Annotated in this window: 41 protein-coding genes and 1 riboswitch (1 of these 42 running past the window's edge); of the genes, 33 read left to right on the top strand and 8 right to left on the bottom strand. The window is 67.7% G+C overall.

The window, feature by feature from the left end:
- A protein-coding gene (locus tag AC5O77_RS06155; protein ID WP_494506567.1) for a glycosyl hydrolase family 18 protein crosses the window boundary here: on the bottom strand, positions 1-827 show its beginning. Its footprint begins 1,273 nt before the window's first position; only the first 827 of its 2,100 coding nucleotides appear in the window; it begins with the start codon at positions 825-827; its stop codon lies beyond the left edge, outside the window.
- A gap of 814 nt (positions 828-1,641) precedes the next feature.
- Between AC5O77_RS06155 and purL the strand changes: the two genes are divergently transcribed.
- The 17 genes from purL to pncB all read left to right on the top strand — a co-directional run bounded on the left by purL (position 1,642) and on the right by pncB (position 29,539).
- Entirely contained in the window at positions 1,642-5,526 is a 3,885-nt protein-coding gene (purL, locus tag AC5O77_RS06150) for a phosphoribosylformylglycinamidine synthase (protein ID WP_478058139.1), read from the top strand.
- 438 nt (positions 5,527-5,964) lie between these two features.
- Positions 5,965-13,143, top strand: a complete 7,179-nt coding sequence (locus AC5O77_RS06145; protein ID WP_494506566.1) for an ESPR-type extended signal peptide-containing protein — start codon at positions 5,965-5,967, stop codon at positions 13,141-13,143.
- Positions 13,144-13,300: 157 nt separating this feature from the next.
- Entirely contained in the window at positions 13,301-15,154 is a 1,854-nt protein-coding gene (locus AC5O77_RS06140) for a S8 family peptidase (RefSeq protein WP_478058141.1), read from the top strand.
- Between the two features lie 136 nt (positions 15,155-15,290).
- Entirely contained in the window at positions 15,291-17,015 is a 1,725-nt protein-coding gene (gene gspE, locus AC5O77_RS06135; protein WP_049424954.1) for a type II secretion system ATPase GspE, read from the top strand.
- Positions 17,016-17,039: 24 nt separating this feature from the next.
- On the top strand, positions 17,040-18,260 hold the full coding sequence (gene xpsF / locus AC5O77_RS06130) for a type II secretion system protein XpsF (RefSeq protein ID WP_032130133.1): 1,221 nt from the start codon (positions 17,040-17,042) through the stop codon (positions 18,258-18,260).
- 49 nt (positions 18,261-18,309) lie between these two features.
- Positions 18,310-18,753 carry a type II secretion system major pseudopilin GspG gene (gspG, locus tag AC5O77_RS06125; RefSeq protein WP_004142831.1) on the top strand — a complete coding sequence of 148 codons (444 nt, stop codon included), beginning with the start codon at positions 18,310-18,312 and terminating at the stop codon, positions 18,751-18,753.
- A gap of 6 nt (positions 18,754-18,759) precedes the next feature.
- Positions 18,760-19,254 (top strand): type II secretion system protein XpsH, encoded by a 495-nt coding sequence (gene xpsH / locus AC5O77_RS06120; protein ID WP_032130132.1) that lies wholly within the window; start codon positions 18,760-18,762, stop codon positions 19,252-19,254.
- On the top strand, positions 19,251-19,670 hold the full coding sequence (gene xpsI / locus AC5O77_RS06115; RefSeq protein ID WP_032130131.1) for a type II secretion system protein XpsI: 420 nt from the start codon (positions 19,251-19,253) through the stop codon (positions 19,668-19,670). The genes xpsH and xpsI overlap by 4 nt, the downstream gene beginning before the upstream one ends.
- On the top strand, positions 19,667-20,299 hold the full coding sequence (locus AC5O77_RS06110; protein WP_478058143.1) for a type II secretion system protein J: 633 nt from the start codon (positions 19,667-19,669) through the stop codon (positions 20,297-20,299). The genes xpsI and AC5O77_RS06110 overlap by 4 nt, the downstream gene beginning before the upstream one ends.
- Entirely contained in the window at positions 20,296-21,159 is an 864-nt protein-coding gene (locus AC5O77_RS06105; protein ID WP_293798093.1) for a type II secretion system minor pseudopilin, read from the top strand. The genes AC5O77_RS06110 and AC5O77_RS06105 overlap by 4 nt, the downstream gene beginning before the upstream one ends.
- Positions 21,156-22,301 (top strand): PilN domain-containing protein, encoded by a 1,146-nt coding sequence (locus tag AC5O77_RS06100; RefSeq protein WP_478058144.1) that lies wholly within the window; start codon positions 21,156-21,158, stop codon positions 22,299-22,301. Before AC5O77_RS06105 ends, AC5O77_RS06100 begins: the two co-directional genes overlap by 4 nt.
- A complete protein-coding gene (gene gspM / locus AC5O77_RS06095) occupies positions 22,276-22,995 on the top strand; it encodes a type II secretion system protein GspM (protein ID WP_032130127.1) in 720 nt (239 codons plus the stop codon). The genes AC5O77_RS06100 and gspM overlap by 26 nt, the downstream gene beginning before the upstream one ends.
- A complete protein-coding gene (locus AC5O77_RS06090; protein WP_478058145.1) occupies positions 22,985-23,779 on the top strand; it encodes a type II secretion system protein, XpsN-like in 795 nt (264 codons plus the stop codon). The genes gspM and AC5O77_RS06090 overlap by 11 nt, the downstream gene beginning before the upstream one ends.
- 9 nt (positions 23,780-23,788) lie before the next feature.
- Positions 23,789-25,990: a type II secretion system secretin GspD gene (gene gspD / locus AC5O77_RS06085; protein ID WP_478058146.1), complete on the top strand. Its 2,202-nt coding sequence runs from the start codon at positions 23,789-23,791 to the stop codon at positions 25,988-25,990.
- 571 nt (positions 25,991-26,561) lie between these two features.
- On the top strand, positions 26,562-27,416 hold the full coding sequence (locus AC5O77_RS06080) for a glycosyltransferase family 2 protein (protein WP_032128059.1): 855 nt from the start codon (positions 26,562-26,564) through the stop codon (positions 27,414-27,416).
- On the top strand, positions 27,413-28,252 hold the full coding sequence (locus AC5O77_RS06075) for a glycosyltransferase family 2 protein (protein WP_478057669.1): 840 nt from the start codon (positions 27,413-27,415) through the stop codon (positions 28,250-28,252). Before AC5O77_RS06080 ends, AC5O77_RS06075 begins: the two co-directional genes overlap by 4 nt.
- 108 nt (positions 28,253-28,360) lie before the next feature.
- The gene (gene pncB / locus AC5O77_RS06070; protein ID WP_010482009.1) at positions 28,361-29,539 is read left to right on the top strand and encodes a nicotinate phosphoribosyltransferase; all 1,179 of its coding nucleotides are present in this window, start codon (positions 28,361-28,363) and stop codon (positions 29,537-29,539) included.
- A gap of 10 nt (positions 29,540-29,549) precedes the next feature.
- Here pncB and AC5O77_RS06065 read toward each other — a convergent pair whose 3' ends face one another.
- The gene (locus tag AC5O77_RS06065) at positions 29,550-29,915 is read right to left on the bottom strand and encodes a hypothetical protein (RefSeq protein WP_014645902.1); all 366 of its coding nucleotides are present in this window, start codon (positions 29,913-29,915) and stop codon (positions 29,550-29,552) included.
- A gap of 458 nt (positions 29,916-30,373) precedes the next feature.
- Here AC5O77_RS06065 and AC5O77_RS06060 point away from each other — a divergent pair, with 458 nt between their 5' ends.
- The 8 genes from AC5O77_RS06060 (at position 30,374) to AC5O77_RS06025 (ending at position 44,043) form a co-directional block, all read left to right on the top strand.
- Positions 30,374-30,913 carry a fimbrial protein gene (locus AC5O77_RS06060; RefSeq protein ID WP_032128057.1) on the top strand — a complete coding sequence of 180 codons (540 nt, stop codon included), beginning with the start codon at positions 30,374-30,376 and terminating at the stop codon, positions 30,911-30,913.
- Between the two features lie 85 nt (positions 30,914-30,998).
- On the top strand, positions 30,999-31,727 hold the full coding sequence (locus AC5O77_RS06055; protein ID WP_032128056.1) for a fimbrial biogenesis chaperone: 729 nt from the start codon (positions 30,999-31,001) through the stop codon (positions 31,725-31,727).
- A 92-nt stretch (positions 31,728-31,819) separates the two neighbouring features.
- Complete coding sequence (locus AC5O77_RS06050; RefSeq protein WP_050509790.1) at positions 31,820-34,384, top strand: fimbria/pilus outer membrane usher protein; 2,565 nt, start codon at positions 31,820-31,822, stop codon at positions 34,382-34,384.
- Positions 34,375-35,409, top strand: a complete 1,035-nt coding sequence (locus tag AC5O77_RS06045; RefSeq protein WP_478057668.1) for a fimbrial protein — start codon at positions 34,375-34,377, stop codon at positions 35,407-35,409. The genes AC5O77_RS06050 and AC5O77_RS06045 overlap by 10 nt, the downstream gene beginning before the upstream one ends.
- A 266-nt stretch (positions 35,410-35,675) precedes the next feature.
- Complete coding sequence (wecB, locus tag AC5O77_RS06040) at positions 35,676-36,860, top strand: non-hydrolyzing UDP-N-acetylglucosamine 2-epimerase (RefSeq protein WP_049399830.1); 1,185 nt, start codon at positions 35,676-35,678, stop codon at positions 36,858-36,860.
- Positions 36,857-39,058 (top strand): hypothetical protein, encoded by a 2,202-nt coding sequence (locus AC5O77_RS06035; RefSeq protein WP_478057667.1) that lies wholly within the window; start codon positions 36,857-36,859, stop codon positions 39,056-39,058. Before wecB ends, AC5O77_RS06035 begins: the two co-directional genes overlap by 4 nt.
- A 6-nt stretch (positions 39,059-39,064) precedes the next feature.
- Positions 39,065-41,212 carry a glycosyl transferase family protein gene (locus tag AC5O77_RS06030; protein WP_478057666.1) on the top strand — a complete coding sequence of 716 codons (2,148 nt, stop codon included), beginning with the start codon at positions 39,065-39,067 and terminating at the stop codon, positions 41,210-41,212.
- Positions 41,209-44,043, top strand: a complete 2,835-nt coding sequence (locus AC5O77_RS06025; RefSeq protein WP_478057665.1) for an NfrA family protein — start codon at positions 41,209-41,211, stop codon at positions 44,041-44,043. The genes AC5O77_RS06030 and AC5O77_RS06025 overlap by 4 nt, the downstream gene beginning before the upstream one ends.
- Here the strand turns inward: AC5O77_RS06025 and AC5O77_RS06020 are convergent.
- From AC5O77_RS06020 to ettA, 3 genes are all read right to left on the bottom strand, one after another.
- Entirely contained in the window at positions 44,037-45,041 is a 1,005-nt protein-coding gene (locus AC5O77_RS06020) for a DUF4434 domain-containing protein (protein WP_478057664.1), read from the bottom strand. The two genes, AC5O77_RS06025 and AC5O77_RS06020, sit on opposite strands and share 7 nt — an antisense overlap.
- A gap of 81 nt (positions 45,042-45,122) precedes the next feature.
- On the bottom strand, positions 45,123-46,439 hold the full coding sequence (locus AC5O77_RS06015; protein ID WP_005408048.1) for an NCS2 family permease: 1,317 nt from the start codon (positions 46,437-46,439) through the stop codon (positions 45,123-45,125).
- Positions 46,440-46,623: 184 nt separating this feature from the next.
- Complete coding sequence (gene ettA, locus AC5O77_RS06010; RefSeq protein ID WP_005412220.1) at positions 46,624-48,288, bottom strand: energy-dependent translational throttle protein EttA; 1,665 nt, start codon at positions 48,286-48,288, stop codon at positions 46,624-46,626.
- 253 nt (positions 48,289-48,541) lie between these two features.
- On the opposite strand from ettA, the gene AC5O77_RS06005 reads away from it, so the two are divergent.
- The 6 genes from AC5O77_RS06005 (at position 48,542) to ribD (ending at position 53,288) form a co-directional block, all read left to right on the top strand.
- Positions 48,542-49,015 (top strand): RcnB family protein, encoded by a 474-nt coding sequence (locus AC5O77_RS06005; protein ID WP_087921504.1) that lies wholly within the window; start codon positions 48,542-48,544, stop codon positions 49,013-49,015.
- A 185-nt stretch (positions 49,016-49,200) separates the two neighbouring features.
- Entirely contained in the window at positions 49,201-50,454 is a 1,254-nt protein-coding gene (glyA, locus tag AC5O77_RS06000) for a serine hydroxymethyltransferase (protein WP_010481990.1), read from the top strand.
- A gap of 66 nt (positions 50,455-50,520) precedes the next feature.
- On the top strand, positions 50,521-50,940 hold the full coding sequence (locus AC5O77_RS05995) for a hypothetical protein (protein ID WP_100437869.1): 420 nt from the start codon (positions 50,521-50,523) through the stop codon (positions 50,938-50,940).
- A gap of 27 nt (positions 50,941-50,967) precedes the next feature.
- Positions 50,968-51,417 (top strand): hypothetical protein, encoded by a 450-nt coding sequence (locus AC5O77_RS05990; RefSeq protein WP_478057663.1) that lies wholly within the window; start codon positions 50,968-50,970, stop codon positions 51,415-51,417.
- Between the two features lie 149 nt (positions 51,418-51,566).
- Positions 51,567-52,088, top strand: coding sequence for a transcriptional regulator NrdR (nrdR, locus tag AC5O77_RS05985; protein ID WP_004143350.1), 522 nt, complete (start codon positions 51,567-51,569; stop codon positions 52,086-52,088).
- 114 nt (positions 52,089-52,202) lie between these two features.
- The gene (gene ribD, locus AC5O77_RS05980; RefSeq protein WP_478057662.1) at positions 52,203-53,288 is read left to right on the top strand and encodes a bifunctional diaminohydroxyphosphoribosylaminopyrimidine deaminase/5-amino-6-(5-phosphoribosylamino)uracil reductase RibD; all 1,086 of its coding nucleotides are present in this window, start codon (positions 52,203-52,205) and stop codon (positions 53,286-53,288) included.
- Positions 53,289-53,323: 35 nt separating this feature from the next.
- On the opposite strand, the gene AC5O77_RS05975 is transcribed toward ribD, so the two are convergent.
- From AC5O77_RS05975 to AC5O77_RS05965, 3 genes are all read right to left on the bottom strand, one after another.
- Positions 53,324-53,758, bottom strand: coding sequence for a hypothetical protein (locus tag AC5O77_RS05975; protein WP_478057661.1), 435 nt, complete (start codon positions 53,756-53,758; stop codon positions 53,324-53,326).
- A gap of 95 nt (positions 53,759-53,853) precedes the next feature.
- Entirely contained in the window at positions 53,854-54,738 is an 885-nt protein-coding gene (locus AC5O77_RS05970; protein ID WP_478057660.1) for a hypothetical protein, read from the bottom strand.
- Between the two features lie 152 nt (positions 54,739-54,890).
- Positions 54,891-55,511: a hypothetical protein gene (locus AC5O77_RS05965; RefSeq protein WP_107432420.1), complete on the bottom strand. Its 621-nt coding sequence runs from the start codon at positions 55,509-55,511 to the stop codon at positions 54,891-54,893.
- Positions 55,512-55,698: 187 nt separating this feature from the next.
- Positions 55,699-55,844, top strand: a riboswitch (FMN riboswitch).
- A gap of 74 nt (positions 55,845-55,918) precedes the next feature.
- Between AC5O77_RS05965 and AC5O77_RS05960 the strand changes: the two genes are divergently transcribed.
- Together AC5O77_RS05960 and ribB are read left to right on the top strand one after the other, a co-directional pair.
- On the top strand, positions 55,919-56,545 hold the full coding sequence (locus tag AC5O77_RS05960) for a riboflavin synthase (protein ID WP_121504934.1): 627 nt from the start codon (positions 55,919-55,921) through the stop codon (positions 56,543-56,545).
- Positions 56,542-57,642, top strand: a complete 1,101-nt coding sequence (ribB, locus tag AC5O77_RS05955) for a 3,4-dihydroxy-2-butanone-4-phosphate synthase (protein ID WP_125894905.1) — start codon at positions 56,542-56,544, stop codon at positions 57,640-57,642. The genes AC5O77_RS05960 and ribB overlap by 4 nt, the downstream gene beginning before the upstream one ends.
- Positions 57,643-57,671: the final 29 nt, after the last annotated feature.

Below are 57,671 nucleotides of genomic sequence, written 5' to 3'. Positions count from 1 at the left end.
GCGTTGCCGGCGTTGTCGCGGGCACGAACCCGGTAGCGGTAGGTGGTGGAGGCAGTCAGCCCGCCATCGATGTAGCTGGCGCTGGACGGTGAACCGACCAGGCTGCCGTTGCGGTACACGTCGTAACCGGCCACGCCGCTGCCACCGGTGTTGTCGGTGGACGGGCTCCAGCTGAGCGCGATGCTGTTGGCGGTGCGGGTGCCGACCGCCAGCCCGCCCGGCACGCTCGGTGCGGTGGTATCGCCACCGGCGGCGTTGACGGTGATGTTGATGGTCGCGGTGCTGGTGGTGGCGTTGTTGTTGTCGGTCGCGACTGCACGCAGGGTGTGGCTGCCGGCGCTGGCATTGGCCCAGCTGGCCGCGTACGGCGCACTGGTGGCCACGCCCAGCGTGCTGCCATCGCGGAAGAACTCGACCTTGGCGACGCTGCCGTCCGGATCACTGGCGTTGGCGGTCACGTTGACCGTGCTGCCGGCGCTGAAGGTGGCGCCGTTGGCCGGCGAGGTCAGGCTGACCACCGGCGGCTGGTTGGCGCCGCTGCCATCGCAGGCACCGAGGTTGGTGTAGTAGGGCGCACCGGCCGGATGGTCCGGCGGCGCGTTCCAGATGTCCTGGTTCGCCCGATAGAGGACGCCTCCTTTCTGCAGGGTATCGCCAGCCCGGTAGATCTTGGCCTGGTCCCACTGGGCCACGCCGGCACAGCTGGCGGCCTGCGCCAGGCCGGGCAGGGCGGCGGTACCGGCGGCCAGGGCAAGCAGCCAGGCCAGGCGGCGGGGACGACAGCTTCGGGTCGAACGTTCGGCACTGCGCACAATCGGGTCGTACATGGGTAAGTCTCCGATCAAAGGGCGCGCGGGCCCCGATGGCGCCGCGCGTGACGCAGGTCCGGGCGTCGCCCGGGAAGGCGACGGAGGGGGCGGACGGAGGTACCTGGGAGGCCGGGGAGAGAGTCCGGCGCCAGGTGGGGACAACGTTGTCATCAATCGTGTGGTCAATCCGTGAGCGAGTGCATGGTTCGGGGATTTGGCGGGGAGCGGCGCTGGTGCGCGGTCGGCGGCCATCGGCGGAGCCCCTCGTGGCTGGAGTGGGTCGCTGAAAGCGGGTTTCTGAGGGTTGGCCGGGTGGGTGGGCTGCGCAGGGGACGCTGCAAGTACGTCCATGTAAGCTCGATCGCCGCATCCATGCGGCTCACGCCCCTGCGCAGCCCACCCGCCCGGCCACGGACAGGTTCCTGCGCGGCCAGCCACGGAAGACAGAACAAAAAATCAAAAGCAGAAGCCGATCGCTTCGCTCTTCAATGCCTGATTTCTGAAATTTCCTGGTTGCCGGCCAGCGGCCGGCACTACCGGGGAGCATCCACGCATGGCGTGGATCTACTGCAGATCGCGGAAATCTGTCGAAGGCGGGGTGGGTCCGGTTGCGGGGGCGTGAGCCGCATGGATGCGGCGATCGAGCCTCCATGGACGGATTCACGGCGTCCCCCGCAACCGGACCCACCCCGCCATCCCACGGGAACCCCGCTTTTGCTTTGGCAGTTGCCGTTGCCTTGGCTTCGGCGGGTGCCGGGCGCCGCCCGGCCAAAGCCCTTCCCCCGCTTCCGGTACAATGTCGGGCCCGTTTCCCAACTACGGTTCCCCGGACATGATGGTCCTCGAGGGCGCGCCCGCCCTGTCGCCGTTCCGCCGCGAACGTCTTGAATCCCGCCTGCAGTCCATCGCGCCCTCCCTGCGCATCAGCGGTGCCTGGCACGTCTACTTCGTGCAGCCCGAAGGCAGCGCCGCCCCCGACCTGACCACCCTGTGCCGCATCCTCGAAGCTGCGCCGCAGGCCGAGGCCGTGGCCGACGGCGCGGTCAGCCGCATCGTGGTGCCGCGCCTGGGCACGCTGTCGCCGTGGTCGAGCAAGGCCACCGAACTGGTCCGCGGTGCCGGGCAGCCGGTCAGCCGGGTCGAGCGTGGCCTGCGCATCGACGTGCAGGGCTGGCCGGCCGATGCCGCCGCCCAGCAGGCGCTGGTCAAGGCGCTGCACGACCCGATGACGCAGTCGGTGCTGGAGACCGTGGAACAGGGCCAGGCGCTGTTCTCGGCGCCGGCCCGCGGTGAACTGGAACGCGTGCCGGTGGACCAGCTGGAGGCCGCCAACCAGCGCCTCGGCCTGGCCATGGCCCAGGACGAGATCGACTACCTGCGCGAACGCTTCACCGCGCTCGGCCGCGCACCGTCCGACGTCGAGCTGATGATGTTCGCGCAGGCCAATTCCGAGCACTGCCGCCACAAGATCTTCAACGCCAGCTGGACCATCGACGGCCAGGAACAGGACCGTTCGCTGTTCCGGATGATCAAGAACACCCACCAGCAGACCCCGCAGCACACGCTCAGCGCGTACAGCGACAACGCCGCGGTGATCGAAGGCCATCCGGCGTCGCGTTACCGCCCGGATCCGGCCAGCGGCGAATACCGCCGCGAGCCGCAGGTGCCCAGCGCGTTCCAGATCAAGGTGGAAACGCATAACCATCCGACCGCGATCGCGCCGTTCCCGGGTGCCTCGACCGGCAACGGTGGCGAGATCCGCGACGAAGGCGCGACCGGCCGCGGCGGCAAGCCGAAGGCGGGCCTGTCCGGGTTCTCGGTCTCGCACCTTCGCATTCCCGAGCTGCCGCAGCCGTGGGAAGCGCCGCGCGCGCTGAACCCGCGCATGGCACCGGCGCTGGAAATCATGACCGACGGCCCGCTGGGCGGCGCTGCGTTCAACAACGAGTTCGGCCGCCCGAACCTGCTCGGCTACTTCCGCAGCTTCGAGCTGCCGGAAGGCGCCGATCTGGTGCGTGCCTACGACAAGCCGATCATGCTGGCCGGTGGCCTCGGCGCGATCGACCGCGTGCAGGTCGACAAGATCCAGCTGCAGGCCGGTGATGCGGTGATCGTGCTGGGGGGGCCGGCAATGCTGATCGGCCTGGGCGGCGGTGCCGCCAGCTCGGTGGCCTCCGGCGAAAGTGCCGAGGATCTGGACTTCGCCAGCGTGCAGCGGGACAACCCGGAAATGGAACGCCGCTGCCAGGAGGTCATCGACCGCTGCGTGGCGATGGGCGCCAACAACCCGATCAAGTTCTTCCACGACGTCGGTGCCGGTGGCCTGTCCAATGCCATCCCGGAACTGCTGCACGACTCCAAGGTCGGCGGCGTCATCGATCTGGGCAAGGTGCCCACCGATGATCCGTCGCTGTCGCCGATGCAGCTGTGGTGCAACGAATCGCAGGAACGCTACGTGCTGGGCGTGGCCCAGGAGCGTCTGGCCGAGTTCGCCGCACTGTGCGCCCGCGAGCGCTGCCCGTTCGCCGCGGTTGGCGTGGCGACTGCCGAGGAGCACCTGGTGGTGGCCTACGGTGCCGTGCCGGGCCACACCCCGGCCGATGCGCCGATCGACCTGCCGATGGATGTGCTGTTCGGCAAGCCGCCGAAGATGCACCGCGACACCGCGCACCCGCCGGCCCCGCGCTGGCCGGCGCTGAAGACCGGCGGCCTGGACCTGCAGGAAGCCGGCCTTCGCGTGCTGGCGCACCCGACGGTCGCTTCGAAGAACTTCCTGGTCACCATCGGTGACCGCAGCGTCGGCGGCCTGACCGCGCGCGAACAGATGGTCGGCCCGTGGCAGCTGCCCGTGGCCGACGTGGCGATCACCCTGGCCGACTTCGACGGCGTGTCCGGCGAAGCGATGTCGATCGGCGAGCGCACCCCGCTGGCCCTGCTTGATGCGGCGGCTTCGGCGCGCATGGCGGTGGGCGAAGCGTTGACCAACCTGTGCGCGGCCCCGGTCGATGCGCTGGATGAGATCAAGCTGTCGGCGAACTGGATGGCCGCAGCCGGCCACCCGGGTGAAGACGCGCTGCTGTACGACGCGGTGAAGGCGGTGGGCATGGAACTGTGCCCGCAGCTGGACATCAGCATCCCGGTGGGCAAGGACTCGCTGTCGATGCAGGCGCAGTGGCACGACCAGGGCGAAGCGCACAAGAGCGTGTCGCCGGTGTCACTCGTGATCTCGGCGTTCGCGCCGGTGGCCGACGTGCGCCAGCAGCTGACGCCGCTGCTCGACCGCGACGTGGAAAGCGAGCTGTGGCTGATCGGCCTGGGCGCCGGCAAGCAGCGCCTGGGCGGTTCGATTCTGGCCCAGGTGCATGCCGACCACGGCGAGCTGCCGGCTTTCGCCGGTGCCGCGCCGGACCTGGACGACCCGCAGCGCCTGCGTGGTTTCTTCGAGCTGATCCGCGATGCGCGCCAGTCCGGCCTGCTGCTGGCCTATCACGACCGCAGCGACGGCGGCGCCTTCGCCGCGCTGTGCGAAATGGCCTTCACCTCGCGCCTGGGCCTGGACATCACCCTCGATGCCTGGGGCGATGATCCGTTCCGCAGCCTGTTCAACGAAGAGCTGGGCGCGGTGGTGCAGATCGCGCGCGAAGACCGTGCGGCCTTCGCCGACCTGGTCGAGCGCCATGCACTGACCGAATGCGCGCAGCGCATCGCCAAGCCGACCACCGCACCGGTGGTGCGCGTGTCGCTGGGTGGCGAGAACCTGGCCGAGTGGCGCTGGGACGCGCTGTTCGATGCCTGGTGGTCGGTCACCCACGCCATGCAGAAGCGCCGCGACAACCCGGCCAACGCCGACGCCGAGCGCGAGATTGCGCGTTCCTTCACGGCGCCGGGCCTGAAGCCCAAGCTCAGCTTCGACCTCAACGAGGACGTGGCGGCGCCGTTCATCAGCACCGGTGCGCGCCCGCGCGTGGCCGTGCTGCGCGAGCAGGGCGTGAACGGCCAGATTGAAATGGCCAACGCCTTCGAACGTGCCGGCTTCCGCGCCTTCGACGTGCATATGAGCGACCTGATCGAAGGCCGCGTGGCCCTGCAGGACTTCACCGGCCTGGTCGCCTGTGGTGGCTTCAGCTACGGCGACGTGCTCGGTGCCGGCCGTGGCTGGGCCACCTCGATCCTGGAGCGCAGTGCGCTGCGTGATGCCTTCGCCGCATTCTTCGCGCGCGAGGACAGCTTCGCGCTGGGCGTGTGCAATGGCTGCCAGATGATGAGCCAGCTGAAGGGCATCATTCCGGGGGCCGAGCACTGGCCACAGTTCCGCCGCAACGCCAGTGAGCAGTTCGAAGCCCGTACCGCGCTGCTGGAGGTGGTGGAATCGCCGTCGATCCTGCTGCGCGGCATGGCCGGTTCGCGCCTGCAGGTGGCGGTGGCGCATGGCGAAGGCCAGGCCGTGTTCGACAATGCCATCGACCAGGCCGCCGCACGTGTCTCGCTGCGCTACATCGATGGTCACGGCAACGTTGCCAGCCAGTACCCGCTGAATCCGAACGGTTCGCCGGACGGCATCACCGGCCTGACCAGCAGTGACGGCCGCGTCACCATCATGATGCCGCACCCGGAACGCACCCCGCGCGCGCTCAACCTGAGCTGGGCTCCGGCCGAGTGGCAGGGTGACTCGCCGTGGATGCGCATGTTCCGCAACGCGCGGGTGTGGTGCGGCTGATCGCACTGCATCGCGCAGGCCTCAATGCCATCGCGTATGGAAAAACCCGCCGTTGATCGGCGGGTTTTTCTTTGCGAGCTTGAAACTCCAGTCGCGACCGCTAGTTACATGCATTTTCATGCGTCGAGGAATCGTCACGCATGCATAACAAAATCCTTTCATAAACACGTGAAATAGTGATGTGCTTCACGGCAATAGGATTTGCTGTGTCAAAGTCTTGACGATCTGCAAAGTTGCCGTTAACACTTGAACCCCGTTTCAGAATCATTCATTTCGCAGTAACCGGTTGGCGCACGCGCTCGGTTTTCTGTCGCTGCGCGCCGTTCGGCAATACCCCGCAGTAAATCACGCGAATAAACGCCCCCAGGGGACGTTGGGCCGGAAAGCCCAGCGGTGGCGTTGCTTTGCCCAAAACCAGTCCAATCAGGAGCCGTACCGATGAATCGGATTTATCGCAAGGTCTGGAACAAAGCATTGGGTCAGTTGGTGGTGGCCTCGGAACTGGCCTCCTCCGACAGCGGCGGCGGGGTCGTCGACCAGCGCCGCGATGCAACGCAGGCTGCGCCCGCAAGGTTGGCGATGGCACTGGGCCTGGTATTGGGATTGGGCATGAGCGGAGTCGCTGCCGCACAGTCGGTGCAGATCGGCGGCAGCGCCACCTGCGTGGCATTCAGCGGCAAGCTGCTCGAAAAGTGCCTGATCGAAGGCTCGGCCACGGCCAAGGGCAGCAACGCGGTGGCGATCGGCAGCAACAGCAGCGCCAGTGCGGCCAACAGCGTGGCGCTCGGCGCCGGCTCCAAGGCCACCCGCGCAAACACCGTGTCCGTCGGTGACACCGGCAAGGAACGGCAGATCACCAATGTTGCCGCAGGCAGCCAGGCCACCGATGCGGTGAACAAGGCGCAGCTCGATGCGCAGGCGCGTGCAACGCAGGCCGCGCTTGCCGATGTCGCCGCAGACGGCAACCGTTATTTCAAGGCCGACGGCGCAGGCGATGACAGCGACGCGGCGAAGATCGAAGGGCAGGGCGCCGTGGCGGCCGGTGCCGGCGCACAGTCGCTGGCCAATGCCACCACTGCCATCGGTACCCAGGCCATTGCCGCGGGCCTGGGCGCAAGCGCGTTCGGCCAGGGCGCCTTGGCAATCGGCGATGCCAGCGTGGTGGTCGGGCAGAGCGCTGCGGCATTCGGTCTCGGCGACACCGCGGTTGGCGCAAGCGCGACCGCCGCCAGCGAGAACGGCGCGGCCACCGCGCTGGGTGCGCTGTCCGAAGCGACTGCCGATGGCGCCACCGCTGTTGGCGGCGGTGCCGTGGCGATGGGCCCGGGCAGCACCGCGCTGGGCCGCGGCGCTACCGCCGCCAACGAAGCATCGATCGCGGTGGGTGCGTTCAGCACCGCCGTCGGTGAATACAGCACCGCGCTGGGCTCGAATTCCGCGGCGGTGGCCACCGGCAGCGTGGCGCTCGGCGCGGGCTCGCTGGCCGACCGCGTCGATACCGTGTCCGTTGGTGCCGCCGAATACGGGCTGACCCGGCAGATCACCAGCGTGGCCGCAGGCACCGAAGACAACGATGCAGTCAATGTCGGTCAGCTGAAGGACGTCGCCGCCGTGGCCGATGCCACCGCCAAGCGCTTCCAGGCCAATGGCAGCAGCAACAGCGATGCCGGTGCACTGGCCGAGGGCGACGAGGCGCTGGCGGCCGGCGAGGCCGCCAATGCCATCGGCAACGGCACCACTGCAGTCGGTGCCGGCGCCACCGCCGTCGCGCAGAACGCCACCGCCGTTGGCAACAACGCGCTGGCCTCGGGCCAGAACAGTGCCGCGTTCGGCAACAACGCGCAGGCCAACGGTCCAGGCAGCGTTGCCGTGGGTGGCGCTGCGGTGGATGCCGATGGCAACCCGCTGATCACCAGCGGCGGCGTGCCGGTGGAAACCGGCGCAACCAGCGCAGGCGTCGGCGGCACTGCGGTCGGCGCCAGTGCCGAAGCCAGTGGTTTTGCGGCGTCGTCCTACGGCGTCGGCGCCTATGCGGCCGGTGCGCAGGCGTCGGCCTTCGGCGCCGTGGCCAATGCCATCGGCGATTATTCCACCGCGCTGGGTACGCAGAGCAACGCGACGGGCACCAGCAGCGTCGCCATCGGTGGCCCGGCTGACCTGATCCCCGGCCTGGGCTTCTTCGTGCAGACCCAGGCCAGTGGCGAAGCCGCCACCGCCGTCGGTGCCGGTGCCATCGCCAGTGGCGACCGTGCCGTGGCCAACGGCAGCCTCAGCGAAGCCTCCGGCGCCGAAGCGACCGCGGTCGGCTACTTCGCCTATGCACCGGGCGAGAACGCCAGTGCCCTGGGCGCGCAGACCTGGGCGAGCGGAGCGCAGAGCACTGCCGTGGGTTACTACGCCACCGCACGCGGCGCGAACAGTGTGGCACTCGGCGCGAATTCCGAAGCGGTGCGCGCCAACAGCGTGGCCGTCGGCAGCGCCGGCAACGAGCGGCAGATCACCAGCGTCGCTGCAGGCAGCGAAGCCACCGATGCGGTGAACAAAGCCCAGCTCGACGCCGTGGCCGGCACTGCCGACACCACCGCGCGTTTCTTCCAGGCACAGCCGGAGGCGGGCAGTGATGCTGGCGCACTGGCTGATGGCGAAGGCTCCATCGCTGTGGGTTCGTCGAGCAATGCGATCGGCGCAGGTGCCATCGCGCAGGGTGCTGCCGCGTCGGCCATCGGCGATGACAGCGTGGCCGTGGGCCGCAACAGCGCGGCCACCGGTAATGGCGGTGTCGCCATCGGTGGCCTCGGCCAGGCCTACGACGAGTTCAACCAGCCGATCATCGGTGCCGATGGCACGGCGCAGCAGGTGGGCACCACCGCTGTTGCCGATGCCACCGCAGTCGGCAGCGGTGCGCAGGCCACCGGGGCTGCCAGCAGCGCTTTCGGCAACGCGGCCAAGGCCAGTGGTGACAACAGCTTCGCCGCAGGCGGCAAGTCGCGCGCCACCGGCAGCTATGCGGTTGCGGTCGGCGACAGCGCATTCGCCAGCAGCGATGACAGCACCGCAGTAGGCGGATACAGCTGGGCCACTGCCAGTGGCGCAGCAGCATTCGGTTCGGGTGCATGGGCCACCGCCACCAACGCGTCAGCGTTCGGCAACGCGGCCTGGGCCAGCGGCAGCGGCGCGACCTCCATCGGTTACAACAGCTGGGCCAACGGCGCCAGTTCCACCGCCGTTGGCCGCGGTGCCTTCGGTTATGGCGACAACAGCGTGGCATTGGGTTTCCAGGCGTTGGGCAACAGCATCAACAGCATCGCCATCGGCACCAATACGGTGGCCGGTGGTGAGAGTGCGATCGCGCTCGGTGCCGGCAGCAATGCCAGCGCCAGCAATACGGTCGCGCTGGGTGCCGGTTCGGTCGCCAACCGCGCGCGCACGGTGTCGGTGGGCAGCGCCGGCAACGAACGCCAGGTCACCAACGTCGCCGCCGGCACCCAGGCCACCGATGCGGTGAACAAGGCGCAGCTGGATGCGGTGGCGACCACGGCCACCACCACCAGCCGCTTCTTCCAGGCCAGCGGCAACGGCGACGACGTAGCCGGTGCATTGGTGGAAGGTGACAACGCACTGGCGGCCGGTGATGCCGCCAACGCCATCGGCAACGGCGCCACCGCACTGGGTAGCGGCGCCAATGCGCTGGCCAGCAACGCACAGGCGCTGGGCTTCAATGCGTTGGCGACCGCAGCCAACGCCAGCGCTGTTGGTGCCAACGCACAGGCCACGGGCGAGTACGCCACCGCGCATGGCGCGGAAAGCGAAGCCAGCGGCGAGCAGAGCGCGGCGTTCGGTGCGGCCAGCATCGCCAGTGGCGCCGGTAGCACTGCCAATGGCGTGCTGTCCGAAGCGTCCGGCGAAGAGGCCGTGGCCGTGGGCTACTTCAGCAATGCCAGCGGTGACGCGGCAACCGCCGTGGGTAGCGAAAGCGTGGCCAGTGGCACGGCGTCAGCGGCCTTCGGTATCGGTGCCGAAGCCACTGGCGGTTACAGCACCGCCATCGGTGGCTACGCACAGGCCTCGGCGTTCAACGCCACCGCGTTCGGCAACTTCGCCAATGCCTCCGGTTCCAACAGCGTGGCCGTGGGTGGCGACTCGGAAGCCTCCGGCGCCTACAGCACCGCCACCGGCCAGGGCAGCCTGGCCACCGGCACCAACAGTGTCGCCGTCGGCGGCTCGCTGTTCGGTCTGCTGGCCACCGAGGCATCGGGCAACTACTCCACTGCGGTGGGTGGTGGCGCCTGGTCGGGGGGCATCAACAGCACCGCACTGGGCAACGCCGCCGAATCGCGCGGTGCCAACAGCGTGGCGCTGGGTGCGGACTCGATTGCCGACCGCGACAACACCGTGTCGGTGGGCGGCGGCGGCAATACCCGCCAGATCACCAACGTGGCCGACGGCACCCAGGGCAATGATGCGGTCAACAGGAATCAGCTCGATGCCGTAGCCGCGGCAGCGGAAAAGACCAGCCGGCAGTTCCAGGCCAGCGGCAATGCCGATGGTGAAACCGGGGCGCTGGTGGAGGGCGACAACGCGCTGGCCGCAGGTGACGCCGCCAATGCCATCGGCAACGGCGCCACCGCGCTGGGCAGTGGTGCCAATGCGCTCGCGGCCAACGCCACGGCGGTAGGCATCGATGCGCTGGCCACCGGCAGCAACGCGGCTGCCCTGGGCAGCACGGCACAGGCCACCGGCGAAGACAGCCTGGCGCTCGGTACCGGCGCCAGCGCCAGTGAACTGGGCGCCACAGCCACCGGTGCGCGTGCGCAGGCCAGTGGTGCGTACAGCACCGCCAGCGGCGCCGAAGCCAATGCCAGCGGCACCCAGGCATTGGCCAGCGGCTTCCGCAGCGCCGCGTCCGCCGATGGCACTACCGCTGTCGGCGGTTATGCCGAAGCCAGCGGTCGGCTCGGCACGGCACTGGGCTACGGTTCGGCGGCCAGTGGCGCCAACACCACGGCGGTCGGCTTCGGTGCCGCCGCCGCCGGTACCGGTGCAGTAGCGGTCGGTCAGTCCAGCGAAGCCAGTGGCGAAGAAAGCGTGGCGATCGGTGGCAGCACCTTCTTCGGCCTGATCCCCTCGCGTGCCAGTGGCACCGGTGCCGCGGCATTCGGTGCGGGCGCGTGGGCCACCGAAGACTACGCCACGGCGATCGGCTGGAATTCGTGGGCGGCAGGCAGCAGTGCCACCGCGCTGGGTGCCAACGCCACCGCCAATGGCAGCAACAGCGTCGCGCTCGGCGCCGGCTCCAAGGCCGACCGTGACAACACGGTGGCCGTCGGCAAGGCGGGCGGTGAGCGCCAGGTCACCCATGTCGCAGCCGGTACCGAAGCCACCGATGCGGTGAACAAGGGCCAGTTGGATGCAGTCGCCAGCGTCGCCGACAAGACCAGCCGCCAGTTCCAGGCCAGCGGCAATGCCGATGGCGAGGCCGGTGCCCTGGTGGACGGTGACAACGCACTGGCCGCCGGCAACGCGGCCAACGCCATCGGCAACGGCGCCACCGCGCTGGGCAGTGGTGCCAATGCCATGGCCGGCAATGCCACGGCCGTGGGCTTCGATGCGCTGGCCACCGGCAACAATGCGGCGGCGCTCGGCAACGCGGCGCAGGCTGCTGGTGTCGACAGCGTAGCCGTGGGCAGTGGCGCCAGCGCCAGCGAACTCGGCGCCAGTGCTACCGGCGCCGGCGCCCAGGCCAAGGGCGCTTACAGCACTGCCAGCGGCGCGCAGGCCACGGCCAGCGGCGCCCAGTCGCAGGCCAGTGGTTTCCGTGCCAATGCTTCGGCCGATGGCGCTTCGGCGCTGGGCAGCTATGCCGAAGCCAGTGGTCGCCTTGGCACTGCAGTGGGTTACGGCAGCAAGGCCACCGGCGCCAATGCCACCGCGGTGGGTGTCAGTGCCAACGCTTCGGCGGCCGGCAGCATCGCACTGGGCGCAGGCTCGGTGGCCGACCGTGCCAACACCGTGTCGGTGGGCAGCAGTACCAGTGATCGTCAGATCACCCGCGTCGCTTCCGGTACCGAGCGCACCGATGCGGTCAATCGTGGCCAGCTTGATGCGGTCGCAGCGACTGCCGATGGCACGGCACGTTACGTCAAGGCCACCGGCGCAGGTATTGCCAGCGCCAGCGGCAGTGATGCCGCCGCGATCGGTTCGGCGGCCAGTGCCAGCGGCGCGCGCAGCAATGCGCTGGGCGCCAACGCGATGGCGATCGGCAACGGTGCACTTGCACTGGGCAACAGTGCCGGCGCGTCCGGTGCCAACTCGGTGGCGCTGGGTGCGGGCTCGCGTGCGCTCGATGCCAACGTGGTGTCGGTCGGCGGTGGCAATGGCACCGATGGTCCAGCCACGCGCCGCATCGTCAATGTGGCCGATGGCCGCATCGCCGCCGGCAGCAGCGATGCCATCACCGGCTCCCAGCTCAACGTCACCAACCAGCGGGTGGGCGCGGTGGAAACGCGCGTGGGCGATTTCGATTCGCGCATCGCCACCGTGGAAACCACCGCGGCCAGCGCGGTCAGCTACGACGACGCCAGCCGTGACCGCCTGACCCTGTCCGGTTTCCAGGGCACCACCATCGACAACGTCGGTGCCGGCAGCATTGCCGCGGGCAGTCGCCAGGCGATCAACGGCGGCCAGCTGTTCCAGTCGCTCAGCGATGCCGCCAGCTTCCTCGGCGGTGGTGCCAGCGTCGGCATGCAGGGTGTGTTCGTGGCCCCGAACTACGTGATCCAGGGCGCCACCTACAGCAACGTCGGCGATGCGCTCGGCGCGCTGGACCGCAAGGTCAGCGAGATCGACCGCAGAACCGCCGGTGGCTCGCGTGCCGGGACTGCCAACCTGCGCGCGATGAGTGCCTCGCTGGATGAGAGCCCGCTGGCAAGCACCGCTGATGCACCTGCAACGGCCGACGCGGCACCGGCCAGCACCGCGCGTATGCAGGGCACGCCGACCGCTGCCGCCGCCGGTGCCGGGATTCCGGTTGGCACTCCCGCGACGGGCTTCAATGCCGTCGCCATGGGCGAGGGCGCCGTCGCCAGTGGCGCTTCGTCCACGGCCATCGGCCAGGGCGCCAATGCCACCGCGGCGAACGCGGTGGCGCTGGGCCAGGGCTCGGTTGCCGATCGTGCCAACACGGTCTCGGTGGGCAGTGAAGGCAACGAGCGCCAGGTCACCAATGTGGCGGCGGGTACTACGGCCACCGATGCGGTCAACAAGGGCCAGCTCGACCGTGGCATGGCCACGGCCAACAGCTACACCGACAGCCGCGTCCAGGCCGTCGCCGACAGCTTCGATGTGTTCAAGGGCGAGATCGACGGACGCCTGCGCCACATGGATCGCCGCATCGACCGCCAGGGTGCGATGAGCGCGGCGATGCTCAACATGGCCACCAGTGCCGCCGGTATCCGCACCCAGAACCGGGTCGGCGTCGGCATTGGTTTCCAGGGCGGCGAGTCGGCGTTGTCGCTGGGCTACCAGCGTGCGATCAGCGATCGCGCCACGGTGACCTTCGGCGGTGCTTTCAGCAGCGACGACAGCTCGGTTGGCGTCGGTGCCGGCTTCGGCTGGTAAGCCACTCCATCGCGCCGGCGGCCACCCACGCCGGCGCAGCACCTGCAGTGAGGGCCTGGGGGGAGGTCACGGCAATCCCGGCTGGGCCGGCCGGGAGTCGTCAAGGAATGATGGCCGCAGTGTTGGTTCGATCCATGACCCAGAAGAGGAATTCGACGTGATCAAGAAGCAGAACCTTCGCATCAATGTGCTTGCCGCCGCCGTGCTGTCGATGACGGCCGTCGGTGCCGTCCACGCCGCCGGCCTGCCGACCCGCGAACCGGTGCGCCAGGCCAGCACCGCCCAGCCGGGCGCCGAGCGCATCATCGTCAAGTACCGGGCCGGCGCTGCCGCCGCCACCGACCGCTCGGCGAAGCTGTCCACCGTGCAGTCGGCGCTGACCCGGGCCAGCCTGTCCGGCGGTACCTCACGTGCCAGTACCCTCGGCCCGCAGGTGGTACGCAAGCTCGCTACCGGTGCGGACCTGATCCGCGTGCAGGGCCGCCTGGCCCCGGCCGAACTGCAGCGTGTGCTGAAGGAACTGCAGGCCGACCCGTCGGTGCAGTACGCCGAAGCCGACGTCAAGCTGCGCCGCACCGAACTGCGTGCCGGCAACGTACAGCCGGCGCTGGTGCCGAACGATCCCTTCTACCAGCAGAACCAGTGGCACCTGCACAACGCCGTCGGCGGCATCAACGCACCGGCGGCATGGGATGTCTCGCAGGGTGAGGGCATCGTGGTGGCGGTGATCGATACCGGCATCCTGCCGCAGCATCCGGACCTGGTCGGCAACCTGCTGGAGGGTTACGACTTCATCAGCGATGCGGAGACCTCGCGGCGCCCGACCAACGATCGTGTGCCGGGTGCGCAGGACTACGGTGACTGGGTCGAGAACGACAACGAGTGCTATGACGGCTCGCTGGCCGAGGACAGTTCCTGGCACGGCACCCACGTAGCCGGCACCGTAGCCGAGCAGACCAACAACGGCGTCGGCATGGCCGGTGTCGCCTACAAGGCCAAGGTGCTGCCGTTACGTGTGCTGGGCAAGTGCGGCGGCTACCTGTCCGACATCGCCGACGCGGTGGTCTGGGCATCGGGTGGCACGGTGACCGGCATCCCGGCCAACACCAACCCGGCCGAGATCATCAACATGAGCCTGGGCGGCAGCGGTACCTGCGGCAGCACCTACCAGGACGCCATCAATGGCGCGATCTCGCGTGGCACCACCGTGGTGGTCGCGGCGGGCAATGAAGCCGACAACGCGTCCAAGTACCGTCCGGCCAGCTGCGAAGGCGTGGTGACCGTGGGTGCCACCCGCATCACCGGTGGCATCACCTACTACTCCAACTATGGCACCCGCGTGGACCTGTCCGGTCCGGGTGGCGGCGGCAGTGTCGACGGCAACCCGGGTGGCTACATCTGGCAGACCGGCTCCAATGCGGCCACCACGCCGGAATCGGGCACGCCGGGCTACATGGGCATGGGCGGTACCTCGATGGCCTCGCCGCATGTGGCCGCCGTTGCCGCACTGGTGCAGAGCGCACTGATCGCCAAGGGCAAGGATCCGCTGACTCCGGCGGCCATGCGCACCCTGCTGAAGGAAACCGCGCGTCCGTTCCCGGTCGCCATCCCGGCGGCCACCCCGATCGGTACCGGCATCCTCGATGCCAAGGCTGCGCTGGCCAAGGCACTGGAAGAACCGTGCACCGAGAACTGCGGGCCGGTGGCCACGCCGCTGACCAACAAGGCCGCCGTCGGTGGCCTGTCCGGTGCGGCCGGCAGCAGCAAGCTCTACAGCTTCGAAGCGGCTGCCGGCAAGCAGTTCAGCGTGATCACCTACGGTGGCACCGGCAACGTTTCGGTCTACGTGGCTGAAGGCCGTGAGCCCAGTGCCAGCGACAATGACGCCAAGTCGACCCGTCCGGGCACCTCCGAGACGGTGCGGGTGACCAAGCCGGTGGCGGCCACCTACTACATCAAGGTGGTGGGTGAAGCGGCCTACAACGGGGTGAGCATTCTCGCCACGCAGTAAGCTTGAACTGTCGTAGTTGAATGGCCGAAGCCCGTCATCCCATGTGACGGGCTTCGTCTTTTTACGAAAGGTGGCGCAGGGGCGGCGGAAATCATGGCTTAACTGTTAAAGTCGAGCCGATTGACAGGAGAGTCATGTGAACGCGCTTGCTGCTACTGCCGCTGCCGACGACGCTGAAGGCCGCATCCTGGATGCGCTGCTGGCGCGCGGCCGGCTGAAGGAAGGCGATCTGGCACGTGCGCGGCCGCTGCACGCAGAGGCCGGCGGTAGCCTGCTGGGCCTGCTGGTGCGGCTGGGGCTGGTCTCCGAGCGTGACCAGGCACAGGCCAGCGCCGAAGTGCTGGGGCTGCCGCTGCTGGAAGGCAAACAGCTGCCGGAGGCGCCGCCGCAGGGGCTGGCCGAGGGCCTGCCGTTGTCGCTGCGCTTCCTCAAGCAGTTCCATGTCTGCCCGCTGGCGCTGGATGAACAGGGGGTCCGGCTGTGGCTGGCCGATGCCCATGATCCTTATCCGCAGCAGGCCGTGCAGCTGGCACTGGGTGTGCCGGTGACACCGGTGCTGGGCATGCGCGCAGAAATTGATGACCTGGTCGAACGCTGGTTCGGCCAGGGCCGCAGCGCGATGGGCGCGATCGTCGAAACCGCCGATGGCGAGGGCGGTGCGGTCGATGATATCGAGCATCTGCGTGACCTCGCCTCGGAAGCGCCGGTGATCCGCCTGGTCAACCTGGTGATCCAGCGTGCAGTGGAACTGCGCGCTTCGGACATCCATGTCGAACCGTTCGAAAGCCGGTTGAAGGTCCGTTACCGCGTCGATGGCGTGCTGGTGGAAGGCGAAAGCCCGCCGGCCAACCTCACTGCTGCGGTGATCAGCCGCATCAAGATCATGGCCCGGCTCAACATCGCCGAGCGCCGCCTGCCGCAGGACGGCCGCATCATGCTGCGCGTGCAGGGCAAGGAGCTGGACCTGCGCGTGAGCACGGTGCCGACCGCGCACGGCGAAAGCGTGGTGATGCGATTGCTGGACCGCGAAACGGTGGTGTTCGATTTCCATCGTCTCGGTTTCACTGACGCCTTCCTGCCGCAGTTCCGCAAGGTGCTGGAACAGCCGCACGGCATCCTGCTGGTGACCGGCCCGACCGGTTCAGGCAAGACCACCACGCTGTACACCGCGCTGAGCCAGCTGAACACTGCCGACGTCAAGATCATCACGGTCGAAGACCCGGTGGAATACCAGATCGAAGGCATCAACCAGATCCAGGCCAAGCCGCAGATCGGCCTGGACTTCGCCAACGCCCTGCGCAGCATCGTGCGCCAGGACCCGGACATCATCATGATCGGCGAAATGCGCGACCTGGAAACCGCGCGCATCGCGATCCAGTCGGCGCTGACCGGCCACCTGGTGCTGTCCACCCTGCATACCAACAACGCAGCCGGCGGCATCACCCGCCTGCTCGACATGGGCGTGGAGGACTACCTGCTTACCTCCACCATCAACGGCATCCTGGCCCAGCGCCTGGTGCGTCGGCTGGAGCCGACCCATGCCGAGCGCTATGAAGCCTCGCCGGAGGAGATCGAACGCTTCGAGCTGCGCCGCCTGCAGCCGGAAGGACCGATCCACCTGTATCGCCCGAAGCCTTCCGCGCTGGCGCCGACCGGTTACCTCGGCCGGACCACCATCATGGAATTCCTGGTGATGAACGACGCGCTGCGGCGCGCGGTGATGCGCCGCGACGGCATGGGCGAGATCGAACGCATTGCCCGCGAAGCCGGCATGCGCACGATGTACGAAGATGGCCTGTCCAAGGCCCTCAGTGGTCAGACGACCATCGAGGAAGTCCTGCGTGTCACCGAGGAAAGCTGATGCGCGCAGGACGCCGGGGCTGACATGCCGACCTACCGTTACAAGGCACTGAATCCGCACGGCGAGATCTTCGACGGGCAGATGGAAGCGGCCAGCGAGGCCGAGCTGGTCGCGCGCCTGCAGGACCAGGGCCATCTGCCGATGGAGACCCAGCTGGCCGATGGCGGTGCGATCGGTGGCAGTACCTGGCGCAACCTGTTCCGCCAACGGCCGCTGCAGGGCGCTGCATTGCTGCAGTTCACTCAGCAGCTGGCGACACTGCTCGGTGCAGGCCAGCCGCTGGATCGCGCGCTGTCGATCCTGCTCGGGTTGCCCGAAGACGAACGCTCGCGCCGCGCGATCACCGACATCCGCGATGTGGTGCGCGGTGGCGCGCCGCTGTCGACCGCACTGGAGCGCCAGCATGGGTTGTTCTCGCGCCTGTACGTGAACATGGTGCGGGCCGGTGAAGCCGGCGGCAGCCTGCACGAAACCCTGCAGCGCCTGGCCGACTACCTCGAACGCAGCCGCGCGTTGCAGGGCAAGGTGATCAACGCGCTGGTGTACCCGGCCATCCTGCTGGTGGTGGTGGGCGGCGCGCTGCTGTTCCTGCTCGGCTACGTGGTGCCGCAGTTCGCGCAGATGTACGAAAGCCTGGATGTGGCGCTGCCGTGGTTCACCAACGCGGTGCTGCAGCTGGGTCTGTTCGTGCGCGACTGGTGGGTGTTGCTGCTGGTGGTGCCAGGGATACTTGCGCTGTTCTTCGAACGCAAGGCGCGGCAACCAGCCTTCCGGCTGGCGCTGGATGGCTGGCTGCTGCAGCGTCGCGGCATCGGCCGCCTGCTCGGCGAACTGGAAACCGCGCGGCTGGCCCGCACGCTGGGCACGCTGCTGCGCAATGGCGTGCCGCTGCTGGGTGCCTTGGGCATCGCCCGCAACGTGCTGGGCAACCGCGCGCTGGCCGCCGATGTGGAAGCCGCCGCGGATGAAGTGAAAAACGGTACCGGCCTGTCGCTGGCGCTGTCGCGCGGCAAGCGTTTCCCGCGCCTGGCGCTGCAGATGATCCAGGTCGGCGAGGAATCCGGTGCACTCGATACCATGCTGCTGAAAGCGGCCGATACCTTCGAACAGGACAGCGCCCGGCGCATCGACCGCCTGCTGGCGGCGATGGTGCCGGCGATCACCCTGGTGCTGGCCTCGGTGGTCGGTGCGGTGATCGTTGCCGTGCTGGTACCGCTGTACGACCTGACCAATGCCATCGGTTGACGATGGATCCCTACGCAACCCCGACACTCCGCAACTGAAAGGACCGACCATGATTGCTTCCCGTCGACCGATCCGCCTTTCCTTCACCGCCGCGCGCAACCAGTCGGGCATGAGCCTGCTGGAAATCATCATCGTCATCGTGCTTATCGGTGCGGTGCTGACCCTGGTCGCCAGCCGCGTGCTGGGCGGCGCTGATCGCGGCAAGGCCAACATCGCCAAGGCGCAGGTGCAGACCGTTGCGTCCAAGGTCGACAACTACCAGATCGATACCGGCAAGCTGCCCGGCTCGCTCAACGATCTGGTGACCGCACCGGCGGGTGTCGGTGGCTGGCTGGGGCCGTATGCCAAGCCGGCTGACCTGAACGACCCGTGGGGCCACGCGCTGGAGTACCGTGCGCCGGGCGAAGGCCAGCCGTACGAGCTGATCAGCCTCGGCAAGGATGGCAAGGCCGGCGGCAGCAGCGTCGATGCCGACATCCGCTACCAGCCGTAATCCTGCATGACGTATTTCCTGCCGCGCCGGCTGCCTCGCCCGCGCCTGCACGGCAGGCGCGCAGCGGGCCTGTCGCTGCTGGAAATGCTGCTGGTGATCGCGCTGATCGCAGCGATCGGCCTGATTACCGCCGCCGGCCTGTCGCGCGGCTTCGCCGGCATGCAGCTGCGCAGCGCCGGCAAGGACATCGCCAACCAGCTGCGGGTGGTACGCGCGCAGGCGATCGCCCGCGGCGAGCCGCAGCGCTTTGTCATCGAACCGGCAAAGCGGCGCTGGGAAGGCGCCAACCAGCGCCATGGTGACGTGCCGGCACAGCTGCAGGTGCAGTTCGAAGGCGCCGCGCAGCTGGCCACCGCGCCAGGGCAGGGCGTGATCGAGTTCCATCCCGATGGTGGCTCCAGCGGTGGCCGCATCCGGCTGCAGCGTGACGATGCCGAATGGCGCATCGACGTGGGCTGGCTGACCGGTGAGGTCCGCTCCGGCCCCTGGCGGGCACAATGAAGCGGCACGTTCGCGGCTTCACCCTGCTTGAAGTGATCATCGCCTTTGCCCTGCTCGGGCTGGCGCTGACCCTGCTGCTGGGCAGTCTGTCCGGTGGTGCCAGGCAGGTGCGCGAGGCCGAGCTGCGCACGCGCGCGATACTGCATGCGCAGTCGCTGCTGGCCGAAACCGGTGTCGCCACGCCACTGCAGGTGGGTAGCCAGCAGGGCGACTGGGAACAGGGACGCTACCACTGGGAGCTGCAGGTGCAGCCGTGGGTGGAGCCACGTGCCGGCAACGCCGTGCAGTCACAGTCGGCCGGTGCCCCCTGGCTGGCCGAACTGCAGCTGCAGGTGCGTTGGGGCGACAGCGAACGCGAGCAGCTGCGCTGGCGCAGCCTGCGCCTGCTGCCGCCGGACCTGGAGAGCGCGCGATGAAGCGCCGCGCCGCGGGTTTCACGCTGATTGAAGTGATGCTGGCCACGGTGCTGCTGGCCGGTGGCCTGGCGCTGGCGTTCGCCAGCGTCCGCTCGGCAATGGCGGTCAGTCAGCGTGGCGAGCAGATCGCGGCCGAGAGTGAGCGCATGCGCGCGGTGCAGTCGCTGTTGCGGCGGCAGCTGGCCGGTGCGCTGCGCACGCCGCTGGAAGTACCCGATCCCACCCGCGAACCGATCTTCTTCCAGGGCGAAGAGCAGCGCATGTTGTTCGCCGCCGATCTGCCGGGCTACCTCGGCCGCGGCGGACCCTACCTGCACGCGCTGCAGGTGGACGGCCGCGATGGCCAGCAGCGCCTGCTGCTGGACCTGGTGCTGCTGCAGGAAGGCGAGCGCATCGCCGAGAACCCGCCGCGCCCGCCGGAAGTGCTGGTGGAAAACCTGAAGTCGGTACAACTGCGCTATCGCGGCATCGATGCCAGTACCGGCCAGGTGAGCGACTGGATGCCGCGCTGGGACGATACCCGCCGCCTGCCGATGCTGGTGGAGATCAGGATCGTCCCGGCCAGGGGCGCGCCCTGGCCGACGCTGGTGGTGGCGCCGCGTAACGGTGGCAGCGGAGGCGCGCGATGAACCGGCAACACGGTGCGGCACTGGTACTGGTGCTGTGGTTGATCGCATTGATGACCGCGCTGGTCGGTGCGTTCGCGCTGAGCGCACGGGTCGAGCATCTGCAGCAGCGGGTGCTGGATGACGATGCACGCGGCCAGGAACGGGCGCGCGCCGGCCTGGAGTACGCGCTGCTGCGCCTGTCCGCCGATCCGCTGCGGGCGCCCTGGCGCGCTGATGGCCGAACCTACCGCTGGCAGTTCGATGACGCCAGCATCGAGATCAAGGTGCTGGACGAGAACGGCAAGATCAACCTGAACCTGACCGACGTGACCTTGCTGACCGCGTTCCTCAAGGCGCTCGGCGAAGACGAAGGGGCAGCCCGGCAGCTGGCCGGTGCCATTGTCGACTGGCGTGATGAAGACAGCCTGCTGCAGCCGGGCGGCGGTGCCGAAGCCCCGGACTATGCGGCGGCGGGGTTGCCGTATGGCCCACGCAACAAGCGTTTCGAGACGCTCGGTGAACTGCAGCGGGTACTGGGCATGCGCGGCCCACTGTACAAGGCCATGCTGCCGCACCTGACCCTGTACAGCCGCCAGGCGCGCCCGGATCCCCAGTTCGCCAGCGCGCCGGTGCTGACCGCACTGGGCCTGGATGCGGATACCGTGCTGGCGCAGCGCGCACAGCAGGAGCGTGACGCAGATACCGCTGGCGGTGCGACAACGCTTGCCAGCAGCAGCGGCACCTATAGTATCGAGTCTCGTGCAACCGACGGCAGTGGACGCCGGTCGGTGTTGCAGGCAGTGGTACGCAATGGCTCGGGCGGGGTTCCCGGGCGGTCCTACACAGTGCTTCGCTGGGAGCAGGGAATGACAGCAAGATGACGGCATGGCAGGACAGTGTGCGGCAGGTGCAGGGCCGGATCGGCCCTGGCGCCGGCCGTTTCCTGCGCTGGTGGCGGCAATCGCTGCTGGCCTGGGTGCCGGCACGTTGGCAGTGGGCACTGGGCTGGGCACAGGCGCGCCTGCTGCTGCAGCGCCAGGGTGAGCAGCTGCAGGTCTGGCGAGAGACCGGAGAACGCCGCGAAGCAGTTGCCAGCGTGCCATGGCCGCTGTCGCCGGCCGAACTGGACCGCGTGCTGGAACCGCGACTGCGCAGCCTGCCGCGGGTGTGGCTGCTGCCGGCCAGTGAGGTACTGCGTCGTCATCTGCGCCTGCCTGCGGCTGCGGCCGACCGGCTGCGCGCCGTGGTCGGTTTCGAGATCGACCGCCAGACGCCGTTCGAATCCAGCCAGGTCAGCTATGACGTGCGTGAACTCGGGGGCGCCGCCGAGGGCCAGCTGCAGGTCGAACTGATTGCCTGGCCACTGCGCCAGCTTGAGGCGTGGCGGGCCAGCGTAGGCGAATGGGCCGATGCACTGGCTGGTGTCGATGCCATCGACACCGAGGGTGAACCCCTGCAGGTGAATCTGCTGCCACCGGGGCAGCGCCAGCTGCGGGCAGACCCGACGCGGCGCTGGAATGTGCTGCTGGCCGTGGCCGCGCTGGTGATGCTGGTGCTGGCGGCCCTGCAGCTGCTCGACAACCGCCGCGCCGCCGCCGACGAACTGCGTGCGCAGGTCGAGCGCAGTGCACGCAGTGCGCGTGGTGTCGCCAGCGAACGCGCGCAGCTGCAGGCGCTGATCGATGGTGCCGCATTCCTGGAAAAGCAGCGCAGCCAGCGCGCCGGAACGGTGGAAATCTGGAATGAACTGACCCGGCGCCTGCCGGAGGGCACCTACCTGGAAAAGCTGGCCATCGAGAACAACAACCTGCAGCTGATCGGCCTGAGCCGCGAGGCCTCGCAGCTGGTGCAGCTGCTGCAGGACGCACCGCAGTGGCGCAAGGTCAATCTGACCGGCGTACTGCAGGCCGATGGCGCCGCCAGTGGCCGTGACCGCTTCACCATGACCGCCGAACTGCAGCCGTTGCCGGCTGCGGCCCCGACCCGGGAGGCGGCCGATGCCGATGCCAAGCGCACGCCGTGACCGCTGGCTGGCACTGGCGCTGCTGCTGGCAGTGCTGGGCCTGGCCTACCTGCTGCTGGTGCACCCCTGGTTCACCCAGCCACTGCGCGAAATCGACGCCGACGTGGCCGCCCTGCGCGAGCGCGAGCAGCGCGTGCAGGCGCAGCTGCAGCAGCAGCCGCAGATCGAACAGCGCCTGCGCGCCACCCGCGAGGCACTGCAGCAGCGGCCGGGCTTCCTGCGCGAAGCCACCGCCGAAGCTGCGGCCGCTGCGCTGGGCGCGAAGCTGCAGGATGCGGTGGCGATGGCCAGCCCGGGCAACCGCAGCTGCACCATCAGCAACCGCACGCCACTGACCGACAACCGCCGTGACGCCGAATTCGTGCGCGTGGCCATGCAGGTGCGCCTGCGTTGCGGTGTGGCCGAACTGGCCACGGTGCTGCACAGCCTGGAAACCGGCAGCCCGCGCCTGTTCGTCGACAACCTCAACCTGATCGCGCAGCGCTTCCAGCAGTCGCCTAACGAATCAGGGCTCGGCCTGGACGTGTCGTTCGAACTGGCCGGTTACCTGCTGCCCGGTGCTGCGGCCGATGGCGCTGCGCCGGCACCTGCAGCCGAACCGGGCGCGGCGCCGCAACCGCCTTCGGCCACACCTGCACCGGCCGCCGCACCGGCTGCGCCGGAAGAAGGGCAGGAGGTGGCCGATGAAGCTTGAGCAGATCAGCCTGCGCACCGGCTTCCTGCTGGCACTGGCCGGCTGGGCGGCAGCGGTCTGGCTGGCCACCGGCTTCGGTCTGGGCAGCCAGCTGCCAGGTGCGGACGGTGATGCCGATGCGGTGCCTTCGTTGCCGGTGCTGCCGCCGTTGGCCGCAGAACGCATGGGCAGTGCCGACAGCTACAGCGCGATCGGCGAGCGACCGCTGTTCGCCGAGGACCGCAGGCCGAAGCCCTACCTGCTCGGCGGCAGCGAGCCCGCCGCCAGCGCCGCGCTGCGCCTGACCGGCGTGCTGCTGACCGGTGACTTCGGCATGGCCACCTTCACCACCGAACAGAACCGCTCGCTGCGCCTGCGCCTCAACGGTGAAGCCGTCGACGGCTGGCAGCTGGTCGCACTGCAGCCGCGCCAGGCCACCGTGATCGGCCCCGGTGGCAACCAGGTGCTGGAACTGGCGGTATTCAACGGGCAGGGGGGTGAACCACCGACCGTGCTGCGCGGCGCCAACGGTGCGCCACCGGCCGGTGCGATCGTTGTGCCGCCCCCGGCAGGCGCTCCGCCGGCACCGCCGCCGGCTGCGGCAACCGCATCGCCGTCGCCTGCTGGCAGTGCGCCGGCATCCTCGGCTGCGGCGGCCGCCACACCGCCTGCCAACAACAACGGCCCCAGCGAAGCGCAGATGCAGGCCATCCGCGAACGCATCCAGGCCCGTCGCCGCCAGCTGCAGCAACAACAACAGCAGCAACAACCGTCGCCGCCCCCGGGCGATGGCACCAACCGATAGAGTGAATGCATGAGCCTGCGTTTCCTTCCCTGGTCCTTTGCCCTCGCGCTGCTGGTCGGCTGCAGCACCGTGTCCGCACCGCATGTGCAGCGCAAGGGCAATCTGTCGCCCACTGCCGAGGCCGGCCAGGCGGCCGAAGTCGCCGCTGATGCTGCCCGTGACGCCCAGGGCGCTCCGCAGGCGGTGATCCGCCGTGGCACCGGCACCATGATCAACCGCGAAGCAGCACGCGCACCGGCTCCGGCACTGCATGGCGCCAGCACCGGTGAAGCAACCTTCAATTTCGAAGGCGAATCGGTGCATGCGGTGGTCAAGGCCATCCTCGGTGACATGCTGGGCCAGAACTACGTGATCGCACCGGGGGTGCAGGGCACGGTCACCCTGGCCACGCCCAAGCCGGTGTCGCCGGCGCAGGCGTTGAACCTGCTGGAGATGGTGCTGGGCTGGAACAATGCCCGCATGGTCTACAGCGGCGGCCGCTACAACATCGTCGCCGCCGATCAGGCGCTGGCCGGCACTGTCGCGCCGAGCACGGCGCCGGCGGCCAGCGCACGTGGCTTCGAGGTACGGGTCATCCCGCTGCAGTTCATCTCCGCAACTGAAATGAAGAAGGTGCTGGAGCCGTACGCGCGCCCCAACGCCATCGTCAACGTCGACAGCGGCCGCAACGTGATCACCCTGGGCGGTACCCGCGCCGAGCTGGAAAACTACATGCGCACCGTCGAGATCTTCGACGTCGACTGGCTGTCGGGCATGTCGGTGGGCGTGTTCCCGATCCAGTCCGGCAAGGCCGAGCAGGTGGCCGCCGACCTGGAGAAGGTGTTCGGCGAGGAGAGCAAGACGCCCAGCGCCGGCATGTTCCGCTTCCTGCCGCTGGAAAACGCCAACGCGGTGCTGGTGATCACCCCGCAGGTGCGTTACCTGGACCAGATCCAGCAGTGGCTGGACCGCATCGATACCGCCGGTGGCAGTGCCCGTCTGTTCTCCTATGAGCTGCGCTACATCAAGGCGCGCGATCTGGCCGAACGCCTCAGTGAAGCCTTCGCCAGCAGCGGCAACCGCGGCGGTTCCAGCCCGGCCTCGCTGGCGCCGGGTGCAACGCCGTCGCAGCTGGGCAGCGACGGTGACCGTGGCATGGACAGCAACAACAGCAGCAATTTCGGTTCGACGCCGGGCACTGGTTCCAGTGGCACCGGCAACGGCAGCATGAACCTGCCGCAGCGCCAGTCCGGCAATGTCAGCGTCAGCCTGGAAGTGGAAGGCGATCGCGTGGGCGTGTCGGCGGTGGAGGAAACCAACACCCTGCTGGTGCGCTCGACCCCGCAGGCCTGGCGCTCGATCCGCGAAGTGATCGAGAAGCTGGACGTGATGCCGCTGCAGGTGCATATCGAAGCGCAGGTGGCCGAGGTCGCACTGGAGGGGGACCTGAAGTACGGCGTGAACTGGTTCTTCGACAACGCGGTGGCCGGGCGCGCGCTGACCGGCGCATTGGCCGGCGTGACCCTGCCGGCCGCCGCCGGCGGCTCCTGGAGCAGCTTTGCCGGTGCCGCGACCGGTGGCGAAGGCCTTGGCTGGGCATTCACCGGCCACAATGGCGCGGCGGTGGTGAGCGCGCTGGACAAGGTCACCGATGTGCGCCTGCTGCAGACCCCCTCGGTGTTCGTGCGCAACAACGCCGAGGCCACGCTCAACGTGGGTGACAAGGTGCCGATCAATACCACCACGGTGAACACCGGTATCGGCACCAGCAGCTACAGCTCGGTGCAGTACATCGACACCGGCGTGATCCTGAAGGTGCGCCCGCGCGTCACCCGCGACGGCACGGTATTCCTCGACATCGTGCAGGAAGTGAGCAGCGCCTCGAACGTGCCGGAGAACTGCAACCCGCAGGAGCGCAACTGCAACCCGCGGATTTCCACCAAGAAGCTGTCGACCGAAGCGGCGGTGCAGAGCGGCGACACCATCATGCTGGCCGGCCTGATCACCGACACGGGCACCGATGGCAGCAGCGGCATCCCCGGCCTGAGCCGGATTCCGGTGGTGGGCGCACTGTTCGGGCAGAAGAGCCGCACCAGCCGCCGTTCAGAGGTGATCGTGCTGCTGACGCCGAGCATCGTGCGCAACGGGCAGGAGGCACGCACCCTGACCGACGAGTACAGCCAGCGCTTCCGCGCGATGGAACCGCTGAACCAGCCGCGCGCAAAGAAGTAAGGGGTTACGGCCGGGCTGCGCCCGGCACCCCGCAGAGGCCAGAGCAACAGCAACAGCAACAGCAACAGCTGGTTTACTGAGGGATGGCGGGGCACTGTGGGTTTGCGGGGACGCCGTAAATCCGTCCATGGAGGCTTGGTCGCCGCATCCATGCGGCTCACACCCCGCAAACCCACAGTGCCCCGCCTTCGACAGTTTCCTGCTGCTGTTGGTAGGTGTCGACCTTGGTCGACACGGTAGATCCACGCCATGCGTGGATGCTTTTCGATTCCAATTCGAAATATTCGATTCCGATGGAGATTCATCCACGCATGGCGTGGATCTACTGCAGATCGCAGAGATCTGTCGAAGGCGGGGTGGGTCCGGTTGCGGGGGTGTCCGCGGCATGGATGCCGCGGCCAAGCCCCCATGGACGGGTTAACGGCGTCCCCCGCAACCGGACCCACCCCGCCATGCCACGGATAGCCGGCTTCTGCTGTTGCTTCGGCTCTGGCCTCTGCAGGTGCCGGGTGCAACCCGGCCGATACCCTCCCAGTGCTAGGCTGTGGCTACCGACAACCACGGAGGCGGGATGGGGGCGATCGTGTTGTTGCCGCTGTGCGTGGACGATGCCGCGCTCGACCGCTGCCTGGCCGCGCTGGATGCCGGTACCGCGCCGGGAACCGCGGTCTGGCTGGCCGATGACGCGCAGACCGGCCCGCGTGCGCAGGCGGTGGTGGAGCATTGGTTGGCGCATACGCCACTGCAGGCTGAATACACCCGCCGCGCGCGGCCGTTGGGCGAGGTCGCCCATCTGGATGAGATGCTGCGCGCCTGCGAGGGCATGGACGTGGCGGTGCTGGCGCCGGACAGCGTGCCCGCGCCGGGCTGGCTGCAGCAGCTGCAGGATGCCTTCGCCCGCGATGCCGCCATCGCCACCGCAACCCCGTGGTGCAATGCCGGCGAAACCGCTGCATGGCCGCGGCTGGGCGAAATCAATCCCGAACCGGAGGACCCGGCGCTGCTGGCACACACCTGTGCCACGCTGCCGGTGCTGCATCCGGAGCTGCCCTCGGCGGTCACCCACGCGGTACTGGTGCGCGGCAACGCGCGTCGCCGCGCCGGCGGCCTGGACGTGGACAGCTACGCGGGCTGGAACGCGGCACTGGTGGACCTGAGCCTGCGCATGGCTGGCCTGGGATGGCGCAACGTGCTGTGCGAGACCGCCTTCGTCAGCCGGGCAGGGGAGGCGGTCAGCCGTGATGGCGATCTCGAGGCCCTGGCCGCGCGCTGGCCGGGGTGGGTGCCACGGTTGGCTGACTTCCTCATGCACGATCCGTTGCATGGCCTGCGTGCCGATCTGCAGCAGCGCATGCGGCAGGCGATAATGCCGAAGGAACAGGGTGACCTGTTCGTCTCGTCTTCCGCGCCGGAGCCTCCTGCTTGAATGTTGCCATTGCCGCCATCGTCGTCACCTACCAGAGCGGCAGCACCATCGACGCCTGCCTCTCGCGCCTGCGCCAGGCGCAGGACGTGGCCGAGATCCGGGTGATCGACAATGGCTCGATGGATGGCACGCTGGATATCGTGCAGCGCCATGCCAGCCACGACCCGCGCGTGCGTTTCGTCGGCAATCCGGACAATCCCGGCTTTGCCGCCGCCAACAACCAGGGCGTGGCCGATTCGCACAGCCCATGGCTGGCCTTCATCAACCCGGACCTGATGGTCGAACCGGAGACGTTGGCCGCACTGCGCAGCCGCGCGGAAGGACTGGGGGACTGCCTGCTCGGTGTCGAGCAGGTGGACGAGCAGGGCCATGCCGACGAAGCCGTGCGCCGCCGCGACCCGGATTTCCTGATGATGCTGCGCTCGCCGGGCAAGGGCTCGAAGCTGGCGGTGCCGCGTGACCCGCAGCAGGCGCTGCAGCGGGTGCCGGCGCTGTCCGGTGCGCTGCTGATGATGCCGCGTGCATTGTTCGACTGCATCGGAGGTTGGGACGCCGGCTATCGTCTGCATGCCGAAGACCTGGACCTGTGCCGGCGTGCACGCGAAGCCGGAGCAGTGGTGGCGATCGCCAATGACCTGCAGGTCACCCACGTTCGTGGCGTCTCCAGCCGCTCGCGGCCGTTCTTCGTTGAATGGCACAAGCACAAGGGCCTGTGGCGCTATTTCCAGAAGTTCGAGGCCGGGCAGCGTTCGCTGCCGGTGCGGGTAGCGGTGTGGGGCGCGATCTGGGCGCACGCGCTGATGCTGGTGCCGAAGCTGCTGCGCAGGGCGCTGTAGTGCCGCAAGAGCATCCACGCATGGCGTGGATCTACCAATGTTGTTTCCCGTGAGCTGAGTGTGGCCGCAGGCACCCCGGTTCACCCTGCCGGGCGCATAATCCGCCCCATGCCTATCATCCAGTCCCTGCTCGACACCGACCTGTACAAGTTCACCATGATGCAGGCGGTGCTCCACCAGCACCCCGGCGCCCAGGTGCAGTACCGGTTCAAGTGCCGCACGCCCGGCATCGACCTGGCCCATTACATCGACCAGATCGACGAAGAGATCGACCATCTGTGCAGCCTGCGTTTCAGCGACGCGGAGCTGGACTACATGCGTGGCCTGCGCTTCGTGAAGCCGGACTTCGCCGATTTCCTCGGCCTGTTCCACCTCGACCGCAAGTACATCCAGCTGCGCGCGTCGAAGACCGTGCCCGGCGAGATCGAACTGGACATCACCGGCCCCTGGCTGCACACCATCCTGTTCGAAGTGCCGCTGCTGGCGATCATCAACGAAGTCTGGTTCCGCAACACCACCACCGCCGACTTCGCCGAGGGCGAGCGCCGCCTGCAGGCCAAGGCCGCGCTGCTGCGTGATACCCCGGGGTTCGAGCAGTGCCGCATCGCCGACTACGGCAGCCGCCGCCGCTACTCGCGTGACTGGCATGCCCGTCTGCTGCCGTTGCTGCGCGACGCCCTCGGGCCGCAGCTGGTCGGCACCAGCAACGTGCATTTCGCCCGCCTGTACGGCATGACCCCGCACGGCACCATGGCCCATGAGTACCTGCAGGCGTTCCAGGCGCTGGGCCCGCGCCTGCGCGATTCGCAGGTGGCGGCACTGGAGTCGTGGGCACGCGAGTATCGCGGCGACCTCGGCATCGCGCTGTCCGACGTGGTCGGCCTGGATGCGTTCCTGCGCGACTTCGACATGTACTTCTGCAAGCTGTTCGACGGCGTCCGCCATGACTCCGGCGATCCGTTCGACTGGGGCGACCGCATGCTGGCCCACTTCCAGCAGCGCCGGGTGGATGCACGCAGCAAGGTGCTGGTGTTCAGCGACGGGCTCGACATCGCCAAGGTGATGCGCCTGTACGACTACTTCCGTGGTCGCTGCCAGGTCGCCTTCGGCGTCGGCACCCACCTGACCAATGATCTGGGGCCAACGCCGCTCAACATCGTCATCAAGATGGTCCGCTGCAACGGTCAGCCGGTGGCCAAGCTCAGCGATTCGCCGGGCAAGAGCATGTGCGACGACCCGGGCTACCTGGCCTATCTGCGCCAGGTCTTCGAGCTGCCGCCGGCGTAAACACGTCGGCTTACAGGTAGTCGACCACCACCAGGTAGGCGCCCTGCAGCGGCTGCTGCTTCGAAGCCTGCACGCTGTAACGCTCGGAGAAGGCGATATCGCCGGCGCGCATCGCGCTGGCCGACACCGACAGCTTCTGGCCCTGGCGCTTGCCGTCGCGCAGCGTCGCGGCCTGACCATCGGCCAGCGCCGTCACGGCCACCGTCGAGCCCTTGGCCGAGGGCGGGCAGGCGGCCAGGCTCAGCTCACCCTGGGACAGGTTCGTCGTGCAGCCCGGCTCGGCGATACGGCCGCTGAAACGGATGCTGCCGCTGCTGGCCTGGGCCAGCGCACTGACGGACATCAGAGCCACACACAGCAGAATGGAGTTCCTCATGACACGTTCTCTGGTTCGGTGTGTCCTAGTTAGCGACAGGTTCGATCCGTCTTTAATAGGACAAATCCGAATCTGCTAGGGCCATCACCAAGAAAGAGTGATGCGCATCAAATAAGGCGATTTCCACCTGAAAAAAGCCTGTTTTCCGCATGCCGAACGCGCCACGGGAAGCGTCATCCAGGGCTGTTCGTGACCTGATCGCCTCACCGTCAAATCCCCCACGCTCGCCGCGCTCTCATTCCGCCTACCACGTCACATTTCATGCGTCAATGAATTGGCGTTCAGAAAAATAATGAGACTTTCATCACAGTTGTGCCTATACTTGCGTCACGGATTCAGGGGGAGGTATGTCCGAGTCCGGCCACAGGTGAGACGCAAGGATGGGTCTTGATAGCCCGGCAGTGCTCCTTGCTTCCTCCTCTACTTCTCATCTCTTCAGTAGGGTTAGGTAAAAGCGAATGCACAAGATCAATATCATCGCCGCTCTGATGCTGGCCGCCGCTCCGCTGGCCGCCAACGCCGCCGACGGCACCATCACCTTCAACGGCAAGGTGACCGACAAGACCTGCACCATCTCGACCCCGGGCGGCAAGGACTTCTCCGTCAACCTGCCGACCGTGTCCAAGAACACCCTGGCCGCCGCCGGTAACGTTGCCGGTCGCACCCCGTTCGCCATCAACCTGACCAAGTGCAGCGCCGGCAACGTCGCGACCTACTTCGAGCCGGGTTCGACCGTTGACTTCAACACCGGCCGCCTGCTGAACCAGGCTTCGGCCAACGCTGCCACCAACGTGCAGCTGCAGCTGCTGGGCTCGAACAACCAGGTCCTGCCGATCAAGGCTGCAGGCGCTGGCCAGGCCCAGACCAACTCGCAGTGGGTCACCGTCGGCACCGACGGCTCGGCCGATCTGAACTACTACGCTGAGTACTACGCCACTGCCGCCGCCACCCCGGGCGACGTCACCAGCAGCGTCAAGTACACGATCATCTACAACTGATCGTAGTCGTACCCGCACTGGCCGGCGTACGCGCCGGCCAGTGCATCGCGGCCCCTGGCCACATACCTCGAGCGTAGTACTTCCGATGAAAGCATTCTTTCCCCGGGCGCTGCTGCTGGCAGCGTTCACGCTGCCCTTCTGCCAGAACGCTCTGGCCGGCGTGGTGGTCAATGGCACGCGAGTGATCTATCCGGCGCAGGCGCGCGAAGTCACCGTGCAGGTCGACAACGTGGGCGATTCGCCGGCGCTGGTGCAGGCCTGGATCGACAGCGGCGACGCCAACCAGACTGCCGATACCAGCGATGCCCCGTTCGTGCTGACGCCGCCGATCGCGCGCGTCGAACCGGGCCGCAGCCAGGCGCTGCGACTGATCTTCTCCGGCGCGCAGCTGCCGACCGACCGCGAGTCGGTGTTCTGGCTCAACGTGCTGGATGTTCCGCCGTCCCCGGACAACGCCGACAGCGGCGAACAGAATTACCTGCAGGTCGCGTTCCGTTCGCGCCTGAAGCTTTTCTACCGGCCGCAGGGCCTGAAGGGCGTCGCCAACGACGCGCCCGCAGCGCTGCGCTGGACCCGCACGGGCGACCGTCTGCGGGTGGAAAACCCGAGTCCCTTCCACGTCACTCTGGCCGAAGTACATGCCGTGACCGGCAGCAGTGAAAAGGCCGTCGAGGACAAGGGCGCGATGGTCGCGCCGAAGCAGAGCCTGGAGTTCGCCGCACCGGCGGGCACCGACCAGGTCCGCTTCATCACCATCAACGACTACGGTGGCCGGGTGGAACACACCATCCGCCTCGGCAGCACCGGGGGCTGAACGCGCCGCGCCGGCCTTGGGCCTGCGCATCCCGCCACCGCCGCTGTGCGGCGAATTGAAGGAATGTCAGTGTGATCGGAAACAGATTGACATTGTCGATCCATCAGGCGCTTTGCCTGTTGGTTGCTGGCGTGGCCTGCCCAGGATGGGCGCTGGCTGCCCCGGCCAATCTCGGCGAACAGGCGCTGATGGCGCAGAGTGGTGCGGCCAATGCGCGTGCACCGGAATCGGCCCAGTTCAACTCCAGCTTCCTGTCTGGCCAGGCCAAGCAGGTCGATCTGGCGGCCTTCAGCAACGGCAACCCGATGGTGGCCGGCAACTACCGTGTCGACGTCTACGTCAACGGTGCCTGGCAGGGCCGTCGCGATCTGCAGTTCAAGGCCGATGCGCAGGGCCGTGTCGACGCCTGCCTGCCGCTGCCGATGCTGGAAGAAATGGGCGTGGACAGCGAAGCCGTGCTGCTGCAGCAGGATCCGTCCGTGCCGACCGACAAGACCAGCTGCGTGCCGGTCCAGCAGCGCATGGCCAATGCCTATGGTGTCTATGACAGCGGCAACCTGCGCTACGACCTGAGCATCCCGCAGGTGTTCCTGCGTCGTGAGGCGCGCGGCTACGTCAACCCGGCGCTGTGGGACCGCGGCATCAATGCCGGCTTCGTCGGCTACAGCTTCAATGCCATCGACAGCGACAGCCGTGTCGAAGGTGGCCAGCGCAACCGCAGTGCCTACCTCGGCCTCAACGCCGGCATGAACCTGGGTGGCTGGCAGTTCCGCCACGATTCGAACCTGACCTGGTCCGAGGGCGATGGCCGCCATTGGCAGAGCATCGCCACCTATGCGCAGCGCGGCATCCCGCAGGTGCGCGGCATGCTCACCATCGGTGAGGCCTACACCACCGGTGAACTGTTCGACTCGATCGGTTACCGCGGTGCCAGCCTGGCCAGCGACGACCGCATGCTGCCCGATTCGCTGCGCGGTTACGCGCCGGTCGTGCGCGGCATCGCCGAGACCAACGCACGCATCGAAGTGCGCCAGAACGAGCAGCTGATCTACTCCTCCACCGTGTCGCCGGGCAGCTTCGTCATCGACGACCTGTACCCGACCGGCTACGGCGGCGACCTGGAAGTGAGCGTGATCGAGGCCGATGGCCGCCGCCGCGAATTCAAGGTTCCGTTCGGTTCGGTGCCGCAGATGCTGCGCGAAGGCGTGTCGCGTTACTCGCTGACCGCCGGCCAGGTGCGCAACAAGCTGCTGGCCGATGAGCCGTGGCTGGTGCAGGGCACCTACCAGCGCGGTATCGGCAACCAGCTGACGCTGTACGGCGGCAGTGCACTGAGCGACGGCTACCTGTCGCTGCTGTACGGCGTCGGCCTGTCCACGCCGGTTGGCGCGTTCGCCGCCGACGTCACCCACGCACGTACGACGTTCGACCACTACGGCAACCACACCGGTGCCAGCGTGCGCTTGAGCTACAGCAACATGATCGGCGAGACCGGGACCAACCTGACCCTGGCCGCCTACCGCTATTCGACCGAAGGCTTCTACAGCCTGCAGGATGCGCTGTACGGCCGTGATTCGGACAAGCGCGGCATCGATCCGACCACCCGTGGTCGCCAGCGCAGCCAGTTCCAGGTGACCCTGAACCAGCCGTTGGGCCGTCGTGGCGGCGCGTTGTACGTGACGGGTTCGGTGCGTGACTTCTACGACCGCCCCGGCACCTCCAAGCAGTATCAGGTGGGCTACAACAACGCCTGGCGTTCGGTGAACTACGGCTTCTCGGCGCTGCGCACCGAAGAGGGCGTGCTCGGCCGTTCCGATACCCAGTACCTGCTGTCGATGAGCGTGCCGCTGGGTCGTGGTTCGCACCCGGTGTCGTTCAGCGCCGACCTCGGCGTGCGCGAGCGCGGTGGCTACGACAACAGCCGCGTTGGCATCACCGGTTCGACCGGCATCGACAACAACTTCAGCTACGGTGTGGCGCTGTCCGACTCCCGCGAAGGTGGCACCACCGCGGTGGGCAGTGCGGAATACCGCAGTCGCTACAGCGCGTTGAACGCGACCTACAGCCACTCGCGCGATTTCCGCCAGGCGTCGGTCGGTGCCAACGGCAGCGTGGTCGTGCATCCGGGTGGCTTCACCTTCACCCCGCAGCGTGGCGACACCATGGTGCTGGTGGAAGCGCCGGGCGCACGCGATGCGATCGTCAGCAACGCCCCGGGCCTGCGCGTCGACGGCCGCGGCTACGCGGTGGTCCCGTACGTGTCGCCGTACCGCCTCAATACCGTCACCCTCGATCCGCAGGGCATGGCCCACGACGTCGAGCTGGAAAGCACCAGCCAGTCGATCGCGCCGTTCGCCGGTGCCATCAGCTACCTGCGCTTCGATACCCGCAAGGGCAACGCGCTGCTGATCCAGGTGCGCAACCCCGATGGCCGCACCATGCCGTTCGGTGCGCAGGTCAAGGACGAGCAGGGCCAGCCGGTGGGCATGGTCAGCCAGGGCGGCCGCCTGTACGTGCGCAGTGACAGGAACCAGGGCAGCCTGCTGGTGGAGTGGGGCGCCGGCGCCGACCAGCGCTGCACCGTCGATTACCAGGTTCCGGCAGGCGCCGATGCGTCCAAGACCGGCTTCATCCCGCTGGAGGCAGCATGCCGATGATTTCTTCCCGTGGCCGCAAGGCGCTGGCCGCGATGGCCATGCTCGGTGGCGTGTTGCTTGCGCAGCAGGCCAGCGCCGCGTGCCGTATCAGCTCAAGCTGGTTCACCGCACAGGACGTCACCATGGACATGGGCCAGATCGTGATTCTGCCCAGCACGCCGGTCGGCGGCGTGATCAAGGAGATTAGTGAGTCGATCACTCAGCGAGATCGGGTTGCCAGCTGTGACTGGAGCGGTGGTCGTTCGATCGGTGAATACGTCAACGCGGCGCAGAAGCGCCCGGTGCCCGGTTTTGCGAATACCTATGAAACCGATGTCCCCGGTGTCGGCATCAAACTGTTCCGTGATTCGGGATCGATCCAGGTCTACTACCCCCATCAGCTGAGCTTCGGCGGTGGTAGCAGTGTTACGTTGATCGGGGGTCGCTTCCGCATCCAGTTGATCAAGACTGCCGCACAGACCGGCTCGGGCGTGATCGCACCGAATGGTCGCTTCACCACGTATTACTTTGATGGTGACGGTGCCAGCAAGCCAGTGCTGACCTCGACCTTCAGGGGCTCGGGCACCACCGTGGTCAGCCCGACCTGTGAAGTGCAGGCCGGCAGCCGCAACATTGCTGTCGATTTCGGCAGCGTGCCCAACACCACCTTCACCGGTGTCGGTTCCAAGGCTGTCGATCGCGATTTCGAGATCCGCCTGAACTGCCAGGGCAGCAACGTTGCTGCCTACCAGAGCAAGATCGGTATCCGCCTGGATGCCGACCAGGACAGCTCGAACATGCCGGGCGTGCTGAAGCTCAGCGCGGCCACCAACAGTGCCACCCGCATCGGCATCCAGATGGTCCAGCGTGATGGCAGCACCGAGCGCGAAGTGCGTTTCGGCCAGACCGTCAACGTCGGTACCACCACGCCCGGCACCAGCACGATGACCTTGCCGCTGCGTGCGCGTTACGTGCAGACCCAGGCCGGCACGGTGGGTGCAGGTGTCGCAAACGGCCAGGCCACCTTCACCATCCAGTACGAGTAAGTCGGCCGCAGGCCGCGCCACTGCTGCGTTCCACCGCAACGTCGCCCGTTCCACGGGCGGCGTTGACTGCGTCTTGATCTTCCAACGATGAAGATCAATGCCACGACGCGCGTACCATCATTCGAATGTGATGTACGTCGCGATTTTGGAGTTTCCTCATGAGGTGACCGTCTCCTGCCTGCGGGTGTTGGACGGGAACGCCGAAAGGATCCAGACGTGGCTACAGCTCCTGGCATTCCCTCGCGCCGGCCTTTCGGGGCGCTGCGATGAAGGTCCTGTCGGTGTTCGGCACGCGACCGGAAGCGATCAAGATGGGGCCGCTGGTAAGGGCCTTGGCGGAGGCTGCGGACATCGAATCGGTGGTCTGCATCACCGGCCAGCACCGGGCGATGCTGGACCAGGTGATGTCGCTGTTCGCGATCACCGCCGACCATGACCTCGATGTCATGGTGCCCAACCAGACGCTCAATGGCCTGTGTTCCAAGCTGTTCGAACGGCTTGACGCGCTCTACACGCAGGTTCGCCCGGACCGGGTACTGGTGCACGGCGATACCACCACGGCGATGACCGCCGCACTGGCCGCGTTCCACCACCGCATTCCGATCGGTCACGTCGAGGCCGGCCTGCGCACCGGCGACATCAACCGGCCGTGGCCGGAGGAAATGAACCGGCGGGTGATCGATGTGGTCGGCCACCAGCTGTACGCGCCCACGCCCAGCTCGCGCGCCAACCTGGCCGGTGAACACCTGGGCGGGCAGATCCTGGTCACCGGCAATACCGTCATCGATGCCCTGCAGCAGACCGTAGAGCGGCTGGATGCCGACCCGGCGCTGCGTGCGCGGGCTGACGAACCCTTCCACATGCTTGACCCCGATCGTCGCCTGCTGCTGGTCACCGGCCATCGCCGCGAGAGTTTCGGCCAGGGCTTCGAGGACATCTGCCGTGCGCTGGCCGAGCTGGCGCGGCGGCCGGACCTGCAGGTGCTGTACCCGGTGCATCTCAACCCGAACGTGCAGGGCCCGGTCAACGCCCACCTCGGCCATCTCGACAACGTGCACCTGGTGCCGCCGCAGGACTACCTGCGCTTCGTGCGCCTGATGCAGCGCGCCGACGTCATCCTCACCGACTCCGGTGGCGTGCAGGAAGAAGCGCCTGCGCTGGCCAAGCCCGTGCTGGTCATGCGCGACGTCACCGAACGCCCGGAGGCGGTCGAGGCCGGAGTGGTGACGCTGGTCGGCACCAGGCCCTCGCGCATTGTCGAGGCGGTCAACGCGGCACTGGCACAACCACCGCACCCGACCCGCTTCGATCCCGACGCCAGCCCCTACGGCGATGGCCGTGCCAGCGCGCGCATCGTCGCCGCCCTGCGTGGCACGCCCCTTCCCGAATTCTCGCCCGGCCTCCGCAACAGCGGTGCCGCCCACTCCCATCCACGCGAAGTGACGCCATGACCCAGACCGGCCGCTCTCCCCTGTTTGCATCCGCCGCCGCGTTCGTCCTGTCGGGCGTGGTTGCCAGTGCCCATGCCGCCGACAGCGTCGCCGGCCAATTCGCCGAATGGAGCGGCGACAGCACGGTCAACCGGCAGATGACCCTGCGTGAACTCGGTTTCCGCCAACCGCTGGTGCTCAGCGGGCAGGAGAGCCAGCGCGAGGTCTACCTGCCGGTGCCGGCCGGCGTCGCCACCCGCGATGCGCAGCTGCAGCTGGACGGGCGCTACGTGCGCGGCCACGCCGGGCGCACTTCCGGTCTGTGGTCGGTCGATGGCGATCCGATCGCCGCGCGCTCGATCACCGACGCGCAGGGGGACGCCAGCCAGCTGCTGGCCATTGATGGCGAACCCCGCCAGAACGGCTTCGTGCGGGTCGGCGTCGGCTGGTGGTCGATCGTCTCCGACTACCAATGTGCCGACCAGAGCGCGCCGGCCAACGTGTTGCGGCTGTCGCCGGACTCGCGTTTCAGCTACCGCTTCGACGGCCGCGCCGTGGACACCGTGGCCAAGGCCTGGGGCGCGCTGCCACCGCAGGTGCGCCTGCTGGTGGACGGCAAGGCGCTGCAGGCGCCGGCCTACGATGCCGCCTGGCGCATCGGTACCGCGTTGCAGGCCGGTGGCAAGCAGGTGCAGGTGGTGGCGCTGCCCAAGGTCGGTGACAGTGTCGACCTGGCCGGCATCAGCATCCCGGCCAGCCTGCAGGGCGTGCCGGCCTACGCTGCGCTGGCGACGGGCGAGCGTGCGCATGTGATCAAGGATCTGGCTGAAGTTGGCGCGCTGCTGTCGCTGCGTGACAGCGGGCCCTTGGCCGCTGACGTGATGATCGGCAGTGATGCGCTGCGGGCCGGCGTACGCGCGGCACTGGACGCGCTGGCCGTACAGGTTGCGGCTACGGGTGCCGATGCGGGCGCTGCCTTCGCCGCGTGGCGCGGTACCGATATGGGCGGCCTGGAAAAGCCCACGGCCAATGCCTCGGTCAGCGTGGTCGCCGTTGCTGGCCGTCCGACGCTGGTGGTCGACCCGGCGGCGGCGGGCAAGGTCGCCGGGTTGTTCGCCGAACAGTGGCGCAGCTACGCGCTGGGCCGCAGCCTGCAGGTCAGCCAAGCGGGCACGCCGAAGCTCGACGGTGACCATGTGCTGTTGAGCCGGCTCGGCAACATCGCCGGCACGATGGAGGTGGTGACCCGCGCCGATCGCAGCGCCAGCTTCGACCTCGGCGCGCTGTCGGCCGATGGGCGCCTGCCCGAGGAAGTGGTGATCGATGTCTCGGCGGCGCCCAACGCCGCCGGGCAGGGCGCGGTGGCCACGATCCATTTCAACGATTACCTGCTGGGCGGCAAGGTGCTGTCGGCCAATGGCCAGCCGCAACGGCTGGTGGCCAAGGTGCCGGCCTACGCGCTGTCGGCGCGCAACGAGATCCGCGTCAGCTTCCTGCGCCAGCCGGCACGACCTTATTGCCACGATCCGGCCACCGCCTATCCGGTCTCGATCCTGCCCAGCAGCCACCTGACCCTGGCCAAGCGGTCGCTGGGCAGTGATTTCGTCGGCGCCAGCAGTCAGCTGTCGCGCGGCAACCAGGTGTTCGTGCCGGCCACGTGGCTGCAGGATGCACCGGCATCGCTGCGCAAGGTGATTGCGGTGGCCAGTGCAGTGGGTGCCTCGCCGGAGGCGTCGGAACTGAAGGTGGTCGATGCCGGTGCGGCGGTCAGCCCGGGTGCGCCGTGGCTGGCGTTCGGTGTGGCGCCATCGGGTGTCGATGTGGCCGGCCTGAAGGATGGCCACCTGCTGATCGGCGGCACGCCGCAGCCGCTGCTGGATGTCAGCGGGTTGGATCGTGCCGCGGTGGTGCAGGTCGGCACCGCCGGCGGACAGCTCGGCGTGCTGTACAGCGACCTGGGCGCACAGGCACCGTCATTCGGCGCACCGTTCCGGCTGCTGCGCGGTGATCTCGCCGTGCTCGACGGCAGTGATGCCGTGCGCGAATTCGACCGCCAGGATCCCTATGGCACGCGTATCGCGCAGGACGGCAATCCGCAATCGAAGTGGGAACGGCACATGGTCTGGTTGCTGCTGCTGGTCGGCGTGATCGTGTTCGCGCTGCTGGCCGCCCGCGTTACCCAGGTGCGCCGCCGCAAGTCCGCCAACACAGGGCACTGAGCCACCGTGGACGGTCTGTTCTGGAACATCCAGCTGGCCAACTACTACGCTGCCCTGGAAACCACGGCGGCGGCGGTGGCCGTGCTGATCCTGATCTCCAGTCTCGATGACCTGTTCATCGATGTCTGGTACTGGGTGCGCGAGAGCTGGCGGGCGCTCACCATCAAGCGTCGCGAGGCGTACCGGCCACTGAGCCAGGAAGACCTGCTGCAGCGGCCGCAACAGCCGCTGGCGATCATGGTGCCGGCGTGGATGGAGTACGACGTCATCGCGCAGATGGTGGAGAACATGATCAACGTACTCGACTACCGCGAGTACGTCGTGTTCGTCGGCACCTATCCCAACGACCAGCAGACCATCGACGAAGTGGAGCGCATGCGCCGCCGCTACAAGCGCCTGCGCCGCGTGGAAGTGCCGCATGACGGGCCGACCAGCAAGGCCGACTGCCTGAACTGGCTGATCCTGGCCATCTTCGATTACGAGAAACGCCACGACATCGAGTTCGCCGGGGTGATCCTGCACGACAGCGAGGACGTGCTGCACCCGATGGAACTGCGCTTCTACAACTACCTGCTGCCGCGCAAGGACATGATCCAGTTGCCGGTCACCTCGCTGGACCGCGAGTGGTACGAACTGGTGGCCGGCGTCTACATGGACGAGTTCGCCGAATGGCATGCCAAGGATCTGGTGGTGCGTGAAAGTGTTTCCGGCATGGTGCCGTCGGCGGGCGTCGGCACCTGCTTCTCGCGGCGTGCGCTGCTGGCACTGAGCGCGCAGACCGACAACCAGCCCTTCAACACCGACAGCCTCACCGAGGACTACGACGTCGGTGCGCGGCTGGCGGCGATGGGCATGCAGTCGATCTTCGCGCGCTTCCCGGTGCAGTTCCGCGTGCGTCGCCCGTCCTGGTTCGGCTGGGGCCCGGTACGCGAGCGCACCCAGCAGATGGCGCTGTGCGTGCGCGAGTACTTCCCCGACAACTTCCGAGCGTCGTACCGGCAGAAGGCGCGGTGGGTGCTGGGCATCGGGCTGCAGAGCTGGGAGTCGCTGGGCTGGCGCGGCTCGCTGGCCACCAAGTACCTGCTGGCGCGCGACCGCAAGGGCATCATCACCTCGTTCGTCAGCATCATCGCCTACCTCATCTTCCTGCAGCTGCTGCTGTTCTGGCTGCTGAAAATGACCGGGCTGTGGACGATGCAGTTTCCCAGCGTGTTCCAGGCCGGTACCTGGCAGATGAACGTGGCGCTGCTGACCACGGCGGCGTTGGCGACCCGGGTCGTGCAGCGCTTCTACTTCGTCAACCGGCTGTATGGCTGGGAGCATGCGCTGATGTCGATCCCGCGAATGGTGGTTGGCAACATGATCAATTTCATGGCCACCGCACGCGCGTGGAAGGTATTCCTGGCCTACCTGCTGTTCGGCAAGCGCATGGTCTGGGACAAGACCATGCACGACTTCCCGGATGCGGCGCAGCTGGTGCAGACCCGCAAGCAGCTCGGTGAGCTGTTGAGCACTTGGCAGGCGGTGGAACCCGAACGCCTGCAGCAGGCGTTGGATCAGCAGCAGGCAGGCCGCCAGCAGCCGTTGGGCCGCATTTTGCTCACCCAGGGCTGGCTGGATGATGAAACGCTGGCCGAGGCGATCGCCTTCCAGGGCGACCTGCCACGCGCGGTCATCGATGTGGACTACCTGCGCGCCTGCCAGTTCCCGGTCAGTGCCGATGCCTGCGTGCAATGGCGCATGCTGCCGCTGCCACCGCGCCAGCAAGGCACCCTGCGGCTGGCCGTGGCCAGCCCATTGCCCGAAGAGGCGTTGGCACTGCTGAAGCAGGAAACCCGCAGCGAGCACGTTGAACAGAGCATCGCCCGCGAAAGCGAAATCAACGCGGGCCTGCGCCTGATCGGCGGCGACCGGCAGTGGCACCTGAACAACGTGCCGCTGCTGGGCGACCTGCTGGTGGAGATGCGCCTGATCGACCACGCGCGGTTCGAGATTGCACTGGATGACTACATGCCGCAGCGCGACGGCCGCATCGGCGATTACCTGGTCAAGCAGGGCATCACCACCGAGGAGGCCGTGGCCCAGGCCATGCAGGAGCAGCGCCGACGTGCGGCCGCGCTGCAGTCACCGCCTCCCGGAGCCTTGCCGGCATGAAGACTACGCTGCTGTCCACTGTCATTGCCGTGGCACTGGCCAGCGCTGCGGTGCCGGTGCTGGCACAGGCCGACGCGGCACTGCCGCTGTCCGGTGCGGCCTACCGCGTCGCCGAGCAGGCGTTTGCCGCCTATGAGCGCGGCGACTACCCGGCGGCCTACCAGCAATCCACTGAAGCGATCCGGCTGCGCCCGGACGTGGTGCGGCTGCGCCTGCTGCAGATCTATGCGCTGCAGAAACTGGGGCGGGGTGCCGAGGCGCAGCAGCAGGCGCGTCGTGCACTGGACGCGGGGTTGAAGGATCCGGCGTTGCCGCCGCTGGCGGCTGCCACCGCTGCACGAAGCGCGGCCACGGGCGGCAAGGGTGCGCGCACGGCGTCCCCATCGCGTCCGGTTGGCAGCGCCGCAGACCGCAGCAGGCAGCAGGCCTACGCGCTGGCCACCGAAGCCTACGACGCCTATGACGCCGGGCGGATGGGAGAGGCGGCCGGCAAGGCCGAGCAGGCCTTCCGGCAGCAGCCGACGCAGGGTGCCTGGGCACTACTGTGGGTGGCCGCGCTGGAGGCACAGCAGCAGCCCGAACAGGCCGGCGCCGCCATTGCCACCGCGCTGCAGCTGGGCGCGCCGAATGCCGAGGCGCTGCGTGCCCGGCGCGTGGCGCTGGATCGACAGCGCGCGCTGCTGCAGGCCCAGCAGGCGTATCGGTCGCTGTCCACGCAGGATGATGCCGCGGCCGTTGCGCAGGCACGTGCCGCTGTCGAGCTGGCGCCGGAGGTGGCCACGTACCGGTTGCTGCTGATTACCACGCAGCTGCAACAGGGGCAGCTGGCCGACGCCGAGCGCAGTGCCGACCAGGCGTTGCAGGCCGATGACCAGGATCTCAATGCACGGGTGATGCGCGGTTACCTGCGCCAGCGCCAGGGCAATACCGCGCTCGCCAATGAGGACTTCGACAGCGCACTCGCTGCGCCAGGGTCAACAACGCAGCAGCGCAACGTGCGCCTGCTGGCGGTGGATGCGGCGCTGGCCAGTGCCGACCGCACGCGCGCCGCGGCGCTGCTGGCACCGCTGCAGTCGGCATTGCCAACGGATGCGGGCGATGCACGCGCGCAGCAGCTGCTGCGGCAGGGCATCGAGCAGCGCGCCAAGGCGGTCCGTTCCAGTCGCGAGCTTCCGCGTATGAGCGCGCAGACCTATCCGGCGCCGCTCCAGCACTGCCAGTCGGGCGACACCGGCACTGTCTGCGAGCTGATGCCGGTCGACCTGCAGGGCGACGGGGGCGCCGCACAGCGCGCCTATGCGGCCTACTCGCGTCAGGACTACGCCGAGGCCATAGGTGAGGCGCGGCAGGCCGTGCAGCTCGCACCGGACGACGCGAACCTGCAAGCCCTGCTGACCACCACGCTGGCAGCGGGCAACCGCGCACAGCAGGACGAAGCACGGCAGCGCCTGGATGCGGCACTGGCGCAGCGTCCTGATGACGCGGGGGCGCTGATGCAGCGCGGCTACCTCAACCAGAAGGCCGACGAACCGGTGCGCGCACTGGCCGACTTCCGTGCCGCCGAGGCCACGGGCAAGGCACCGAAAAGCGTGGTGCTCGACCAGGCCTACGCCAGCGCAGCCAACGGCGATCATCCACAGGCGGTGACCCTGCTGCGTAGCGCCATCGACCGCGCCGACGTCGGTGAGCTGCCGCTGGATGAGCATCAGCGCTACAACGTGCGCAATGCCATCGCCAACTATTCACGCGAGTGGGGCGTGATCGCCTCGGCCGGTTTCCGGGGGGCGCGCCAGGCCGCGACCAATGTCGGCGGCGCAGCGATCAGCACGCCGGGTGATTCGGTGTTCAGTACGCTGGAGGCGTTCTGGCGGCCCCCGGGCTTCAACGATCAGCATGGCACGCTGGAGCTCTACGCACGCCTGCTCAACACGCTGTACGACGAGGGCGGCACCTACGAGTCGATCCGCGCGGTGGATCCGTGCACCGGCGAATCAACGCCGGATGCGCGTGCTCGCGCCGAGCGCCTCAGTCATTCGCGCTCGACCACCGGCTGGCCGTCCACCATCGCCTCGTTCGGGTTGCGCTACGCGTTTGGCCAGACCGGTTTGAGCGCCGGCATCGAGCGCCGCCAGTTCCTGGGCAGCGCCACCCGCCAGGGCGAGGTCTACCCCGCATCGGCAGCCGTGCAGTGCCGCCTGCAGCTGGCCCTGAACCGGCCACTGGAAGCCAGCACGCTGGCGCGCTACCGCTTGGCCAGCGGTTCCGGTGGATGGATGTCCTACCTGACCTACGGTTATTACCACGGCACCGATCTGCGCACCGATGTGAACCAGTGGTGGATGGTCAGTGGCTATGCGCAGGGGGGATATACCTGGGACGACAACGGTGCCACCTTCACCCTCGACGCGCTCGATGCCAACGGCACGCCGGTGCGGCGCCTTGGCGAGGCCAACGGGCGCCTGCATCGCGAACAGTGGTTCGCTGCCGGTGAACTGCGCGCCGGGCGCAGCTTCCGTTTCGGTGCCGGGCAGACGCACTGGGTGGTCACACCCTATGTCGTGGTTGGCGCCGATTGGCTGGACCAGCGCTCGCGCGTGCGCGACATCCGTTATCCGCCGTTCCCGGCGCAGTCGTTCGCGCTCAACGATACGCAGCGCAGCTGGTCACTTGGCGCAGGGCCAGGCGTGGGCGTGCGTTACTGGTTCCGCGAGGACCACTACAACACGCCGCGTTCCTACCTGGACCTGACCGTGCAGTACCGCATCGCGATCGGCGGTGGTGATACGCAGCGTGCCAAGGGCCTGTTCGCCACCGCCATCCTCTACTACTGAGGCAGGCCCCAGCGTCGCCGCAGCGCTGCGGCCTGCGGTGTGTCCTGGGTCAGCCATGGCTCCAATGCATAGACCAGCACGTGCTGTGCGCCGCTGTCGCGTGCCCATGCCAACTGCCGCCGGATGCGCGTGGCATCGGCGGTTTCGCCCTTGAATCCGCTGCCGTCGGCGGGGCCGCCGGGCAGTTCGCGGAACAGTTCAACGATCGCATCGAAGCCGATGCTGTGCGCGTGGAAATGATCGAGCAGCGGTTGCAGCTGCTGCACGTTGCCGGCACCGGCCACCCCCACACCGTCCTGCACCATCGGCCGCACCACCGCTTGGGCCAGCACGGCCTGCCACAACGTGACCAGGTTGCCATCGGTCTGCAGGCGGCTGAAGTAGCAGGACATCGCGCAGTCGCCACCGCGTGCGCTGGTCGCCTGCACCAGCCCGTGCAGCCACTGCGCCAGCCAGTGCTGGCGGGCCGGATCGGCCCAGTGGTACTGCTCCAACTCGTAGGGCAGGTACCAGCCCCCGAAGGCCGGCTGCTGCGCCCAGGGCGCCTGTGCCAACCAGCTGCGTGCATGCGCCAGGCTCTCGGCCAGGAAGGTCTGCAGCGTGGCATCGTCTGCGCCGATGGCATGCCACCAGCGTTGCTGGAAGGGCAGGCCGACGCGGATGCGGATGTCGTTCTCGCTGGCGGCGGTGAACAGCTGCTGCAGGCTGCTGTCGGGCAACGACCAGTCGCCGTCGCTGCCACCGACGATGCCGGTCCACTGCAGCACCAGCTGCCGGCAGCCCAGCGTACGTGCAAGCTTCAAGGATCGTTGCCAGTCGGCCAGGTCCCACTGCAGGTGGCTGCGCCACGGCTGCAGGAAGGTGCCATCCACCTGCACCGGCAGCGAGCAGCCGGGCAGGGTGGCGAGCGTGCCGGCCAATGGCGCCAGCACTGCCGCACGCAGCAGCCGGCGGCGCAACGGCGAGGACGGATCAGCAGGAAGGACTGGCGGTGGCATGCCCGCATCATCCCAAAGCACCGTGCGCGGCAGGTGAACCACCGCCGGTAGTGCCGGCCGCTGGCCGGCACCGCCCAACACTTACTCCAACGCGTAGCGCAGGGTGAACAGCACCGCCACCAGCCACACCGCCGGATGCACTTCGCGCCAGCGCCCGGTACCGGCCTTCAGCGCGGCATAGGCGATGAAGCCGAACGCCAGGCCATTGGCAATCGAGTAGGTGAACGGCATCGCCAGTGCACACAGCGCGGCCGGCACCGATTCGGTCAGGTCGCTCCAGTCCACTTCCACCAGCTCACGCAGCATCAGCCCGGCCACGAACAGCAGTGCTGGCGCGGTGGCGTAGCTGGGCACCATCGCCGCCAGCGGCGAGAACAGCAGCGCGGCCAGGAACAGTGCCGATACCACCAGTGCGGTCAGGCCGGTACGGCCACCTACCTGCACGCCCGAGGCGCTTTCGGCAAACGCGGTGGTACTGCTGGTACCGAGCATCGAGCCGGCCACGATCGCCGTGCTGTCGGCCAGCAGCGCACGGCCGAAGCGCTTCTGCGCGCCCGGAAGTTTCAGCAGGCCGGCGCGACCGACCACGCCGTACAGCGTGCCGGTGGCATCGAACACTTCCACCAGCACGAATACCAGCACCACCTGCAGCAGCACCGCGATCGGCGCGCCGCCGTCATGGTGCAGCAGGCCCGGCAGGTCCAGCTGCAGGAAGGTCGGCGCCAGGCTCGGCGGCAGCGAGACCAGGCCCTGGTACTGCACGTCGCCCAATGCCCAACCAGCGCCGGTCACGGCCAGGATGCCGATCAGGATCGCGCCACGGATGCGACGCGCTTCAAGCACCGCGATCAGCAGAAAGCCGGCCAGCGCCAGCAGCGGCGGCGCCGTGTTCAACGGGCCCAGCGCCACCAGCGTGTCTTCATTGCCGACGATCACGCCGGATTTCTGCAGCGCGATGATCGCCAGGAACAGGCCGATGCCGGCCACGATGGCCGAGCGCAGCGACGAAGGAATACCCGACACCAGCCATGCACGCACACCGGTCAGCGACAGCACCAGGAACACCAGGCCGGAGATGAACACCGCGCCCAGTGCCTGCTGCCACGGCAGGCCGGCAGCGCCGACCACGGTGAAGGCGAAGAACGCGTTCAGGCCCATGCCGGGCGCCATGCCGACCGGGAAGTTGGCGGCCAGCGCCATCACCGCCGAACCCAGTGCAGCCGCCAGGCAGGTGGCCACGAACACCGCGCCCGCATCCATGCCGGTGGTGCCGAGGATCTCGGGATTGACGAAGACGATGTAGGACATCGTCAGGAAGGTGGTGACACCGGCCAGCAGCTCGGTGCGCACGGTGGTGCCGTGCTGTTGCAGCTGGAACAGGCGCTCGAACAGGGACATGGGGGAATCTCGCGACAATAATGCGTCACGACCAACGGTCGTGACCTACCCGAATGCAGAACGTGGGTACCGACCGTTGGTGGTGGGTGCCGACCGTTGGTCGGTACGCTCCACACCGTCACCACCAACGGTGGCGACCTACCAAAAGGAGAAAGGCCGCGCGAGCGCGGCCTTTCCTGTTGCCTTACTTCAGCGCCTTGAAGCGCAGGCGCTTCGGCGCGGCGTCGTCGCCCATGCGGCGGCGCTTGTCTTCTTCGTACTCGCGGTAGTTGCCCTGGAAGAACTCCACGTGCGAGTCGCCTTCGAACGCCAGGATGTGGGTCGCGATGCGATCCAGGAACCAGCGATCATGCGAGATGACGAAGGTGTTGCCCGGGAACTCCAGCAGCGCATCTTCCAGCGCACGCAGGGTTTCGATGTCCAGATCGTTGGACGGTTCGTCGAGCAGCAGCACGTTGCCACCCTGCAGCAGGGTCTTGGCCATGTGCAGGCGGCCACGCTCACCACCGGACAGCGAACCGACCATCTTCTGCTGGTCCTGGCCCTTGAAGTTGAAGCGGCCGATGTAGGCGCGCGACTGGATCTCGATGCCGTTGATGTTGAGGATGTCCAGGCCGCCAGCGATTTCCTGGAAGACGTTGTGGTTGCCTTCCAGCGCGTCGCGGCTCTGGTCCACGTAGGACAGCTTCACGGTCGGGCCGACCACGATCTCGCCGGTATCCGGCTTTTCCTGGCCGGTGATCATCTTGAACAGGGTCGACTTACCGGCACCGTTCGGGCCGATGATGCCGACGATGGCGCCGGCCGGCACCAGGAAGCTCAGGTTGTCGAACAGCAGGCGGTCGCCGAACTTCTTGGAGACGTTCTTGAACTCCATCACCGCATTGCCCAGGCGCTCGCCCGGCGGGATGAAGATTTCATTGGTCTCGTTGCGCTTCTGGTAATCGACCGACTGCAGCTCTTCCAGGCGGGCCAGACGGGCCTTGCCCTTGGTGCGGCCGCCCTTGGCGTTCTGGCGCGACCATTCCAGTTCCTTCTGGATCGCCTTCTGGCGGGCCTTTTCCTGGTTGTCTTCCTGCTTCAGGCGCTCATCCTTCTGGGTCAGCCAGTCGGTGTAATTGCCCTTCCACGGAATGCCGCGGCCGCGGTCCAGTTCCAGGATCCACTCGGCGGCGTTGTCCAGGAAGTAGCGATCGTGGGTGACCGCCACCACGGTGCCGGTGTAGCGCGCCAGGAACTGTTCCAGCCATTCCACCGACTCGGCGTCGAGGTGGTTGGTCGGTTCGTCGAGCAGCAGCATGTCCGGCTTCTGCAGCAGCAGGCGGCACAGCGCCACGCGGCGCTTTTCACCACCGGACAGCTTGCCGACCACGGCATCCCACGGCGGCAGACGCAGCGCATCGGCGGCCACGTCCAGCTGGTTCTCCAGGGTGTGCGCGTCGCCAGCGGCCAGGATCGCCTCCAGGCGCTCCTGTTCCTTGGCCAGCGCGTCGAAGTCGGCGCCTTCCTCGGCGTAGGCCAGGTACACCGCGTCCAGCGCGGCCTGGGCCTGCAGCACTTCGCCCACGCCTTCCTCGACCGCTTCACGCACGGTCTTGGTCGGGTCCAGTTCCGGTTCCTGCGCCAGGTAGCCGACCTTGATGCCCGGCTGCGGGCGGGCTTCGCCCTCGAAATCGGTGTCCACGCCGGCCATGATCTTCAGCACGGTGGACTTGCCGGCGCCGTTCAGGCCCAGCAGGCCGATCTTCGCGCCCGGGAAGAAGGACAGCGAGATGTCCTTGATGATCTGCCGCTTGGGCGGGACCACCTTGGACACGCGGTTCATGGTGTAGATGTATTGCGAGGACATGCGGTCTCCGTAGGCGCGGCCCTGCGCCCGATCCGTCACGGGAACATCCCGTTGCGGCAGCGGGCACAGACTGAAATGGAATACCGCCAATTATAGCCGGAACCGGTTCCGGGCCGCGCCCGGGCAGGGGCGCCGGGCTGGCCGCGGCCTGAATACCCGGTCACAGTCCTGTAGCGGGAAGCGTTTCCAGCCGGAAACGGTTCAGATCGGGTGCGCAATATGGGCTCACCACCCACCCAAGCAGAGGTCTGACATGCGCATCAATCGAATAATGGCCGGCGCCGTGGCCTCTGTGCTGGCGCTCGGCGCCGTGGCCCCGGCCTTCGCCGACAACGACCATCGCCGCGGCCATGACCGCCGTGAATGGCGCGAGGATCGCCGCGAGTGGCGCCAGGATCGCCGCGACTGGGAGCGCGACCGCCGCGAGGCCCGGCGCGACTACCGCCATGACCGCCGTGACTGGCACCGCGACCATGACCGCTACTACCGCCCGGCACCGCCGCGCGTGGTCTATCGCCCGGCCTATGGCCCCGGCTACGGCTGGAAGGTCGGCCACCGCTACCGCGACTATTACCGCGGCCCGGTCTACGTGGTGAACGACTACCCGCGCTACCACCTGCGTCGCCCGCCGTATGGCCACCACTGGATCCGCGATGACCGCGGCAACATGCTGCTGGTCGCCATCGCCACCGGTGTGATCGCCCAGTACGTGCTCAGCAACCGCTGAGCCGGCGGCCCTATCCACGCATGGCGTGGATCTACCGGTACGCCGGGGCCAGCGCAATCGAAACCATACGGGGTCGGATTCCTTCGGGGATGCCGGCCCCGTTCATTTCGGCCCCGGCAGCCCGGCGCGGGGCTACAATCGGGGGCTGAGCCGTACCCCCTTTTCCCTGCCTGCTGGAGTACCCGATGTTCCCGCGTGACGTCCGCATCGAATCCTACGATCCCGAACTGGCCAAGGCCATCGCCGCTGAGACCCAGCGCCAGGAAGACCACGTCGAGCTGATCGCCAGCGAGAACTACACCAGCCCGGCGGTGATGGAAGCCCAGGGCAGCCAGCTGACCAACAAGTACGCCGAAGGCTACCCGGGCAAGCGCTATTACGGCGGCTGCGAATACGTGGACATCGCCGAGCAGCTGGCGATCGACCGCCTCAAGCAGCTGTTCGGCGCCGACTACGCCAACGTGCAGCCGCACAGCGGCTCGCAGGCCAACCAGGCCGTGTACTTCGCTCTGCTGCAGCCGGGTGACACCATCCTCGGCATGAGCCTGGCCCACGGCGGCCACCTCACCCACGGTGCCAAGGTGAACGCCTCGGGCAAGCTGTTCAACGCCGTGCAGTACGGTGTGAACGACCAGGGCCTGATCGATTACGACGAAGTCGAGCGCCTGGCTCTGGAGCACAAGCCGAAGATGGTCGTGGCCGGCTTCTCGGCCTACTCGCAGGTGATCGACTGGGCGCGCTTCCGCGCCATCGCCGACAAGGTCGGTGCCTACCTGTTCGTCGACATGGCCCATGTCGCCGGCCTGGTCGCCGCTGGCGTCTACCCGAGCCCGCTGGAACACGCGCACGTGGTCACCTCGACCACCCACAAGACCCTGCGCGGCCCGCGCGGCGGCATCATCGTCGCTAAGGGCGCCGACGAAGACCTGGTCAAGAAGCTGCAATCGATCGTGTTCCCGGGCATCCAGGGCGGTCCGCTGATGCACGTCATCGCCGGCAAGGCCGTGGCCTTCAAGGAAGCGCTGGAACCGGGCTTCAAGGCCTACCAGCAGCAGGTGGTGAAGAACGCCCAGGCGATGGCCAACACGCTGATCGCGCGCGGCTACAAGATCGTCTCCGGCGGCACCCAGAACCACCTGATGCTGGTCGACATGATCGGCAAGGACGTGTCCGGCAAGGACGCGGAAGCCGCGCTGGGCAAGGCCCACATCACCGTCAACAAGAACTCGGTGCCGAACGACCCGCGTTCGCCGTTCGTCACTTCGGGCCTGCGTCTGGGCACCCCGGCGGTGACCACCCGTGGTTACGTCGAACAGGATTGCGTGGACCTGGCCAACTGGATCGCCGACGTGCTCGACGCACCGAACGATGACGCCGTCATCGCCCGCGTGCGCGACGCCGTCAGCGCGCAGTGCCGCAAGTACCCGGTCTACGGCTGATCGCAGCAGGGGTCGGATCCCTTCCCGCCGGGAAGGGCTCCGACACCGGTATGGGAGTAACCGCGCATGGATGAGCGCCACCTCAAGTACCTCTACACCGCGCTGGCGGTGCTGTTCGGCCTGCCCAGCCTGGCGATGGGCGGCGCGGCGGCGACGATGCTGCTGCTGATGGGGCTGGGCCAGTTCGGCCATGGCACGCTGGCCTCGGTGACGGTGATGCCGCTGTGGGGCCTGGCTGGCATTGCCGGCTGCCTGGCCTGGTTGTGGCTCAGCGCGGGTTTTCTGCTGCAGGGGCGTGCCGGGTTGCACGTGCACCGCCTCTGGTGGTGGATGCTGCTGGCGGGCGGTCTCGCCGCCTTGCCGCCGCTGGGGCTGGCGCTGTGGTGGGGCATCGCCGTGCACGGCGAAGGCCTCGGCTTGTTGCTGCTGGGCCCGTCGATGCTGGTGCCGGCTGCGATGCTGGTGTGGATCAAACGCCGCGGATGATGCGGCCCAGGGAAGGAAACCGAACGCATGGATGAGCGTCTGCACAAACGCTGGATGGCCATTGCCGGCCTGTTGGTGGGCCTGCCCACGGTGGCCGCCGGAGGCACGGGTGCCGTGCTGGGTCTGATGGTCGTATGGGATGGCAAGTACCTGACCGGTGACGAGTACAGGATCCTGCTGCTGTGGTCGTCGGCCGGGATCATCGGCCTGCTGTCGTGGTTGTGGCTGAGCGGCCTGTTCCTGTGGCGCGGTGTCAGCGGCCTGCGCCAATCGCCGGTTGTCGCCTGGGTCGGCCTGGCGCTGGGGGCCCTGGCCGCGCTGGGCGTGGTTGGCGCCACGCTGTACTTCACCTTCAAGCACGGGGAGATCTCGACCCTGGCCTTCCTCGGGTTCGGCCCGCCGTTGCTGGTGATGGCAGGGCATCTGGCGTGGCTGCGTTGGGCGCGCGAGGCCTCGGCGCCGCCGGCACCCGGTTGAACGCGCAGCCGTGACCGCGCTGGCGGCTCTGTTCGGCCGAAATGCAGGCACTTCCGCGCAGACAGCATTTGCTGCGGGGCCCTTTCTCAGGTACCTTTGCGACGCTGCCATGACCGTGGCAATAGGTACTTTCCTGAGCCAGGCGTTCCATGCACTGCCCCTTCTGCCAACATGCCGATACCCGGGTCATCGACTCGCGCGTCTCCGAAGACGGCGCGACGATCCGTCGTCGGCGTGAATGCGAAGCCTGTGGCGAGCGCTTCAGCACCATGGAAACGGTGGAGTTGAAACTGCCCGCCATCGTCAAGAGCGATGGCACTCGTGAAGCATTCGACCAGCGCAAGGTCCGCGCTGGCTTCGACCGCGCGCTGCAGAAGCGTGCGGTGGCCGAAGACAAGATCGAAGCGGCGGTACGCGCCGTGGTCCACCAGCTGCGCATCAGCGGCGAGCGCGAAGTGCCCTCGATCAAGGTCGGCGAGTTCGTCATGAACGAATTGCGCAAGCTCGACCATGTCGGCTACGTACGCTTCGCGTCGGTCTACCGCAGCTTCGAGGACGTGGCCGATTTCCGCGAGGAGATCGAGAAGCTGGAGCGTGATCTGCCCTCCAGTACCGAACAGCTGCAGCTGCTGGGCGACGTGATCGCCCTGACCAAGAAGAAGAAGGGCTGACCGCCCCGGTAGATGCCAACCTTGGTTGGCACCGATGGCACATCCACTGGTGGGTGCCAACCGTTGGTTGGCACTGATGGCATGGATCCACACCAACGGCGCTACCATGGCCGCATGACCACCCCGTTCTCCGTTCTCGACCACCTGCACATGGCCAACGCACTGCGCTTGGCCGAGCGTGCTGCCTACACCACCCGCCCCAACCCGATGGTCGGCTGCGTGATCGCCCACGGCGAACGCGTGGTCGGGCAAGGCTGGCACCAGCGCGCCGGTGGACCGCACGCTGAGGTGTTCGCGCTGCGCGAGGCCGGAAGCGAGGCCCGCGGTGCCACCGCCTACGTCACGCTGGAACCGTGTGCGCACTATGGGCGTACGCCGCCGTGTGCGCTGGCCCTGATTGAAGCGGGCGTGTCGCGCGTGGTTGCCGCCATGCGCGATCCATTCCCGAAGGTCGATGGCGGTGGCTTTGATCTGCTGCGCAACGCCGGCATCGAGGTTGCCGAAGGGCTGATGGCGGCGCAGGCGCGTGAGCTCAACAAAGGCTTCCTGTCGCATGTGGAGCGCAACCGGCCGTGGCTGCGGGTGAAGCTGGCGGCCAGCCTTGATGGCCGTACCGCGATGGCCGATGGCAGCTCCAAGTGGATCACCGGGCCGGCCGCGCGCGAAGACGTGCAGCACTGGCGCGCGCGTGCGGGTGCGATCCTCACCGGCGCCGACACGGTGCTGGCTGATGATCCGATGCTGACCGTGCGCCTGGCCGATACCGAGGTTGTGCCACCACTGCGCGTGGTGCTGGATTCGCGCCTGCGTTCGCTCGAATGCAGCCGTGTGCGCGAGGGCGGGGCACCGACGCTGTATCTGCACGCTGCTGCAGTGAGTGCACCGGATGCGGTCGACGCAGAATTTGCCAGCGTGCCCAGTGCTGACGGCCGTCTCGATCTTGGCGCGGTGCTGGCACTGCTGGCCGAACGCGGCATCAACGAGGTGCATACCGAAGCCGGCGCGACGCTGGCCGGTGCCTTGCTGCGCGGTGACTGGGTAGACGAACTACTGCTGTATCAGGCGCCTACGCTGCTGGGCGACAACGGCCGCCCGCTGCTGGCCGGTATCGGTATCGATGCCATGGACCAGCAGCGTCGCCTGCGTGTGGTTGACCAGCGTCAGGTCGGCGAGGACATCAGGCTGCTGCTGCGCCCTTGAGGGAATGACGCGAAGCAGGGGCGACGCCCTTGTCGTCAGGCATCCTCCTCGTCTTCTTCGCCGATGGGGCACTGGCCCTTCCACTGCTGCTTCCACAGCGCATGCAGGTTGCGGCAGTACGCGCCCAGTGCCTCGCCCGGCAGGTTCTTCGCCTTCAATCGCAGCTGGTGACGGGTAAAACCGTCGTCGTACTCATGCGGCAATACCAGCACTGCGCACTGATCGTGGTACATCAGGAACGCGTGGCAGTCGTCGTCTTCGCTCATCCACGCATCCAGCTGCCTGTCGCTCAGCAGGGTTGACTCGAAGGCAACCGCTGGGATGACCGAGAAGGTCGTAATCCTGGACTTGGGAGCTTTGGCTTGCCCGCACGCCACAAGCGCCAGCAGCGTCAGCAACATGACCGTGGTCGACGTCGTGCGGTGTTTCATGCGGTTGCCCCGATGGAAGAGGGCAACAGCATTGACCATGCGGGCCACACAGGGCCATGCAACGGTTCTGAAAGTGCGGCCGCCCTCGTCGTCGGCGACAATGAGCCGAGCGAGCGCTCGGCTCTACACGCGGCTCACGCGCACTCGTCGGTCCACATCATCTCGGCGATCGGGCGCAGTGCCTTGCACTCCTGCGTCATCTCATCGGTCGACTGTACCTGTGCCTTGGCCTTCAGCTCCTCGGCCATGGCGTCCACGCCGCTGATCTGGTCCGGTGCGATCTTCGCCACGCAGGCACGATGCTGCTGCAGCAACAGGTCGCAGCCCGGTACGCCGGTCACCTTCGGCGCGTTGGCCGCCTGCGCGTCCTGCATCCAGTCCTCGAACGGTGCCAGCGCACCGGCCACGGTGCCCACCAGGTCATCGAAGTTGCCGCTGTACCAGTAGCCGTTGTCCTTGGCCGGGTACAGGGTGAAGGTGCCGCTGACCGGCACGCGCGCGCCACTCTGCAGCGCCTGGGTATAGGCATCGGTGAACTGCTTGCGCGAGGCCGGGCTGGCATCGGATGCGAGGCTGGCGGCGAACAGCGGGCGCACCTTGCCCAGGTCGGGCAGCTGGCAGCTGTAGGTGATCCGCGCCAGCTTCTGGTCTTCAACGTATTCGTTGTCTTCGATCACGCTCTTGGTCGCGCGGCACTTCGAATCACGCAGCGCCTTGGCATACAGCGCTTCGGTGGCTGCAGCGTCTACCTTGGCGCCGGTGCTGGCCAGTACGGTCTGCCAGGGTTCGGCCAATGCCTTGGCCAGCGCACCCGGGTTCGGGGTCACAGCGTCCTGGCCTTCGAATGCCGGTTTCAGTGCGTCGTTGAGCGCGCGCGTGGCGGTCGCGTCGTCTTCCAGCAGGGTGCGTGCATACAGGTCGAACGCCTGTTCGGGCGACAGCGTGGCCGGGGCGGCCGTGGCGATCAGCGGGGCGCACAGCAGCATGCTGGCCAGCAGAGTACGGGTGGGGGTCTTCATGACGGTGTTTTCCTGTTCCAGAGGCGCGCAAGCCTAGCGCATCTGCGTGGACTTTCGATGGCGCGATGGGGTCTCGAGGTCGTGTATGCCGGCCAAAAAAACGGGCCCCTTGCGGGGCCCGTTCGATCGCACGACGAGGAGCGATCGCTGGATCAGAAGCTGGCGCGGACGCCGGCCGAGTACTGGGTGACGTCGCGGTAGCCGGAGATCTCGCCCACCAGACCCCAGGTCTTGGTGAAGTTGATCTGGCCACCGATGGTGCCGACCCAGGTGCCCTTGTAGTTGTTGCCGCCGTCCATGTAACCGGCCTTGGCCCAGGCTTCGGTCATGCGCGACGGCTTGCCGCGGATGCCCATGGTGGCGCGGGCCAGGTTGGTGTGGTCCTTGTAGCGGTCGCTGTAGCCGTCATAACGATCGGTCAGCTCAGCGTTCTGGCGCACCCAGGCGATGTCGGCGGTGAAGTCGACGCGGTCGGTCCACGGCATGTGGTAGCCGATACCCAGCTCCGGCTGATTCAGTTCAACCTTCAGCGAACCGTCGCTGTAGTGATAGGTCTTGCTGGTGCGCGACCAGCCACCAAACACGTAGACCTGTTCGGCGATGGCCACGGAGCCTCGCAGGTAGCCGCCGTCGACCTTCGGGTCGTCCAGTGCGTTGTCGTCAACCTTGACCTGCGTCCAGCCGCCTTCAACGTAGGTGTAGCTCAGGGCGTCGGCCGAAGCCGAGAGCGGGGCGGCGGCCAGCAGGGCGGCCACGATCAGCATCTTGCGCATGGGAATTCCTGTGAATTTCAGTCCTTTGGCGGGCATGCCCAGCGGGCTGCCCGTGGCGACCTCATGTCGTCCGGGGCAGAATTTTAATGAAAGTTTTACAAATTGCGAGCGACGGCCGTCACAGCTGTGGCATCCGACCCCGTTCAGCACGGGCTGGTACACTAGCCACGCCGGTTCGCCGGTACACAAACGTCTTCAGGGCGGGGTGCAATTCCCCACCGGCGGTAGGTGCGCAAGCACGAGCCCGCGAGCGCCCCGGCCCACGGCCGGGGGTCAGCAGATCCGGTCCAATGCCGGAGCCGACGGTCATAGTCCGGATGAAAGAAGACGGTGCCACAGGGCTCATGCCCTGCGTGCGCCTGTTTGCCTTGCGGCGTTTTTCGCTCACTTTTCGCGGAGAACGTTACTTGTTTACTGGAATCATCGAAGGCGTCGGCCGTCTGGCCGCACGCGAATCCATCGGCGGCGATGTCCGCTTCACCTTCAATGTCGGGACTCTGCCGTTCGACAACGTGCAGATGGGCGAGAGCATTGCCATCAACGGCGTCTGCCTCACCGTCATCGCATTCGACGCCAGCAGCTTCCAGGCCGATGCCTCCACCGAGACCCTGGGCCTGACCACGCTCGGCCAGCTGGGCGAGGGTGCGGTCATCAACCTGGAACGCGCCATGCGCCCGACCGACCGCCTCGGCGGCCATCTGGTCAGCGGCCACGTCGACGGCCTCGGCCAGGTGCTGTCCATCCACGAAGACGCGCGTGCCCAGCGTTGGCGTTTCGCAGCTCCGGCCTCGCTGCGCCGCTACATCGCCAAGAAGGGCTCGATCTGCGTGGACGGCGTCAGCCTCACCGTCAACGAAGTGGACGATGAAGGTTTTGAAGTCGCCCTGATCCCGCACACGGTGGCCAACACCGCCTTCTCCGCCGCAGGCGTGGGCAGTGCGGTCAACCTTGAAATCGATCTGGTCGCCCGATACGTGGAGCGCCTGATCAGTGTGCCGGCCAACGGCCAGCACCCGCATGGAGATGCAGCATGAATTTCGCCCCGATTCCGGAGATCCTGGAAGACATCCGCCTGGGCCGCATGGTCGTCATCGTCGATGACGAAGACCGCGAGAACGAAGGCGACCTGATCATGGCCGCCGAGCTGGTCAAGGCCAGCGACATCAACTTCATGGTCACCCATGGCCGTGGCCTGGTGTGCCTGCCGCTGAACCGCACCCGCGCCGCCGATCTCGGCCTGGCGCCGATGGTGCAGGCCAATACCGCGCAGTTCCAGACCAATTTCACGGTCAGCATCGAGGCCGCCGAGGGCGTCACCACCGGCATCTCGGCGCATGACCGCGCGCATACCATCCGCACCGCGGTGAAGCCCAACGCCAAGCCGTCGGACCTGCACCAGCCGGGCCACATCTTCCCGCTGATCGCTCAGCCGGGCGGCGTGCTGACCCGCGCCGGCCACACCGAGGCGGCCGTGGACATGGCCATGCTGGCCGGGCTGGAACCGGCCGGCGTGCTGGTGGAGATCCTGAACCCGGATGGCAGCATGGCACGCCGCCCGGAGCTGGAAGTGTTTGCCCGCGAGCACGGCCTGAAGATGGGCTCCATCGCCGACCTGATCGCCTACCGTCTGGCCACCGAGAAGACCGTCGAGCGCGTCGATGAACGCGACATCGATACCGAATTCGGCCCGTTCAAGCTGGTCACCTATCGCGACCGCATCGCCCACGACGTGCATTTCGCCCTGGTGCGCGGCACTCCGGATGCCGAAACGCCGACCCTGGTGCGCGTGCAGGTGGAAAACCCGCTGGCCGACCTGCTGCACTGGCGCCGCGATGACTTCGGCGTGGCTGCCACCGATGCCCTGCGCGCGATCGATGCCGAAGGCGCCGGCGTGATGGTGGTGCTGTCGGCCCCGCGCGACGGCGAGGCCCTGCTGGCCCGCCTGCGCCAGCAGCCGGCGCCGGTGGTGCCGGGCAAGGACAAGGACGTGAGCCAGTGGCGCCGCAATGGTGCTGGCGCGCAGATCCTGTCCGACCTGGGCCTGGGCAAGCTGCGCGTACTGGGCACCCCGCGCCGCCAGATCGGCCTGGCCGGCTACGGCCTGGAAGTGGTGGAGACGGTGACCCTGTAATGGGTAGTGCCTGTCTCTTATACACATCT

The sequence above is a fragment of the Stenotrophomonas sp. INTA L402-1 genome (assembly GCF_059295135.1).
This window is presented reverse-complemented; position numbering and strand designations above follow the sequence as displayed.

Excerpts from the sequence above, each read along its gene's own strand:
- gspM (WP_032130127.1), top strand. The coding sequence starts at position 22,276 with ATGCCGATGCCAAGCGCACGCCGTGACCGCTGGCTGGCACTGGCGCTG.
- ribB (WP_125894905.1), top strand. The coding sequence starts at position 56,542 with ATGAATTTCGCCCCGATTCCGGAGATCCTGGAAGACATCCGCCTGGGC.
- xpsF (WP_032130133.1), top strand. The coding sequence starts at position 17,040 with ATGCCGACCTACCGTTACAAGGCACTGAATCCGCACGGCGAGATCTTC.
- AC5O77_RS05990 (WP_478057663.1), top strand. The coding sequence starts at position 50,968 with ATGGATGAGCGTCTGCACAAACGCTGGATGGCCATTGCCGGCCTGTTG.
- AC5O77_RS05970 (WP_478057660.1), bottom strand. The coding sequence starts at position 54,738 with ATGAAGACCCCCACCCGTACTCTGCTGGCCAGCATGCTGCTGTGCGCC.
- AC5O77_RS06060 (WP_032128057.1), top strand. The coding sequence starts at position 30,374 with ATGCACAAGATCAATATCATCGCCGCTCTGATGCTGGCCGCCGCTCCG.
- pncB (WP_010482009.1), top strand. The coding sequence starts at position 28,361 with ATGCCTATCATCCAGTCCCTGCTCGACACCGACCTGTACAAGTTCACC.
- AC5O77_RS06065 (WP_014645902.1), bottom strand. The coding sequence starts at position 29,915 with ATGAGGAACTCCATTCTGCTGTGTGTGGCTCTGATGTCCGTCAGTGCG.
- nrdR (WP_004143350.1), top strand. The coding sequence starts at position 51,567 with ATGCACTGCCCCTTCTGCCAACATGCCGATACCCGGGTCATCGACTCG.
- wecB (WP_049399830.1), top strand. The coding sequence starts at position 35,676 with ATGAAGGTCCTGTCGGTGTTCGGCACGCGACCGGAAGCGATCAAGATG.
- AC5O77_RS06105 (WP_293798093.1), top strand. The coding sequence starts at position 20,296 with ATGAACCGGCAACACGGTGCGGCACTGGTACTGGTGCTGTGGTTGATC.
- AC5O77_RS05965 (WP_107432420.1), bottom strand. The coding sequence starts at position 55,511 with ATGCGCAAGATGCTGATCGTGGCCGCCCTGCTGGCCGCCGCCCCGCTC.
- AC5O77_RS06110 (WP_478058143.1), top strand. The coding sequence starts at position 19,667 with ATGAAGCGCCGCGCCGCGGGTTTCACGCTGATTGAAGTGATGCTGGCC.
- purL (WP_478058139.1), top strand. The coding sequence starts at position 1,642 with ATGATGGTCCTCGAGGGCGCGCCCGCCCTGTCGCCGTTCCGCCGCGAA.
- AC5O77_RS06100 (WP_478058144.1), top strand. The coding sequence starts at position 21,156 with ATGACGGCATGGCAGGACAGTGTGCGGCAGGTGCAGGGCCGGATCGGC.
- AC5O77_RS06045 (WP_478057668.1), top strand. The coding sequence starts at position 34,375 with ATGCCGATGATTTCTTCCCGTGGCCGCAAGGCGCTGGCCGCGATGGCC.
- AC5O77_RS06055 (WP_032128056.1), top strand. The coding sequence starts at position 30,999 with ATGAAAGCATTCTTTCCCCGGGCGCTGCTGCTGGCAGCGTTCACGCTG.
- glyA (WP_010481990.1), top strand. The coding sequence starts at position 49,201 with ATGTTCCCGCGTGACGTCCGCATCGAATCCTACGATCCCGAACTGGCC.
- gspG (WP_004142831.1), top strand. The coding sequence starts at position 18,310 with ATGATTGCTTCCCGTCGACCGATCCGCCTTTCCTTCACCGCCGCGCGC.
- ribD (WP_478057662.1), top strand. The coding sequence starts at position 52,203 with ATGACCACCCCGTTCTCCGTTCTCGACCACCTGCACATGGCCAACGCA.
- ettA (WP_005412220.1), bottom strand. The coding sequence starts at position 48,288 with ATGTCCTCGCAATACATCTACACCATGAACCGCGTGTCCAAGGTGGTC.
- AC5O77_RS06090 (WP_478058145.1), top strand. The coding sequence starts at position 22,985 with ATGAAGCTTGAGCAGATCAGCCTGCGCACCGGCTTCCTGCTGGCACTG.
- AC5O77_RS05975 (WP_478057661.1), bottom strand. The coding sequence starts at position 53,758 with ATGGTCAATGCTGTTGCCCTCTTCCATCGGGGCAACCGCATGAAACAC.
- AC5O77_RS06025 (WP_478057665.1), top strand. The coding sequence starts at position 41,209 with ATGAAGACTACGCTGCTGTCCACTGTCATTGCCGTGGCACTGGCCAGC.
- gspD (WP_478058146.1), top strand. The coding sequence starts at position 23,789 with ATGAGCCTGCGTTTCCTTCCCTGGTCCTTTGCCCTCGCGCTGCTGGTC.
- AC5O77_RS06020 (WP_478057664.1), bottom strand. The coding sequence starts at position 45,041 with ATGCCACCGCCAGTCCTTCCTGCTGATCCGTCCTCGCCGTTGCGCCGC.
- AC5O77_RS06015 (WP_005408048.1), bottom strand. The coding sequence starts at position 46,439 with ATGTCCCTGTTCGAGCGCCTGTTCCAGCTGCAACAGCACGGCACCACC.
- AC5O77_RS06145 (WP_494506566.1), top strand. The coding sequence starts at position 5,965 with ATGAATCGGATTTATCGCAAGGTCTGGAACAAAGCATTGGGTCAGTTG.
- AC5O77_RS06080 (WP_032128059.1), top strand. The coding sequence starts at position 26,562 with ATGGGGGCGATCGTGTTGTTGCCGCTGTGCGTGGACGATGCCGCGCTC.
- xpsH (WP_032130132.1), top strand. The coding sequence starts at position 18,760 with ATGACGTATTTCCTGCCGCGCCGGCTGCCTCGCCCGCGCCTGCACGGC.
- AC5O77_RS06005 (WP_087921504.1), top strand. The coding sequence starts at position 48,542 with ATGCGCATCAATCGAATAATGGCCGGCGCCGTGGCCTCTGTGCTGGCG.
- AC5O77_RS06035 (WP_478057667.1), top strand. The coding sequence starts at position 36,857 with ATGACCCAGACCGGCCGCTCTCCCCTGTTTGCATCCGCCGCCGCGTTC.
- AC5O77_RS05995 (WP_100437869.1), top strand. The coding sequence starts at position 50,521 with ATGGATGAGCGCCACCTCAAGTACCTCTACACCGCGCTGGCGGTGCTG.
- xpsI (WP_032130131.1), top strand. The coding sequence starts at position 19,251 with ATGAAGCGGCACGTTCGCGGCTTCACCCTGCTTGAAGTGATCATCGCC.